This window comes from Pilimelia terevasa, assembly GCF_014647915.1.
Classification (GTDB): domain Bacteria; phylum Actinomycetota; class Actinomycetes; order Mycobacteriales; family Micromonosporaceae; genus Pilimelia; species Pilimelia terevasa.
This window is the reverse complement of sequence record NZ_BMQC01000009.1, coordinates 112,501-170,171: the sequence shown is the minus strand read 5'-3', so window position 1 is coordinate 170,171 and position 57,671 is coordinate 112,501. Positions and strand designations below refer to the sequence as shown.

Sequence of the window (57,671 nt, the reverse complement as noted above, 5' to 3'; positions counted from 1 at the left end):
TCGAACGCCGCTGACCGCCGCCCCCTGCCCGGCCCCGGCTGTCGCCCGAGCGGGAGGGCGTTCAGTCCGCCGTGGATGTCGGCTGGCGCTCGCAGTCCTGCCATGAGCGAGTTCCCCTGCCCCGCGGCGCCTCCGACAGCGCCTCGACCGGGCGTACGCTCGGAGAATGACTGTTGACGGACAGCACATAGGACAGCGAATACGGGAGTACCGCCTACTTGCTGGACTGTCACAGCAGGATCTAGCCGACAGACTAGGCGTGTCAGCCGCCTACGTGTCGATGATCGAGAAGGGTTGGCGCGCCCTGAACGGTCGCAGCCTGACCGACGCCATCGCCCAAGCCCTCGGTGTGGACACCGCCAACCTGATCCGACCACCCGCGCACGCGCCAAGCCCGTCCGAGCGGCAGCTCCGCATGTCCGTACCCGCCGTCCGCAGCGCCCTCGACTGGTCATTCACCTGCGAACCCATCCCCCACCAGGCGCTGGCCGCCGACGTCCAGGCGGTCGTCGTCGCCCGAATGACCTGCGACTACCGCCGCCTCGGCGCATCCCTGGCCCCTACCCTCGGCCGCGCTCTCCGCTGGGCCGAAACAGGCGACCACGCAGGACTACGGGCACTCACGCAAGTCGCCGTGACAGCCTCGCTGGCACTCCGACCCATCGGCTATATCGATCTGGCCGTACGCCTCGCCGAACGGGGCAGGACGGCCGCCGAACACGCCGAGTGGACGGCAGGCACAGCAGCGGCCGACTTCGCAATCGCACAATGCGCCCTGGCCGGCGGAACCGACGGGCTCCGCCGCCGGTCCCTGCAACTCGCGGCCACAGCCGTCGACAATCTCAGCAACTCTCCGGCAGAGGTCGGCTGGGCCGTGATGATGAACCTCCAAGCCGGCCTGGCGTCCGCCGCGCTCGGACGCACCGACGACGCCCTGGCCCGGGTTGCGTCGGCGTCCGAACTGGCCGGACAGGTGGGCGTGGACGAGTGGCGCATCGAACCGACCCGCGCGAACGCCGGTGTATGGCGAGTGGGGATCCTGCTGGAGGCCGGTGAGCACGGGTGGGCGGTGTCGGCCGCCCGGGAGGTCGACCGCAGCGCACTGCGCACCACCCAGCGCACGGCGCACCTCCTCACGCACGTAGGCCGGGCCTACTGCCTGTCCGGACGTCCGGAGGAGGCGACGCGGGCGCTGCTTGAGGCGGACCGGCTGGCTCCCTCAGAGGTCCGGTGGCGGTCCTCAGTGCGGGAGTCGGTGGGGCTGATGCTGCGGGAAGCTCGCCGCAATGCCGGATCTGAGCACCTTCGAGACCTCGCGGTAAAGATGAACGTTGACCCACTCGCTGTCAAATAGGCGACAGTTTGCCCTAACGGGTAGTTACGCTCCGACCACCAATCCGTACCTAGTGTTCTCGGCGAGGGCGTGGTGATCGGTCGATTGTGAATCCCGGCTGCTGCGCTCGGGGCGCGGTGGCTGACACCCGACGGACCTCACACGGCCGCCGCGCCCTCCAACCGCCGAAGACATTGGAGCGCACGTGCGAGCGACCCTCATCATGCTCATGGCCGCGGCCAGCGTGGCCACCGCAGCAACACCAGCTCATGCCATACCGTCAGCGCCCGACCTGCTGTCCGACGCCCCGAAAACCGTCCACGTCGACCCGGCCACAGGCCGTATCCTCGCCGTCCGTTCCGGCGCCTCGGACCGCGTCTCGAATCGGCCAATCTGCCACGACGGCGACGCGTGCTACTACGCGGGACGAGCCCCGCTCGCCAACCAGGGCTTCTACGGCGCCCCGGGGAAGTACCCAGGAAACTGGCCGGTACGCAGCGGCTACTACACCGGCCAGTACACGGCCACGTTCTGCTGGACCAAAGCCTGCGGCCCGAAGACCGGACCGCGTACCGAGGTTTGGTACGGCGACGGCACACAGACCGTCACAGGCACCTCGGTGACCATCCACTGATCCCGAGCAGAGAAACGGCGCCGGCTGATCTCCGACCAGCCGGCGCCGTTCTTCGTTTCAGGCTCGCTTGATCGAGAGAACCGCCCCCGTGTCGGGATCCAGGTGCACGATCTTGGGCGTGTTCGACAGGATGTCCGGCGCGACGGCCGAAGCGGATCCGGGCGTCCCGGCCAGGACCAGGAGAGCGGCGAGGATGCTGAAAGCCTTCATGGCCGGAAATGTTAACGCCTCAACTCGCAACGAATCGATGAGTCGGCGCTCGTACTGATCTCGCGGACTCCGTGGGGTCCGCCGGGCGCTTCCCCGACGGAGCCGAACCGCGGCCGGCCGCCCTGCCGATCCGGCCGGGATGCGAAACTGGCCGGGACCCCGCCGGGCGGCGCGGGGCGGACGGCCAGGGCGGAGGGTGCGCGCGGGATGCGCAGACGCGAGTACGACGAGAGTGACGTCCGGGTGCGCCCCGGCCGGTCCACCCGCGCCCGTACCCGCACCCGCCCCCGGCACGAGCAGGCCGTCGACGCGTTCGTCGTGGCCGTCGACCGCGGCCGGTACACCTGCGCCCTCGACGACGGGACCGTCCTCCTGGCGATGCTGGCCCGCGAACTCGGCCGTGCCGGCGTCGTCGTCGGCGACCGGGTGGCCGTGGTCGGCGACCTCAGCGGCCGGGCGGGCAGCCTCGTGCGGATCGTCCGCGTCGCCCCCCGCACCTCCACGCTGCTGCGCAGCGCCGACGACGGCGCGGGTACCCCGGCCTGGCGGGAGAAGGTGATCGTCGCCAACGCGGTCCAGTTGGTGATCGTCAGCGCGCTCGCCGACCCGCCGCCGCGCACCGGCTTCATCGACCGGTGCCTCGTGGCCGCGTACGACGCCGGCATCACCCCCCTCCTGTGCCTCACCAAGGCCGACCTGGCCGGCCCGGAGGCGGTCCTGGACTACTACGCCGACCTGGGCCTGCGGTACGTGCTGTGCCGCCCGGACGAGGACCCGGCCGCGCTGCGTACGGCGCTCGCCGACCAGCTCTCGGTGCTCGTCGGGCACTCCGGCGTGGGCAAGTCCACGCTCGTCAACCGGCTCGTGCCGGAGGCGCGGCGGGCCGTCGGCACGGTCAGCGCCGTCGGCAAGGGCCGGCACACGTCCTCCAGCGCGGTCGCGCTGCCGCTGGCCGGCGGCGGCTGGGTGATCGACACGCCCGGGGTCCGGTCCTTCGGGCTGGCGCACATCTCACCGGACGACCTGCTGCACGGCTTCGCGGAGCTGGCCGACGCCTCGACCGGCTGCCTGCCCAACTGCGACCACTCCGGCCTCGGCGGCGACTGCGGCCTGGACAAGGCGGTCGCCGACGGCGCTGCCGACCCGCGCCGGCTCGCCTCGTACCGCCGCCTGCTGGCCTCCCGTGCCGGTGACGAGCCGCCCTCCTGACCCGACCGTCGGCCATCCGGACGGTTGCCGCCGGGCGCGGTGCGGTCAGTCCGCCCGGGCGCCCGTCACGGCCAGGACGTCGAAGCGGGCGCGCGACGCGCTGAGCCGCCTAGTCCACGAGGTCGCCAGGGCCGCCACGCCCGCGGTGTCGAGGTACGCCGCGTCGGCCAGCGTCCAGCCCGCCGCCGCGTACGGCGCGGCCATCGTCGCCAGCGCCGACTCGGGCGTGGGCTCGGGGTGGCCGCCGACCTCGGGCACCGGCGGGCGCCAGGCGTGCAGGTTCAGCGCGACGTACAGGCCCGCCCCCGGCGCGCACACGGCCCGCAGGCCGCCGAGGATCTGCGGGTCCGCCCCGACGACGCCGCGCAGCAGGCTCCCCCAGGGCATCAGCACGTGGACGTCGGTGATGTCGTGCAGCGCGGGGGGCAGGCTCTCGGCGGCGGCCCAGACGTAGATCAGGTTCGGCAGGCCGGACCGGCGCGCGGCGGCCTTGGCCGACACCGCCCGCATGTTGTCCCGGGCGGCGTCCAACCCGACGACCAGCCGGTCGGGGTGCTGGCGGGCCAGGTGCTGGGCGTGCTTGCCGTCGCCGGTGCCGACGTCCAGGACCGCACCGTCGTGGGCGGCGCGCAGCGCGGCGTAGTCGGCGGCGGACATGTCCACGACCTGCCTGCCCACGATCCTGCGCACCGGGGGAGTCTAGCGGCCGGCCCGGCCGGCGCCCGCGGCGTACGTGTCCGGCAGGCGCCTGCGGCCTCCCTATACTGCCCGGCATGTCCGCCGCGCATGTCCGCCACCGCCCGCCGACGGCCCTGGAGCGGCCGCGGGAAATCGTCGTGGCGTGCGCGCCGCTGCGCAGCCAGGTGAACCTGTCGACCATCCTGCGGGCGGCCGGCTGCTGCGGGATCACGACCGTCTACGCGACCGGCAACGTCCGGCCCGACCCGGCGGTGGCCCGCGACAGCCTGGGGCAGATCGAGGTCCGGGCGCACCGCTCGCTCGCGCCGGTGCTGCGGCAACTACGGGCCGACGGGTACCGGCTGGTCGGCCTGGAGCAGACGACCGACTCGGCGAACCTGCACACCTTCGCGTTCCCGCGCCGGACGGCGCTGGTGGTCGGCAACGAGCGGCAGGGCCTCAAGGACGAGGAGCTGGCACTGATGGACGACTGCGTGGAGATCCCCGTCTGGGGTATGCCGCACAGCCACAACGTGGCGACGGCGACGGCGATGGCGCTGTACGAGTACTGCCGCCAGTACCCGGCCGGCTGAGCGCGTCGGCGATGTCGTAGGCGTCGCCTAGCTTGCCGGCATGTCATCCTCAGTGGACGCCCGGCCGGGCGTGGACACCCACCGGTACGCCCGCCCCTCCCGGCTGCACGCCGGCCACCTGGCCCTGGCGGCCTTCACGCCAGAGGCGGATGCCGACGTGCACTGCGCGTGACGCTGGCGGGCGGCCGGTGAGGGAGCCCGTCGCGGGACGGGCCGCCGGCCCGGTCCGTGCCGGCCCGTAAAGTGGCCCTGTGCCAGCCCTGCGAGCTGCCCCGACGGCGATCTGGAGTGCGATGACGATGGTCGACCAGTCGCAGGTGCGCGTCCTGCTGCTCGAAAGCATCCACCCCGAGGCCGTCGCGCGGCTGACCGCCGCGGGCTTCGCCGTCGAGTCCCTGCGCGACGCGCTGGACGAGACCGAGCTGATCTCCCGCATCGGCGGCGTGCACCTGCTCGGCATCCGGTCGAAGACCCAGGTGACCGCGAAGGTGCTCGCCGCGGCCGACGCGCTGCTGGCCGTCGGGGCGTTCTGCATCGGCACCGACCAGATCGACGTCGCCGAGGCGTCGGCGGCGGGCGTGGCCGTGTTCAACGCGCCCTTCTCCAACACCCGCTCGGTGGTGGAGCTGGCGCTCGCGGAGATCATCGCGCTGACCCGGCGGCTCACCGAGAAGAACGCCGAGATGCACGGGGGGCTGTGGAACAAGGCCGCCGAGGGCAGTCACGAGGTACGCGGGCGGCGGCTGGGCATCGTCGGGTACGGCAACATCGGCACCCAGCTCTCGGTGCTGGCCGAGAACCTCGGGATGCGGGTCTCCTTCTACGACACCGCCGACCGGCTAGCGCTGGGCAACGCGGCCCGCTGCGCGTCGCTGGACGCGCTGCTGGCCGACTCCGACGTGGTGACCCTGCACGTGGACGGCCGGCCGGGCAACAGCGGGTTCTTCGGGGCCGCGCAGTTCGCCCGGATGCGCCCGGGCAGCCTGTTCCTCAACCTGTCCCGGGGCATCGTCGTCGACCACGACGCCCTGCGCGACCACCTGGTCAGCGGCCACCTGGCCGGCGCCGCCGTGGACGTGTTCCCGCGGGAGCCCAAGGGGCGCGGCGAGGAGTTCGCCTCCGCGCTGCGCGGGCTGCCGAACGTGATTCTCACCCCGCACATCGGCGGGTCGACGGAGGAGGCGCAGGCGGACATCGGCGGGTTCGTGGCGAACAAGCTGACCCAGTTCGTCGCCGAGGGCACGACGACCCTGAGCGTGAACCTGCCCGGCGTGGCGCTGCCGGTACAGCCGGGGCACCACCGGATCGTCCACGTGCACGCCAACACCCCGGGCGTCCTGGCCCAGGTGAACCGGGTGCTCGCCGACCACGCCGTGAACGTGGAGGGCCAGCTTCTCAGCACCCGCGGCGAGTACGGCTACCTGATCACCGACGTGAGCGCGAACCTCACCGCCGACGCCCTCGACCGGCTGCGCGGGATGAGCCAGACGGTCCGGCTGCGGGTCCTGTCGTGACCGACCTGCTCGGGCGGCTCGCCGCGGCCGTCGGCCCGGCGCACGTGCTGGTGGACCCGGACCTGCGGGCGCCGTACGAGACGGACTGGACCCGGCGGTTCACCGGCGCCGCGCGCTGCGTGGTGCGCCCGGCCGACACCGCGCAGGTCGCCGCGGTGCTGCGGGCGTGCGCCGCGGCGGGCGCGCCGGTCACGGTCCAGGGCGGCAACACCGGCTTGGTCGGCGGCGGCGTGCCGGCCGGCGGCGAGGTGCTGCTCAGCCTCGGCCGGCTCACCGAACTGGAGCCGGTGGACCGGCTCGCGGCGCAGGTCACCGCCGGGGCGGGCGTGACGCTGGAGCGGCTGCAGCGGCACGCGCGGGCGGCGGGGCTCGACGTCGGCGTCGACCTGGCGGCGCGGTCGGCGGCGACCGTGGGCGGGCTGGTGGCGACGAACGCGGGCGGCGTCCGCGTGGTGCGGTACGGCAGTATGCGCGAGCAGCTCACCGGCGTCGAGGCGGTGCTGTCCGACGGCACGGTGCTGCGCCGGCTGGCGGGCCTGGCCAAGGACAACACCGGCTACGACCTGACCCAGCTCCTGGCCGGCAGCGAGGGGACGCTCGCGGTGATCACGCGGGTCCGGCTGCGCCTGGTGCCGCTGCTGCCCGCGCGCGCGGTCGCGCTCGTCGCGGTGGACGGCGTGGCCGGCGCGCTCGACGTCCTGGCCGCCGCGCGGTCGGGGCTGCCGGGGCTGTCCGCCGCGGAGCTGATGCTCGCCGACGGGCTGGAGCTGGTGCGCGCGCACGGGCGCCTGCCCGCGCCGTTCGGGGCCGCGCACCCCGCGTACGTCCTGGTGGAGAGCGCGGGGCGGACCGACCAGACCGACGTGCTGCTGGAGGTGCTCGCCGGCTGCCCGGCGGTCCGGGACGCGACGGTCGCCGCCGACGCGACCGGCGTGGCCCGGCTGTGGGCGTACCGGGAGACGCACACCGAGGCGATCAGCGCGGCCGGGGTACCGGTCAAGCTCGACGTCAGCGTCCCGGTGCGCGCCCTGCCCGGCCTGGTCGCCGCGCTGCCCCCGGCGGTCGCCGCGGCCGCCCCCGCCGCCCGGCTGGTGGTCTTCGGGCACCTGGGCGAGGGGAACCTGCACGTCAACGTCCTCGACGCCCGCGGCGCCGCCGACGCGGTGACCGACGCCGTCCTGCGCCTGGTCGCCGACCGGGACGGCAGCATCAGCTCCGAGCACGGGGTGGGGCGGGCGAAGACGGCCTGGCTGGGCCTGTCCCGAGACGCCGCGCAGGTGGCCCTGATGCGCCGGATCCGGGCCGCTGTCGACCCCGCGGGCCTGCTCAACCCGGGCGTCCTGTTCGAGGAGAAGGACTGACTGTCGGTACGGACCGGCGCGGTGACCGGATCCGTGGCGGTTTCGCGTCGTCCGGCCGGCCACATCCGGCGGGAGCGGCAGCGGTCCCGCGGCCCCCGGGCGATAGACCCCCGGACGGAACACGGGGAGGCTCCATGCGGGTGCGCTGGCTGGACGCGGTGATGGTCGCGGTGACGGCGGCGGGCGTGCTGGCCGCCGCGCCGGCGCAGGCGGCGCCGTCGACGGCGCCCGCCGCGGCGGGCACCCGCGCGATGTGGCTGTGGAGCGACGCCCCGGCCGGCGAGGTCGTCGACTGGGCGGTCGCGGCGGGGGTCCGGGACGTCTTCGTCTCGGTGACGGGCCGGCCGGCGGGCGCCGAGCTGGCCCGGCTGCGGGCGCTCGCCGACCTGGCCGGCACCGCGGACGTACGGCTGTACGCCCTCGGCGGCGACCCCGGGTGGGTGGACGACCGCCGGGGCGCGCTGGGCTGGCTGCGCGCGGCGGCCGGCACCGGCCTGTTCGCCGGGTACCACGTGGACGTCGAGCCGTACCTGCTGCCGGAGTGGAGCACCGACCGCGAGGGCGTCGCCGCGCGGTACCTGTCCCTGCTCGCCGCCCTCCAGCGCGAGGCCGCGCTGCCGCTGGAGGCCGATGTGCCGTTCTGGTGGGGGGAGGTCAGCGTGGCCGGCCGCAACCTGGCCGCCGAGACGCTGCGCCGCGTCGACGCCGCCACGGTGATGAGCTACCGGAACACCGCCACCGGCCCGAACTCGATGTGGGACGTCGGCGGCGACCTGCTCGCCCACGGCGCCCGGGCGGGCAAGCCGGTCCGGCTCGCGGCCGAGACCGGCCCGACCGCCGGGTGCGGGCACTGCTCCTTCGCCGGACGCCCGGCCGCGGACCTGGACGCGACCCTGGCCGCGGTCGACGCCGCCGCGCTCGCCGCGCCGGCACCGGCCTTCGCGGGGATCGCGGTACACCACTACGACGCCTGGCGGCGACTCGCCTGACCTGGGTCAACGCGCGAGACCGCCGGTTGGTTGCGGCCCCGTCGGGCGAGGTGTGACGCCGTTCGGCCGGGGGCGAGTCCGACATCCGGGGCCGGCCGCGCTGCGTACGATGAGCCGAGGCGACCGGCGTCGGGAGGTGGGATGCTCGCCGAGCGGTGGACGGCGGTGACGCCGAGCGAACACCCGCACGAACGCGAGGCCCTGAGCCAGCTCGCCGACTGCATCCCGGACACCGAGCCGTACCGGATGTGGACCAACTTCACCTTCATCGCCACCAGTGGCGTGCTGTGCGAAGTGGACGCGCTCGTGATCGGCCCCGGCGGCCTGTACCTCGTCGAGGCCAAGAGCTACATCGGCGGGCTGCGGCGGCGCGGCAACGGCTGGGAGCAGTTCGGCGGCGGCCCGCCGCGCGGCCGGGGCAACGCGCTCATCGAGGCCGACGTCAAGGCCAAGCGGCTCAAGGGGTTGCTGGAGAGCGAGGCCAAGCGCCTCGGCTTCCCCGTCCCCTACGTCAAGGCGGCCGTCTACTTCAGCAAGCCCCGGCTCAAGGTCGAGCTGCCCGACGCCGACCGCCTCGCCCTCTACGGCCTGCCCGAGGGGCTGGGCGACATCGGCGCGCTGCTCACCGCCCCGCCGCGGCACCCGCGCGCCGAGGTCACCGCCGGCCGGTCCCGCAAGCTGGTCGAGGTGCTCGGCCAGGTCGGCATCGCGCAGAGCGCCCGCTACTACCAGGTCGGCAACTGGACGATGACCCGCACGCCGCTGGGCGAGGGCAAGACCTGGCAGGACTACCTGGCCACGCACCGCGAGGTGCCCGGTACGCACCGGCGGATCCGGCTGTACCTGGTGGAGCGGACCGCCCGCGAACCCGAGCGGCTCAGCATCGCCCGCGCGGCCCGCCGCGAGATGGCGGCCCTGCGCGACATCCGGCACCCGGGCATCGTGCAGGTGGACACGCTGGAGGAGCACGAGGTCGGCCCGGCGCTGGTGTACCGGTACGACCCGCGCAGCATGCGGCTGCCCGACTACCTGGCCGAGTACGGCGAGCGCCTCGACCCGCTGGTCCGGGTCAACCTGATCCGCCAGCTCGCCGAGGCGCTCGCGTACGCGCACGGCCGGCGCCTGTACCACCGGGCGCTGTCCGCGGAGTGCGTGCTGGTGCTGCCCGCCGACCGGCGCACCGGCCACACCGACGCCGACGCCTGGCTGCACCCGCGCCTGGAGATCATCGACTGGAACATGGCCAGCCGCGCGCGGGAGGCCGCCGACGACCTGGCGGTGTCGGCGACGGTGCACGCCGGGATGCACCTGTCCACGCAGGACGGGGTGTACCTGGCGCCGGAGTGGGAGCAGCCGGGCGCGGAGCCGGTGGCGCTGGACGTGTTCGGGGCGGGCGCGCTGGCGTACGCCCTGCTCACCGGCCAGCCCCCGGCCGAGGACGCGATGGGGCTGTGGCGGCGGCTGGAGGCCGAGCAGGGGCTGCTGCCCTCGGCCCTGTTCAGCGACGTGTCGCCGCACGCGGACGACCTGATCCAGTCGGCGACGGTACCGGCTCCGGCGCGGCGGCTGCCCACGATGGACGCGTTCCTGGACCGGCTGGGCGACCTGGAGCGGCACCTGGCCGAGGCGGCGCAGGTCGCCGCCGACGGCCCGGACCCGCTGGAGGCCGTGCCCGGCGACCGGGTCGGCGCCTGGCTGGTCGAGGAGGTGCTGGGCATCGGCTCGACCTCGCAGGGCCTGCTCGCCACGCACGACGACGGCGCGCGGCACGTGCTCAAGGTGGCGCTGTCGGAGGCGCGCCGGCCGCGGTTGGAGCAGGAGGCGGCGGTCCTGCGCCGGCTGCGCAACGACAGCCGGGTCATCTGCCTGGTGCGGCCCGACGTGCTCACGCTGTCCGGCCGGTCGGTGCTGGCCTTCGAGTACCTGGGCGCCGACACGCTGGCGACCCGCCTGCGCGGGCCGGACCGGCTGGCCCCGGACGAGCTGGAGTCGTACGGCGACCAGCTCCTGGACGTGGTGGCGTTCCTGGAGGGCGAGCAGGTCTTCCACCGCGACCTGAAGCCGGCCAACATCGTCGTCCGTACCCGGCCCAACGGCACCCGCGCCCCGGTGCTGTTCGACTTCTCGCTGGCCGGGGTGTCCGACAGCGAGCTGCACGCCGGTACGCCGGGCTACCGGGACCCGTTCCTCGGCGCGGCCGGGCGGCCGGTGTACGACGCGGCCGCCGAGCGGTACGCCCTGGCGGTGACCCTGCACGAGATGGCCTCGGGCCGGCTGCCGGTGTGGGGCGACGGGCGGACCGAGCCGCGGTTCACCGAGGGGCCGCCGGTGCTGGCCGCCGCCGAGTTCCCGGCTGCGCTGCGCGCGGGCCTGTCGGCGTTCTTCCTGCGGGCGCTGGACCGGGACGCGGCGGCGCGGTACCGCTCGGTGCGCGACCTCCGCCTCGCCTGGGGCGACGTCTTCCGCCGGCCCGCCAGCCGGCCGGCGCCGGCCGCGCCCGCGCATCCTGCCGCGCCGCCGACGCCGGCCGCGCCGCGCTCGGCGGCCGCGCCTCCTCCGCTGGCCGCGCCGGCCGCCGCCCCGGCCCCGGCCCCCGCCGCGGCGCTGCCGCCCGCGGTCGTGGCGAAGGCCACCGTGGCGAAGTCCACCGCCCCGCACCGGCCCTCGGCGGTGCCGCCGACGCCGTCCAACGAGTACCTGGTGGCGCGGGCCCGCGACGTCGTGCGGGCGGCGCTGGCGGAGCACGGTCCGCTGAACCTCGGCAAGGTCGCCCAGGTGCTGGGCGAGACCCTGCCGGCGCTGCGGGAGAGCTGGGCCGGCGCCGGCAGGTTCCGGCAGTTCGTCGTGCAGCATCTCGGCGAGTTCACCTTCACGCCCGGGACCGTCGAAGGCGGCTTCCTGTCCGACCCGGCCGCGCCCGCGCCGGTCCCGGCGGCGCCCGCGCCGGTCTCCGTGGCGGCCCCGCCGCCCCCCGGCGGCGGCGCGCTGCCCGCCGACCTCGTCCGGGCGCGCGAGGTGCTGGACCGGGAGCTGGCCGCGCAGTGCCCCCTCCCGCCGGCCACCGCCGCGCAGCGGCTGCGCGACGCGGTGCCGCGGCTGATTCCCGACTGGGCCGGGGCCGGCCGGTTCGGCGTGTTCATGACCACCTTCATGGCCGACTACCCGTACCGGCCGGACCCGGACGGCTGCGTGCTGCGGCCCGGCATGTCCCTGGCCTCGCGCCCGGCCAGGACGCCCGCTCCGGGCACGCCGCCGGCCCCCCACGCCCCGGCCGGGAGCCCGGCGGCCAAGCCGGCGAAGGCCGCCGCCCCGCCGTCGGCGACGCCGGCCAGGAAGCCCGCGGGCCCGGCCGCGCCTGCCGCGCCCGCGGCCGCGTCCGGTGGTACCGCCGCGCCGCGCCCGCTACCCGCGGCCGCGCCCAAGACGTCCCTGCCGAAGGTGGCGCCGCCCAAGGCCGCGCCGCCCAAGGCGGCGGCGCCCAAGGCGGCCAAGACGCACTCGCCCCAGCAGCCTGCCGCACCGCCGAAGCCGAACACACCGAAGCCGACCGCGCCCAAGCCGGCCGCGTCCAAGCCGGCTGCGTCTAAGCCGGCCGCGTCCAAGTCAGCCGCGCCCAAGCCGGCCGCGGCGAAGCCGGGGCAGCCGAAATCCGCCCCGGCGACCGCGGCGGCCAGCCCGGCGCAGCCCAACGTCGTTCAGAAATCGCCGCAGCCCACACCGGCCAAGCCCGCACCGGCCAAGCCGGCGCAGACCAAGCCCGCGCAGGCCAAGCCGGCGCAGACCAAGCCCGCCAAGGGCGTGGCAGCGGCGCGGCCGGTGCCGAAGCCGCCGCAGCTCTCCCGCTCGGAGATGGTCGCGCGGGCCCGCGCGGCGCTGCTGCCCGCCCTGGAGGAGCGCGGCACCCTGCGGCTGACCGAGGCCGCGGTGATCATCCGCAACGCCGTACCGGGCATCGAGGGGAACTGGGCGGGTGCGGAGAAGTTCTCGGCCTTCGTCCGCATCCACTTCGCCGACTTCCCCCAGCGGCTGGACCCGCCCGCGGAGATCGCGGCGCCCGGCCGCCCCGGCCCGTGGGGCTGGCTGTCGGTACTGCGGCGGGCCGTGCGCGGCGAGGATCCCCGGTGACGCCGCGCCGACGCCCGCCGGCACCGCCCGGGCGGCCGGGCCGGCCGGTGCGGTGGCGCCGCCGCGGTACCGCCTGGCGGGGCCGCCGGGCGCCGGGCCGCCCGCCGCCGCGCCGGGGCTGACGCGGGCCCGGTGGTCAGTTCTCCCGGCGCGGGATGAAGCGCAGCAGCGCCGCCCCGAGCCCGATCAGGGCGACGCCCCCGATGAGCAGCCAGAGGATCGCGATCCCGGTGTCGGCCAGGGTGGCGACGCCTCCCACGACCCCGAGGCCGCCGGCGGTCTTGGAGTACATCCGTCCCTCCTATGCGGTGGCCGGCGCCCAGCGCTGGTCGCTGCGCCGGGCGAACTGGTAGCAGGCGGCCAGGAACACCAACTGCTGGAACAGGTCGTAGAGGATCTCGATCGGCGCGAGGAACGCCACCAGCGCCGGGCGCACGCCCCGGCCGCGGCAGGTCCACACCCGGTCGGCCAGGTAGACGACGAAGACCGCGATCCAGAAGGGCTGCCAGGTCAGGGCGTCGGCGTCGGTGGCGAGGATGGCGGCGACCAGGGCCACGTAGGCGAAGGACAGCAGCGTGACGAAGGCGGTCCAGAAGGTCTTGGTCAGGTACGGCAGGGTGGTGCGGTTGACGCCGTGTTCGCGCAGGTTCTCCAGCGCCCCGCGCCGCCAGCGGACGCGCTGGTGCCACAGCTCGCGGACCGTGGCCGGCGCCTCGGTGTACAGCGCGCAGGCCTTCGGCGAGACGATCAGGTAGCCCAGGCGCTGGACGGCCAGGCTCAGCTCGTTGTCCTCGGTGAGCACGCCGGTCTGGTAGTACCCGACCCCCGGCAGGTCCCCGGCCGCCCGCGCCCGCCGGACGTGCCGCAGCACCCCGACCCGGAACATGGCACCGGCGCCGGTGAGGACGTTGGCCCGGGCCAACGGCCGGCGGCAGATCTGCCGGACGTACCGCGCGTACTCGTTGCCCTGCACGATCCGCAGCAGGTTGTCCTCGGTGGCGGCGTAGAAGCTGCCGCCGACGCCGCCGACGGCGGGGTCGGCGAGGCGGTCCTCGGCCGCGGCGAAGAACCCGGGGGCGAGGGTGGTGTCGGCGTCCATCACGAAGATCGCGTCGTCGTCGGCCAGGTCGTCGGCGATCCGGTCGAGGCCGTGGTTGATCGCCCCGGCCTTCAGGTGCGGGTTGACGGGCAGGTCCAGGACGCGGGCGCCCGCGGCGCGGGCGATGTCGGCGGTGTCGTCGGTGCAGTTGTTGACGACCGCGACCACGGCGTCCGGCGGGCGGGTCTGCGCCCGGAGACTGGTGATCGTGGCCAGCAGGGTCGCCCGGCGGTGGACCGGGATCAGGGCGTAGATGCGTCGGCGCCGCCGCGGGCGGGCGGCGTGGGGCGGGCTGTCCGCCACCGGGTCCCCGTTCACGTACCGTCACCTCACGTCGGCGTCACGCGGGCGGTCTGGCGGGCCGCCCGGTAGTCGAGTTCCGCTGTCCGGTCAGGACGACGCGAGATTAGCGGCGCCGGTGGTCTGCCGCATGACATGGCTGATCCTCAATGGAACTTTGTGCGAACCGGAGGCGACCGCCCTGTGCCCGCCGGGCCGGACCCGCCGCGGCGCGGCGCGCACCGGCCCAGTTCAGCCCCGGCCCGCTCGGGCGGGCGGCGGCCGGCGGCCCGACCCAGTGGTCTTCGCCACAGTGGATTCCGCGCTGCGGCCGGCCCGCCCCCGTGAGACGCTGGAGCGGCGCAGTGACCCGTGACCACGGATCGCGCCCAGCCCGGCGGCCGGCAGTGAGCGCCCCCTTGCGGGCGGGTGCGGTACTCGGACGAGTCGGGCATTTGCCTCAAAAGACGGCGAGGCTCTACCGTCGGCTCCTGTCCGTCGCCGTCGAAGGGACGCCCGTGCCCGCACGCCTGACGGGGCGGCTCGCCGCCGTCGCCGGTACCGCCCTGCTCGCCCTCGTTCCCGCGCCGCCCGCCGCGGCCTCCGTCGCCGACCTGCGCCCGACGGTCCGGCTCGTCGGCGGTACCTGCGGCTTCCGGCACGTGCAGGTCGACCTGCGGTTCTGGGACGACCACACCCCGCACGACCGGCTGGCGTACGCCCTGGTGCACCAGCGTGGCCGCGGGATGTTCGCGCAGCTCTCGCTGTACCGCGCCGGGTTGCAGACCCGGATCTCGATGTACCTGGCCGGCGACCCGGTCGGCGTCGCCGACCTGGTGGTCGCGGTCGCCGACACCGCGGGCAACACCCGGCGCTTCCCGGTGACGGTCCGGGCCGGGTACCTGGGGATGACCGGCACCGCGCGCAGCGACGTGATGATCGGCGACAACCGCAGCAACGTCCTGCGCGGGATGGGCGGCAACGACCTCGTCTGCGGCCTGGGCCGGGGCGACACCATCGACGGCGGCCCGGGGGACGACCTGGTCGACGGCGGCGACGGGCACGACCGGGTGGCCGGCGGCGAGGGCCGGGACGTGGTGCAGGACTGCTTCGGCTACGGGCGGTACGACGACGTGCTCGACGGCGGCCCCGGCGACGACGTGCTGCGCGACTGCGGCGGCGGGGACGACACGCTGCGCGGCGGCCCCGGCGCCGACGTGCTCGACGCGGGCATCGGCGCCGACGAGCTGGACGGCGGCGCCGGCCCGGACCGGATGACCGGCGGACCCGGGCCGGACCGGTTCGTGGCGACGGCCGAGGACACCACGGACTTCGACCCGGCGCAGGGCGACCACACCTGAGCGCCGGGCGGGCGCCGCCGGTCAGCCCAGGCCGAAGGCGCGGGCCACCGCCTCGTCCGCCGCCGCCTCGACGGCCGCCGGGTCGCGCGGCGCGCCCTCGGTCAGCGCGCGGGCCAGCGCGACGGCCCGCCGGGCGTGCGGCGAGCCGGGGTCCGGCAGCGGGAACTCGCTCACGTACTGGGTGATGTACCGCCGCCGGCCGGCGTACAGCCGGTTGCCGAACCGGGCGTCGTAGTACCGGTGGGCGACCGCCGAGTTCGCCACGGCGACGGCCAGCAGCGCGAGGTCCTCCTGCGCCGGTCCGAAGGGGATCCAGTAGCAGTTGCCGTTGACCACAGCACCGGAGCGGTCCACCGCGAACCGGGCCGTCTCGCTGATGTCCGGGAAGACGATCTTCGGCTGGGCCCACTCGGCGGGCCGCTGCGGTACCCAGATCTCCCACCAGTGCCGGCCCGACTCGACCACGTACCGCCGGGCGGCCAGCCGCGCCCGGTGGGCCGCCAGGTACCGGGCGGCGCCCGGGTGCCCGGCCAGGTCCACCGGCGTGCGCCGGGACCGGTCCATCTCGTACGGGTACAGGATCGTCGCCGCGCCCGGCGCGCACCGCCAGCGCCCGGCCGCCGGGGCGCTGATCAGGGGGCGCCGCAGCGCCGGCTCGGGCCGCTGGTCGGCGGGCAGGTCCGCCCAGTCGGCGCGGATGAAGACGCCGTCGGCGCTGGTCTTCACCCCGACCCGGATCCGGCCCAGGTCCCGGAACCGCAGCGGCGCCGCCCGGTCCACGGCGGCGAGGAAGTCGGCGTGCTCCTCGGCGCTGACCCACGGCCGGTCGGCGTGGCCGGCCAGCGGCAGGGTGCCGCGGTCCACCCGGTACGTCCGGCCGTCGACCGCGTACCGGCCGGAGGCGCCGGCCGCGAGCGCCGCGTACACCGAGTCGACCGCGGTCGCGGCGCCGGGCGCGCGGTCCTGGTAGATCGTCAGCAGCGGGACGGCCGGCGAGCCGCGGGGGTCGCGCCGGGCGAAGACCAGCGCCGGCAGGACGGCGGCCCGGAACAGCCGGGTGTCGCCGAGGTCGATGACCTGCCGGACGGCGTACTCGCGGGCCAGCCGGGCGCGCATCCCGGCGCCGGCCCGGGTGCTGAGGAACCGGTTCGACGTGACCAGCCCGAGCACCCCGTCGTCGGTCAGCAGCCGCCCGAACGCCGCCGCGAACACCTGGTACAGGTCGATCCGGCCGGTGAGGCCGAAGTGGTCGGCGAGCAGCCGGGCGCGCGGGGCGCCGAGGACCTGGGTGCGCACGTACGGCGGGTTCGCCACGATCACGTCGAACCGCGGGTCGGCGGCGCCCCGCTCCGCGCTGAGCGCCACGAAGTCGACGGCGGCGAGCGTGCGCGGTACCGCCGGCAGCGCCCCGGCCAGCCGGCGCCGCGCGAGCGCCACCGCGGCCGGGTCCCGGTCGTACCCGGTCAGCCGGCACCGGCCGCCGCGGGCGTGCAGCGCCCGGCCGACGGCCAGCAGCAGCTCCCCGTCGCCGCACGCGGGGTCGAGGACGGTGAGGTCGGCGCGGACGGTCGACGGGAAGTGGTCGAGCAGCCGTCCGGCCAGGAAGCGCCCCAGCTCCGGCGGCGTGTAGTGGACGCCGTGGGCCTTCTCGACCGTCACGGCGGCACGGCGCACGCGGTCCCCCTCCCCGTAGCCCGCGGCCCGGCCGCCGGGTGGCCCGCCGGTTTCGTCATGGTATCGAACATAGAGCGAGGTTTACCGGTCCGGTCAGCGGCTCAACCCGCCCCGGCCGGCGCCGATAGGCGGAGGTGACTTCGGGGGAGCACGAGGCGGACGTCCAGGCGCGGGTCACCGACCCCGCCCGGCTGCGGACCCTGCGGGCCAGCGGCCTGCTGGAGGCCGGCGCCCTGCCGTCGCTGGACCGGCTCAGCGGCCTCGCCGCGCGGGTGCTGGGCGCCCCGACGGCGCTGGTGTCGCTCGTCGACGCCGCCCACCAGGTCTTCGCCAGCGGCTGCGGCCTGCCCGCGCCGGTCGCCCCCGGCAGCCGGGTCGGGCTGTCGCACTCCTTCTGCCGGTACGTGGTGGCCGCCGACGCGCCCGTACTGGTCAGCGACGCCCGCGGCGACGCCCGGCTCGCCGGCAGCCCCGCCGTCCGGGACCTCGGCGTGGTCGCCTACGCGGGCGTACCGCTGCGGGCGGCCGACGGCACCGTCCTCGGCGCGTTCTGCGTGGTCGACCACGCCCCGCGCCGGTGGACCGACGACGAGGTCGCCACGCTGTCCGACCTGGCCGCCGCGGCCCGGTCCGAGCTGGCCCTGCGCTGCGCCAACGGGGAGCTGCGACTGGCCGCCGACCGGATGCGGGCCGTCCTGGACAGCGCGCAGGACGCGTTCGTCTCGATGGACAGCGACGGCCGGTTCACGGCCTGGAACGCCGCCGCCGCCCGGCTGTTCGGGTGGGGCGCCGCCGAGGCCGTCGGCCGGACCGCCAGCGAACTGATCATCCCGGAGCGGTTCCGCGCCGCCCACGAGCAGGGCCTGGCCCGGGTCCGGGACACCGGCCAGTCGCCGCTCCCCGGGCAGCGGCTGGCCCTGACCGCGGTGGACCGCGCGGGCCGGGAGTTCCCGGTCGAGATGACCCTCCAGGTCAGCCTGGAGCGCGACCGGCCGGTCTTCCACGCGTTCCTGCACGACATCACCGCCCGGCACGCGGCCGCGCGGGAGCTGGACCGGGAGCGGCAGCGGCTGGAGGACGAGCGCAGCTTCCTGCGGGCGCTGCTGGACAGCCTCGACGCCGGGGTCGCCGCCTGCGACAGCGACGGGCGGCTCGCCCTGTTCAACCACCGGCTGCGCGAGGTGCACGGGGCCGACGCGCAGGCGGTCGACGCCGGCAACTGGTCCGGTACCTACGCCCTGTACGCCGCCGACGCCCGGACCCCGCTGGCCGCCGAGGAGATCCCCCTGGCCCGCGCGTTCGCGGGCGAGGTCGTCGTCGGCCAGGAGATGGTCGTCCGGCCGCCGGGCGCCCCGCCGCGCCGGTTCCTGGCCAACGGGCGCCCCATCGACACCGCCGACGGGCGCCGGCTCGGCGCGGTCGTGGCGATGCACGACATCACCGGCGCGCACCGCGCGGAGACGCTGCGCCGGGCCCGGCACGCCGTCGCTCAGGCGCTGTCCGAGGCGGTGCGCGCCGACGAGGCCGGCGCCGCGGCGCTCGCCGCCGTCGGCACCGAGCTGGGCTGGGTGTCGGGCGCGTACTGGCAGGTGGCCGGCGGGCGCGCCCTGGCGCGGGTGAGCGGCTGGAGCGCGTTCGGCGCCGCCCCCGAGGCGGCCCCCGGCGACGCACGGCTGCCGGGACTGGTGTGGTGGCGCGCCGCCGAGATCTGGACCGGCGACCTGCCCCGCCCGCCCCGCGCCGCCACCGACCCGCCGGGCGGCGCGATCGGCCTGCCCGTGCGCAGCGGCGACCGGGTGCTCGGCGTGCTGGTGTTCCACACCGGCGCCGACGCCCGCCCGGAGGACGACGTGCTGGCCGTGCTGCGCGAGGTCTGCGCGCACGTGGGCCGGTTCGTCGAGCGGCGGCACGCCGAGGACCTGACGCTGGCCCTGGCCGCCGCCCGCCGGGACTTCGACCGGGTGGTCGAGCAGGTCAACGACTACCTGTGGACGGTGGAGATCCGGCCCGGGGGCGAGGTCCGGTCGGTGTACGCCAGCCCGAACGGCACCGGCGTGTTCGGCGCCGTACTGCCGACCGACACCGACATGGCCGCGGTGCTGGCCGAGCGGATGCACCCCGGGGACCGGGCGGCGTTCGCGGCGTTCCACGCCACGGTGGCCCGGGGCGCGTCGGCGGAGATCGAGTGCCGGGTGCGCGGGTACGACGACGTGACCCGCTGGGTCTGGACCCGCGCGGTGCCCCGCCGCGAGGACGGCGCGCTGTTCGTCGACGGCATCTGCACCAACATCACCGAGCGCCGCCAGCTCGCCGAGCAGCGCGAGCGCCTGCTGGAGCGGGAGCGGGAGCAGGTCCGGCAACTGCGCGAGGTGGACCGGCTCAAGGACGAACTCGTCGCCGTGGTCAGCCACGAGCTGCGCAACCCGGTCACCTCGATCCGCGGGTACGCCGAGATGCTGCTGGACGACCCGGAGCTGCCGGCGACCCCGCGGCACTTCGCCGAGGTCATCGACCGCAAGAGCAGCCACCTGCACCACCTGGTCGAGGACCTGCTGACGCTGGCCCGGCTCGACGCCGGCTCGATCGAGATCGACCCGCGCCCGCTGTCGGCGGCGCGGCTGATCCGGGAGGCGGTCCAGGAGCAGGGGCCGGCGGCCCAGGCCAAGAACCTCACCGTCGCGGTGGCGACCGGCCGGCTGTCGCCGGTGCACGGCGACCCGACCCGGCTGCGCCAGGTGCTCGACAACCTGATCTCCAACGCGGTCAAGTACACGCCCGAGGGCGGGACCGTGCGGGTGGTGGCGGCCGACGCCGAAGCCGGGGTGGTCGTCACCGTCACCGACACCGGCATCGGGATCCCGGCGGACCAGTACGGGCAGCTTTTCCAGCGGTTCTTCCGGGCCCGGACGGCCGTCGCCGCCGGCATCACCGGGACCGGGCTCGGCCTGGCGATCACCAAGGCGGTCGTCGAGGCGCACGGGGGGACCATCGCGGCGGCCCCGGCGCCCGGCGGGGGGACCGCGTTCACGGTGTCGCTGCCGGCCGTCGGGGCGCCGCACGCGGCGGTCTGACCGAATCGTCAGGCATTGACGGGCGGTTCTGACGGGTGACTACTCGGATGAGTGCATCTCGGCCGTTCGGGTATCCACCAACCCCACTTTTCGGTTTGGCCGGCTGAGGGTCCAGTTCCCCGCGCCGAGGTGAGGTCGACCGTTGCCGCCATTCGTCCTGCCGTCGTTCTACATTCCCTACCCCGCCCGCCTGAACCCGCACCTGGAGCGCGCCCGCGCCCACACCCGCGACTGGGCGCGCGCGATGGAGATGACCGACGCCCCGCAGGCGGGCCGGGCCGTCTGGACCGCCGCCGACCTGGAGGCGCACGACTACGCGCTGCTGTGCGCGTACACCCACCCCGACGCCACGGCCGAGGCGCTGAACCTGGTGACCGACTGGTACGTGTGGGTCTTCTACTTCGACGACCACTTCCTGGAGCTGTTCAAGCGCACCCGCGACATCCCCGGCGCCCGCGCCCACCTGGACCGGCTCGCCGCGTTCATGCCCGCCGAGGGCGAGATCGCCGCCGAGCCCGACAACCCGGTCGAGCGCGGCCTGGCCGACCTGTGGCGGCGGACCGTGCCGCACCGCTCGGCGGACTGGCGCCGCCGGTTCGTCCTCAGTACCCGCGCCCTGCTGGACGAGTCGCTGTGGGAGCTGGCCAACATCGACGAGGGCCGGGTGGCCAACCCGATCGAGTACATCGAGATGCGCCGCAAGGTCGGCGGCGCCCCGTGGTCGGCGAACCTCGTCGAGCACGCCGTCGACGCCGAGGTGCCCCCCGCCCTCGCCGGCACCCGGGCGCTGGGCGTCCTGCGCGACACCTTCGCCGACGCCGTCCACCTGCGCAACGACCTGTTCTCGTACGAGCGCGAGGTGCTGGACGAGGGCGAGCTGTCCAACGGCGTCCTGGTCTTCGAGACGTTCCTGGGCTGCGGCACGCAGGAGGCCGCCGAGGGGGTCAACGACCTGCTCACCTCGCGGCTGCACCAGTTCGAGCACACGGCGCTGACCGAGGTGCCGGCCAGCGTCGCCGACCACGGCGTCGACCCCGCCGGGCAGGCCGCCACGGCGGCGTACGTCAAGGGCCTGCAGGACTGGCAGGCCGGCGGGCACGAGTGGCACTGCCGGTCCAGCCGGTACATGAACGACGGCGCCGTGGACCCGGCCGGCGCCACGCTGATCGGCGTGCCCGGCGGCCTCGGCATCTCCGCCGCCCGGATCCTGCCGTCGCTGGCCGGGACCGTGCCGCAGCGGGCCCGCCGGCACCGGTACGTGCCGTTCCAGGTCGTCGGCGAGACCCCGCTGCCGGACCTGCCCATGCCCTACGCGACCCGGCTCAGCCCGCACCTGGGCGGCGCCCGGGAGAACACTGTCGCCTGGGCGCGGCGGATGGGCCTGCTCGACGGCGTGATCTGGGACGAGGGGAAGCTGCGGGCCTTCGACTTCCCGCTGTGCTCGGCCGGCATCCACCCCGACGCCACCCCGGAGCAGCTCGACCTCACCTCCGGGTGGCTCACCTGGGGCACCTACGCCGACGACTACTACCCGCACGTCTTCGGCCGCTCCGGCGACCTGGCCTCGGCCAAGGCGACGACGGCGCGGTTCCCGGCGTTCATGCCGCTGGACGACGAGGCGCCCCCGGCCGTGCCCGCGCACCCGATGGAGGCGGCGCTGTCGGACCTGTGGACCCGGACCGCCGGCCCGCTGGCCCCGGACGCCCGGGCGGCCTTCCGCGCGTCCGTCGAGGACATGACCCGGAGCTGGCTGTGGGAGCTGGACAACCAGCGGCTCCACCGGGTGCCCGACCCGGTGGACTACATCGAGATGCGCCGCAAGACGTTCGGGTCGGACCTGACGATGGCGCTGTCCCGGCTGTCCGTCGGCCGGACCGTGCCCGAGCGGGTGTGGGGAAGCCGGCCCGTGCGGGCGATGGAGAACGCCGCCGCCGACTACGCGGCCCTGCTCAACGACCTGTACTCGTACCAGAAGGAGATCCAGTTCGAGGGCGAGCTGCACAACGCGGTCCTGGTGGTGCAGCAGTTCCTCGACACCGACCGGGACCGGGCGCTGGCGGTCGTGGCCGACCTGATGGCCGGGCGGATGCGGCAGTTCCAGCACGTGCTCGCCGTCGAGCTGCCGGCCCTGTACGAGGAGTTCGGGCTGGCCGACGACGTGCGGCGGACCGTGGACCGGTACGCGGGCCAGCTCCAGGACTGGCTGGCCGGCATTCTCACCTGGCACGAGGGCTGCCACCGGTACCGGGAGGCGGACCTGCGCCGGCACTACGCCGCGCCGGCCCTCGCCCCGGCCGGGCTGGGCACGTCGGCGGCCCGGCTCGGCCCGCTGCTGGCCGCGGCCGGCCGGTAGCGGCGCCGTGCCCACTCCGCTGAGGTCGCTGCCGGCGCTGGTCTGCGCCGCCGGTGCCGCGGGCGCGGTCCCGGCGCTGGCCGCCCCCGCGGTCGCCGCGGCCGGGCCGGTGCCGGCGCCGGCCGGCGCGGCGCGCTGCGTCGGCGGGCTGCTGCTGGTCCGCGAGCACGCGCTGCTGCGCCTGCCCGACCCGTTCGGCCCGCCCCGCGCCGCGGTGCCGCTGACCCGGCGGCTCAACGCCCTCGGCCACGCCGCCGGCCCGCAGCGGACCTACGCCGTCGCGGCGCCGGACGAGGTGGTGACGCTCGACGCCGCGGGGACCCTGCGGCCGGTGGGTCCGCTGCCCGCGCAGGCGCACGGGGCGACGGCGGGCGCGGTCCACGGCGACCAGTGGTACCTGGGCGTGGAGGGCCGGCTCGTCGTCGTGGACCTGCGGGCGGGCAGCCCCACGTACCTGCACGCCGTCGCCGACCTCCCCACCAACCCCTGGACCGTCCTGCGCGACTTCGCGTACCGCCCGGCCGACGGCGAGCTGTGGGGGGTCGCCGCCCGCGGGTACGGCCACCCGTCGGTGCTGGCCCGCCTCGACCCGCGGACGGCGCAGGTGCGCACGTTCCCGACCCGCGCGGCGCTGCCGGCCGCCCGCGGGTTCGGCGCGGTCGCCCTCGGGCCCGACGACGTCCTGCACGCCCTGGACGACGACACCGGCCACCTGCTGCACGTGCCGCTGCGCGGCGGGCCGGTCACCCGCACCGCCCTCGGCGGCCGCTCGCGCTGGTCCGACGCGACGGCGTGCCCGCCGGCCCCGGCCGCCGCGGTGCCCCCGCCGCGCCCGGTGAGGCCCCCGGCCGCGCGCGCCCCGCACCCGCGCCCGGCCGGCCCGCCGGCCCGCGCCGCCCGGGGCCGCCCGGCCGCGCCGCCGCCGCGGCCCCGGCCCGCCGCCGCGCCGCCGCCGCGCCCGCCGGCGGCGGCGCCGGCCGCGGTCCGGCGGCACCGGACGGCGTACCTGCGCAGGGCCGCCGCCCGCCGGGTCCCCGAGAGCCGCACGCTGCCCGCCTCCCTCGCCCTGTTCGTCGGCGCCGCCGTACCCGCGGTCGTGGCGGCGGCGCGCATCGCCGGCCGGCTGCGCGGCCGGTAGTGCGCCCCCTTCCCGCTCCCGGAGGAGACCGTTGACTCTCGTCGCCGTCGGCATCGCCGTGTGCCTGCTCGCCGCGGCCGCCTCGGCGCTGGGCTTCCTGGTCGTCTCCCGGTGGGTACCCGACCGGTGGCTGATCGCCGACGCCGACGCCGCCAGTGCGCTGTACGGGGCGATCGGCATGGTGTACGCGATCCTCATCGCCATCGCCGCGATCGCCGTCTGGGAGCCGCGGGCCGCCGCCGCCCAGAGCATCCAGCAGGAGGCGACGGCCCTGGCGGAGGTCCGGTACCAGGCCAGCCGGCTCGCCCCCGCGGACGCCGCGGCCATCGACGGCCTGGTCGGGTCCTACCTGGCAGCCGTGGTCGGGCAGGAGTGGCCGCTGCTGCGCGACGCGCGCCGGGCCAGCCCGGCGACCGAGGCGGCGTTCGCGGCCCTGCGCCGGCGCGCCGACCGGGTCGTCCCGGCCGGGGAGCGGCAGGCGGCGGCGCTGGAGGAACTCGCCGACCGGCTCGGCGCGGCGGCCGACGCCCGCACCGGGCGGATCGCCGCCGCGCAGGAGGGGATCCCCGTGGCGCTGTGGCTGATCCTCGGCCTGGGCGGGACCGTCAGCATCGGCTTCCTGTACCTGTTCGGGCTCGACCGCACGTTCCCCAACGGCCTGATGATGGCCGTCGTCGGCGGCATGATCGCCCTCCTGCTGTTCGTGCTGTTCCACGTCGAGTACCCGCTGAGCCGCGGCTTCCGGCTCGGCCCCGACGCCTTCACGACGGTCGGGCCGGCGGTGTCCGCGCTGCGCTGACACCCGCCGGCCCGACCGGATGATCACCCACAAAGGATGGAGAACACCGCCATGTCAGTGTCCGAGATCTCCAGCACCGCGGAGATGCCCACCCAGCGGAGCCTGAGCACCGCCGCCGCGAAGAACCTCGCCACCACCACCAAGACCGTCCCGCAGATGCAGGAGATCACCTCCCGGTGGCTGCTGAAGATCCTGCCGTGGGTCCAGGTCTCCGGCGGCACGTACCGGGTCAACCGGCGCCTCACCTACGCCATCGGCGACGGCCGGCTGTCCTTCACCAACGTCGGCCAGCAGGTCCGGGTCGTGCCGATGGAGCTGACCGAGCTGCCGGTCCTGCGGCACTTCGACGACGACTCCGTGCTCGGCGCGCTCGCCGACGCCTGCCAGCAGGCGGAGTACCCCGCCGGGGCCGTCATCGCCGAGGCCGGCGCGGACGCCGACAAGGTGGTGCTGCTCGCCCACGGCAAGGTCAAGAAGGTCGGTGCCGGGCAGTACGACACCGGCTCGGTGCTCGGGATGCTCGCCGACGGCGACTACTTCGGCGAGCGGTCCATGATCGACGACGGGGCGCGGTTCGACGCCACGTACGTCGCCGTGACCGCGTGCACCGTGCTGACCCTGCCCCGGGTGGCGTACCTGGAGATGGTGCAGCGCTCCGACCGCCTGCGGGAGCACGTCGCCCGGATGCAGGCGCAGGCCGCCAAGGCGCAGAACGCCCACGGCGAGGCCGCGATCGACATCGCCTCCGGGCACGACGGCGAGCCGCTGCTGCCCGAGACGTTCGTCGACTACGAGATGTCGCCGCGGGAGTACGAGCTGAGCGTCGCCCAGACCGTCCTGCGCGTGCACAGCCGGGTGGCCGACCTGTACAGCCAGCCGATGAACCAGATCGAGCAGCAACTGCGGCTCACCGTCGAGGCCCTGCGCGAGCGGCAGGAGTTCGAGATGCTGAACAACCGCGAGTTCGGCCTGCTCGCCAACGCCGACCTCAAGCAGCGGATCCACACCCGGTCCGGCCCGCCGACGCCCGACGACCTCGACGAGCTGATCTCCCGCCGCCGCAAGACCCAGTACCTGCTGGCGCACCCGCGGGCCATCGCCGCCTTCGGCCGCGAGTGCACCCGGCGCGGGATCTACCCGCAGCACCTGGACTTCCACGGCCAGCAGGTGCCGGCCTGGCGGGGCATCCCGATGCTGCCCTGCAACAAGATCCCGATCAACGACACGCACACCACGTCGATCATGGCGATGCGGCTCGGCGAGGAGGACCAGGGCGTCGTCGGCCTGCACCAGACCGGCATCCCGGACGAGTACCAGCCGAGCCTGTCGGTCCGGTTCATGGGCATCAACGAGCAGTCGATGATCTCGTACCTGGTCAGCGCCTACTACTCGGTCGCGATCCTGGTGCCGGACGCCCTCGGCGTCCTGGAGAACGTCGAGCTGGGCCACTACGCGGACGTCCCCGCCGGCACGGAGGGCTGAGGTGACGGCGGCGCCCGAGCGGCTGACCACCGGCACCCCGGCGCCGGTGGTCGAGATCCTGGCGTGGAGCCGGGGGATCGTCGCGCCCGCGCTGCGGGCGGCGGTCGATCCGCTGCCCGCGCCGCTGCGGCACATCGCCGGCTACCACCTCGGCTGGTGGGACGCCGGCGGGCGGCCGGAGACGGCCTCCGGCGGCAAGGCGGTACGGCCGGCGTTCGCGCTGCTCGGCGGCGCCGCCGTCAGCGACGTGGTGACCGACGCCGTCCCGGCGGCGGTGGCCGTCGAGCTGGTGCACAACTTCTCGCTGCTCCACGACGACGTCATGGACCGCGACGTCACCCGCCGGCACCGGCCGACGGCGTGGACGGTCTTCGGCGAGTCCCCGGCCGTGCTGGCCGGGGACTCGCTGCTGGCGGCGGCGTTCCTGGCCATCGGCGGCACGTACGCCGCCGGGGCGGCCGGCCGGCTGGCCGGCGCGGTCCAGGAGCTGCTCGCCGGGCAGTACGCGGACCTCGACTTCGAGGCCCGGTCCGACGTGGACCTGGCCGCCGTCGAGGCGATGGCCGAGGGCAAGACGGCGGCGCTGTTCGGCGCCGCCTGCGGCCTGGGCGCGCTGTGCGCGGGCGGGGACGGCGCGACCGTGGACGCGCTGACCGCGTTCGGCCGGCGGGCGGGGCTGGCGTTCCAGATCGTCGACGACCTGCTCGGCATCTGGGGCGACCCCGCGGTGACCGGCAAGCCGGCCCACACGGATCTGCGCAGCCGGAAGAAGTCCTTCCCGGTGGTCGCGGCGCTGCGCTCGGGGACGCCCGCGGGGGCGGACCTGGCAGCGCTCCACGACCGGTGCGCGCCGCTGGGCGAGCCGGAGCTGGTCGAGGCGGCGGAGCTGGTCGAGGCGGCCGGCGGCCGGCGGTGGTGCGAGGAGTACGCCGACCGGCTGCTCGCCGACGCCCGGTCGGCGCTGGCCGCCGCGGGCGTCGCCGCGGAGGCGGGCGACCGCCTCTGGACGCTGGCCCGGTTCCTCGGCGGCCGCGACCACTGAGGACCACCCGGGGCCGGCCGCCGCACCCGGCCGGCCCCGGGCACCCGGTCGGCCCGGGACAGCCGGCCGTCCCGGGAGCCCGGTCGCGCCGGGCACCCGGTCGCGCGGGCCGACCGGTCAGCGGGCCGGGTGGCCGTCGTGGCCGACGCACGCCTCCGCGCGGTCGGGTGCGGTGCGGACCAGCCCGCAGGCGTACCGCGGCTGCGGGTAGGCGCCCGTGCCCCCCTCGGCCGTACCCGCGCTCATCGCCCGCAGCACCAGCACGGCCTTGCGGTCCGGCTCGCGCACCCGCGAGGTCTGGGCGAACAGCAGGAACCCCGTCGCCCAGGCCAGATCCAGCCGCTGGCCGGTCTCGTACACCGCCTTGAGCAGCTCCGCGGGGCGCGGCCGGGCGTCGCCGCTGACCGTCGCGTACGCCTTGGCGTGCAGCAGGACCGCGTCGTGGGCCAGGCCGCTCTGCCCGTCGGCGGCGTCGGCGCAGTAGGTCGAGGTCCGCCACCGCTTCTGGTAGGCGTCGCGGAACCCGTTGGCCAGGTTCAGCATCGCGCGCGCGGGCTTGCCCGGGCCGCCGAACCCGGGGTGGCAGCGGACGATCCCGCTGGCGCCGCCGAGGTAGTCGATGGTGAGGTCGCGGAAGTCGTGCGCGCCGCCGCCGGTGACGAACCGGGTGACCGAGTCCGCGGCGAGCACGTGCGGCCGGGCCTCCGGCGGGCAGCCGGCCAGAGCGCCGAGGAAGGGCCGGATCTCCTTGTCCCGCCCGGCGTAGAAGATCGCGGGGCGGAACGGGGTGCCGGGGCGCAGGCCCGCGGCGGTCCCGCGGACCAGCGCGCAGATCTGCTCGCCGGCCTCGGCGGGGCTGGTCCGGCCCTGCTCGCCGGGGGTGAACGACAGGCTGGGGTGCTGCAGCGCGATCCGCGGCCGGCGGTCGGGGCGGAACAGGGCGCGGTGCGCCCGGCGCAGGTCGGCCTCCAGCTCGCTGGCGTACGTGCTGTCGATCTTCTCGTCGGAGTAGACGATCCACAGGTGTGTCGTCGGGGTCGCGTTCTCCAGGTACCGCAGGGCCACCGAGGTCTGCCGCCGGTTCGACGGCCCCACCTGGTAGTAGTGGGTCCGGTCGCTGAGCGCGAAGGTGTCCCCGGACAGCAGGGTGCCGATCATCGGCATCCTCGCCCGTTCCAGGTCGTCGACGGCCGCCGCGGTGGTCGTGTGCGAGACGCCGAGCCCGACCACGGCGTCCACCGGCCGGCCGGAGTCGCGGACGGTCAGGACCAGCCCCGCCGCGTCCTGCGCGTGCGCCATGTCCACCCCGGCGTTGACCAGCAGCACCTCCACGCCGACCTTGGGGCCGGCGCGGGCGTCGTCCTGCGCCACCGCGATGCCGCGCAGCTCCTCCCGCAGGGCGTACCGGTCGTCGGGGTCGGTGGCCGAGAGCATCCCCAGGTACGCGATCGTCGTGCGCGCCGGCTGCCCGCGCGCCGCGTCGTTGTTGGCGGCGATCGCGTCCGCGGCGGCGTTGAGGTCGTCGGCGAGCGGGTCGGTGCTCAGCGCCCGGAACGGCCGGGTCCCCACCGCCGTCGGCCACACGCCGATGCACTCGGTCGCGGTGCTGCCCCGCACGGTCGGCCGCGGTCCCGGGGCGAAGACCCGGGTGTACAGGTCGGGGTCGCCGAGCCGGGTCCAGGCGAACGGTGCGCCGCAGGACTCCTGTGCCTGCGCCCGCGCCAGCACCACCCCGCGCGCGGCGACGGCGACCAGCGCGAGCACCAGCAGCGCGCCCACCCGGGAGCGGGTGAACCACGGCTGCCGCACCCGCAGGTGCCCGAGCGCGGCCAGGTCGTCGATCGCCCCGGGCACGGGTGCGCCGGTCAGCCGGAAGGGCAGCGTCCACTGCGCCCGGGCCCCGGCGTGCGCCAGGGCCCGCCGCCACTCGTCGTGGGCGTACACGACCTCGGCCGGGTCGGCGCCCGCGGTCGTCGGCGGGCCGGGGTCGGCGACGACCAGCAGCAGCGGGTCGGGCACGTACGGGGTCCGCCCGGTCCCGCGGCGCGCGGCGGCGACCAGGTCGGCGAACCGCTCGACCCCGGCCACCCGCGCGTCGAGCAGGACCACCGGGTACGCCAGCCGGTGCCGCCCGCCGCGGCGCAGGCCGCGCCGCCCGTACGCCCGGCGCAGGTCGGCCAGCAGCGCGTCGACCAGGAACCGCTCCACCTCGCCGGGCGCGGCGGCGGCCAGCCCGCGCTGCGCGAACTGCCGCGCCAGCCGGTACAGGTGCCGGCCGTGCGGCCGGGTGATCGGGTGCCGGGCCACCCACCGCGGCACCGCCCAGAACCGCAGGAAGGCGCGCAGGCTCAGCTCGGGCGCGTACGTGACCAGCAGCCGGACCAGCCACGGGAAGTCGCGGCTCAGCTCCCGGCGGTCGTCGGGGTCCGGGGCGCCGAGGCCGGCATGGCGGGCCACGTGGGCGCGCAGGTTCGCGGCGATCTGGCGGTCCATCGTGTCGGGGGTGGGGGTGGGGCGCAGTTCGAGGTGGAGGAGCCAGGTGACGATGCCGACGTGCGGGAACCGCAGGCGCGGGCTGCCGGCCACCGGGGCGGCGAGCTGCCCGACCAGCTCGTCGACCAGCGCGCGGACCGGCAGGCGGGCCGGCGGCCAGGTGACGCTCTCGTCGACCAGCGCGTGCGGGACCGGGTGCGGCCGGGCGGTGTCCAGCCGGTGCCGCAGGCCCGGCAGCGGGCTCGGGTCGGCCGCGTCGTGGTGCAGCCGGACGACGGGCAGCGGCCGGTCGCGCCACCAGTGCCGCGGGCGCGTGAGCAGGGCGTCCAGCCGGGCCAGCAGCCGGGCGGCGCCTACGAACCGCAGCCCGCCGACCTGCGCGCGGTCGAGCCGCCAGAAGCGCTTCGCCATTCGTCCACCCATCCGGCAACCCCCGTCGTCGCGTCGTCACGGAAGGACGACGCGATACACCGAGTAACCAATCGATGCGATTTGCGCAACCCCTCTACGCGGATTGTGCAAGGTCGGCGCAAACCGTCCACCCCGGCGGGGGAACCGTCACTCCTGAGTACCGTCGGCCGGCCCCGGCGGGCGGCGGCCGCACCTGGCCGCGCGCCGGGGCTGACCGACGGGCCGGGGCGGGCTGTCCGCCATGCCCGATGGGCGACGCTGCGCGCGGATCGGCGCCCGGGTCGCACGGGCGCCCGTCTATGCGTACTGTCGGTGCGGGGGTGGTAACCGTGAAGTCCCGTCCGTCGGGTGCCGACACCCGGATCCGCAGCCTGGTCCCCGCGCGGCTCGACCGCCTGGCCTGGGCGCCGTTCCACACCAGGATGGTGCTCGCCCTGGGTACCGCCTGGGTGCTCGACGGCATCGAGATCACCATCGCCAGCGCGGCGACCGCCGTCCTCACCGACGGCGCGACCCTGGGCCTCTCGGTCGGCCAGGTCTCCGCCATCGCCACCGTCTACCTGCTCGGCCAGGTCTGCGGCTCGCTGTTCTTCGGCCGGCTCGCCGACGCCCTCGGCCGCCGCAAGCTGTTCCTGCTGACCCTCGGCGTCTACCTGGCCGGCAACGCGCTCACCGCCTTCACCTGGGGCAACGGCCCGGCGGCGCTGGTCTTCCTGTACCTGACCCGGTTCGTGGCGGGCGCGGGCATCGGCGGAGAGTACGCGGCCATCAACGCCGCCATCGACGAGATGATGCCGGCCCGGTACCGCGGCCGCGTCGACATCGCCGTCAACGGCACCTACTGGGCGGGCGCGCTGATCGGCACCCTCGGGACCTTCATCCTGCTCAACCAGGTGTCGCTGGACCTCGGCTGGCGGATCGGCTTCCTGCTCGGCCCGGTTCTCGGCCTCGTCGTGTGGGGGATGCGCCGGCACCTGCCGGAGAGTCCGCGCTGGCTGATCATGCACGGGCGGGAGCGCGAGGCGGAGGACAACACCGCCCGGATCGAGGACGAGGTGCGCGCCAGCGGCCAGGTCCTGGCCGAGGTGCCGGCCGACGCCGCGATCGAGATCCGGCCGTCCGGGCGGCACGGGTACCTCTCGCTGCTGCGGGTGCTGTTCAGCCGGTACCCCGCCCGGTCGGTGCTGAGCGCCACGCTGATGATCACGCAGTCCTTCCTGTACAACGCGATCTTCTTCACGTACGCCCTGGTCCTGACCAGGTTCTACGGCGTCGCGGCGGCCGACGCGCCGCTGTACCTGATCGCCTTCGCCGTCGGGAACCTGGCCGGTCCGCTGCTCATCGGCCGGTACTTCGACACCTGGGGCCGCCGGCAGATGATCGCCGGCACCTACCTGGTGTCGGGGGTGCTGCTGGCGGGCACCGCGGTGCTGTTCAACGCCGGCGCGCTGACCGCGCTGACGCAGACCCTCGCGTGGTGCGTCATCTTCTTCTTCGCCTCGGCGGGGGCCAGTTCGGCGTACCTGACCGTCAGCGAACTGTTCCCGCTGGAGGTGCGCGGCCAGGCGATCGCCGTCTTCTTCGCCATCGCCCAGTGCTTCGGCGCCGTCGGCCCGATCTTCTACGGGCGGCTGATCGGCGAGGGCGAGGACCCGTCCCGGCTGTTCGTCGGCTACCTGGTCGGCGCCGGGGTCATGGTCCTGGGCGGCGTGGTCGCCTGGTTCCTGGGCGTGGACGCCGCGCGCCGCTCGCTGGAGGACGTGGCGCCGCCGCTGGCGACGGTCGCCGCCGACGACTGAGCCGGCCGGCCGCCGGCCAGCGCGAGGTCGAGTCGGCCGCGGGCGCGGTCCCGGTCGTCGGGGGCGCCGCCGCGGGGCCAGACCGGCCCGGCCGCGTGCCGGTGCTGCCGCTCCAGTTGGACGACGACGAGGGTCAGGGCTGCGAGGAGGATCAGCAAGATGGTCATGGCACTAAGTTTTGCCGCATAGAAATACTGCCACCAGTGGCACTTCTGCCCTTGTCCGAAAAGATTCTGCCACCTACGCTGGGCACATGCTGGAACGCGTGGCGGTGCTGGTCACCGACGGAGTGGCTCCCTTCGAGTACGGCGTGGTCTGCGAGGTCTTCGGGGTCGACCGCACCGACGACGGGGTGCCGCCGTGCGACTTCCGGGTCTGCGGCGAGCGCCCCGGCGTACCCCTGACCGCCAGCGTGGGCGCCGGCCTGGTCCCCACCCACGGCCTCGACGCCCTGGTCGACGCCGACCTCGTCGCGGTACCGGCCGCGGGCATCCACGACGACTACCCGCCCGCCGTCCTCGACGCCCTGCGCGCCGCCGCCGGCCGGGGCGCCACCCTGCTCTCCCTGTGCACGGGGGCGTTCCTGCTCGGCGCCGCCGGCCTCCTCGACGGCCGCCGCTGCACCACCCACTGGCGGCACGCCGAGGTCTTCGCCGCCCGCTTCCCGACGGCGCTGCTCGACCCCGACGTCCTGTTCGTCGACGACGGCGGCGTCGTCACCAGCGCCGGCACCGCCGCCGGCATCGACGCCAGCCTGCACCTGGTCCGCCGGGAACTGGGCGCCCAGGTCGCCACGGCCGTCGCCCGCCGCATGGTCGTACCCCCGCAGCGCGAGGGCGGCCAGCGCCAGTTCGTCGCCGCTCCCGTGCCCGACTGCACCGCCGAGAGCCTGTCGCCGGTGCTCACCTGGCTGCTGGAGAACCTGGCCGAGGACCACAGCGTCCCCGCGCTGGCCCGCCGGGCCAACCTGTCCGCCCGGACCTTCGCCCGCCGCTTCGTCGCCGAGACCGGTACGACGCCCCAGCGCTGGATCGCCACCCAGCGCGTCCTGCACGCCCGCCGCCTGCTGGAGGAGACGGTCCTGGGCATCGACGAGGTCGCCACCCGGTGCGGCTTCGGCTCCGGCGCGCTCCTGCGGCACCACTTCCAGCGCTCGGTCGGCGTCAGCCCCCACGACTACCGCCGGACCTTCGCCCACCGGGTACCCGTCCACCGCTGACCCCGCAACGACGACGAGGGCGCGCCGGGTGGGATTCCCGGCGCGCCCCTCGGTGTGTCGGCGCGGGCGGCCCTCCAGCGGGCCGCCCGCGTGCCTGTCAGTAGTAGTAGCCGCCGGTCGTCACGTAGTCCGGGCTGGACCACTCGCCCCAGCCGGCGCTGTTCTTCGCCCGGACCTTGATCTGGTACCGGGTGCCCGGCCGCAGGCCCGTCAGGTCCCAGCTCCGCGTGTAGCCGTTGACCGTGCGGGCGCTGACCTCGCGGCCGGTCGAGGACTGGTAGGCGCGGACGTCGTAGTTCTGGATGCTGTACCGGCTGGAGGGCTGGTTCCAGTTGACCCGCACGGCGTTCGCCCAGACGCAGCTCGTACTCGCGTATACCCTGCCCGGCGCGTTCGGCGAGATCGTGGTGCTCGGGACCGGTACGGGCTCGTAGTCGCCGCCGGTGGTGGTGCCGGTGCCGGTGCTGGTGCCGGCGTTCACGAGATCGTCGAACCAGCCGGCCTGCGCGCTGGCCGGCGCCACCACGATGGTGGCGACGCCGGCACCGACGGCGAGGGCGGTCGCTGCGAGGGACCGGAGGAGAGTCGACTTGATTCGCATGACGTGCCTTTCCGTCGGGGGACGCTTCGGACATTTAGGGTGCGGTACGGGGCTGAGGCCGAGCTGTGGCCGACCTGAAGTCCCGCTGAGGTGCCCCCGCCGACACCACCCGGAAGGCCGGTCCGGCCGCCGCGCGGAGTCCGTTTCCGCCCGGTCGGCCGACACGGTTGCGGCCCATTCCGCCCGGGCCTTCGTGAGACGCGGGTCACACCTCGCTGATCGTCCGCGCGACGATCGCCCGCGCCTCCCGACCCCATACGGCCTGGTCGCGGAAATCGCCGAAGAGTTTGACGTAGAGGGCCACCTCCTCCGGCCGCGTAACTTTGATCTTGGCTGTCGCGGTCTCCTGGAGGACCAGGGCGTCGTCGTGGATCCAGAAGCCTTCGGACACGCCGCGGCGCACGTTCGCCAACGGGAGGATGCCGAATGCGACATTCGGCATCCTCATCATGGCCAGCAGGTGGGTCAACTGCTCTTCGTGGCCGTCCGGGGACAGGAAACGCACATGCAGCGCCTCCTCGCCGATGATCGAGATGACCCGCTTTGTCGGGGCCAGTGCGTGCCCGGCCCGGTCGCGCTTGTACGCGATGGTCTCCGCAATGTCGTCGGGGGTATCGAAGAAGACCCGCCAATAGCTCATCAGCGCGCGTATGTAGGCGTCGGTCTGGAACGGCCCGGGGAGGCAGGCGATCTCGAAGATGCGGAACACCTGCGTGCGGCGGTACAGGTCCATGCTGCCGCGGCCACCGAGGTGCTTCAGGCCCGCGCGGACCCGGGTGCGGAATTCGACGTACGCGGAGTCGACATCCCGCAGCGTGGCGAGTAGTTCGGGGATGGTTTCCGGGGTGCCGCAGTGCGTGCACCAGTCCCGGACGTTCTGCTCGGTCGGCTGCTGGATGCCGTGTTCCAGCCGGGAGAGTCTGGTGCGGTGGATCCCGCACAGGTCCGCCAGTGCCCGCCCGGTCAGGCCGGCGGACCTGCGGATCTGACGTAGCCGGGCGCCCAGACCCCGACGCGCGTCGGCTACCGCACTAGATTCGGAAGTCGCCATGCGCCGTTGACAGTCGCCAACAGGACTCGAAAGCTGAGAGGCACAACTGCACCACGTGAGGGGCCTCCGTCACGGTGAACAGGTTCAATGGCCCGTCACCGGCGAAGTGGAGGAACATCACAGACTTTCTGTCGAGCACGTAGAAGTCATTGCCGGGAAAGGCCAGGTGTGACACCCGCTTGCGGTCGCACCACCGAGTCTCCTCGCCGTGCGCGATGATTTCCGGCACACCGGCGTGTACCCAGCGGTGGTACTCGCTGACTGGTGTACTCACGACCTTGAGGCGTCGGAGATTCTTTCCCTCGTCGGCGAGTCGGCGGACGTTGTCGAGCCAGGGTCGCATCCATCCGTTGTCGTCGGTACCGGTCGTCTGCCAACGCATGAAATCAGGCTTTTCGTCGACGGTGAGGTAGGAATCGCGCAGCTCCATGTGCATCCACGACTCGGCAATACCCAGATAGCGAGCGCGGAACTCCTCGTACGTGATCTCGCGCATGTCAGTCCTTCTGCATCAAAAACGGCAGCATTCGAAACGGGACCTCCACGGCATCTTCGTCGTCGGGGATGTTGAGGCGTGCGTGTGTCTGGGCGTCCAGCTTCCGACCCTGAATCACCCAGCTCTGACGCTCGGTGCATCGGTAGACGGTGGGGCTTCCGTCGTTCTTGGAAGCCGGGTCCTTGCCGACGAAGTCGAGATTCATGTTCCCTCGCGCGGTGTGCAGGGATGTGCGGGAAGGACATCGTCGGTCGACGGCGCCGTCGGCGTCAACCGCAACCTTCTGCACACGTCTGTCGCTGACCGATTCCACCTTCGTAGCGTTGCCCTATGTGGTGGTGGCTCGCGTTAGGTGGTGGATCAATGGTCGGATTCGCGCTCGGCCTTGTGGGCCTGAAGGTGCGTACGCGCTGGTGTCCCGCGTGCGGCGGCCACACGATGTACCTGCGACCGGAGGTGGCGACCGATGCTCGCCCGCGGTGACGCGCTGATCCTGCGCGCACACGAGTACCGCGACGGCTCGGACACCATTCTCGTGACGGTGGACGTCGTGGGCGACGTCCGCCAGGCGCAGGACGGCGCCTGGCTGGTGTCCGTCAGAGCGACCGAGACCACGCCCACCGGTCGGCGGACCCGGTTCCTCCAGATCGACTCTGCCGCGGTGTCGACGGCCAAGCTGCGCGTCGGTGTCGTCGCGCTGTGGTGACCCGCATCCGCGCGACCGTGGGCCGGTTCCGCACCACGTGCGCCCGGCGAAGCCCGATATGCCCACGATGAAGGGCACAGGAAACTGGTCCTGTCGGACGCGAACTACGGGCCAGATGCAACTTCACGTCGACCTGGGTGAGGCGTACCCACGGGTTGTCGTAGAGGGTCCGTTCGCCGTACACGCCCCAGCGGGGCACATCGCTGTCCGGGACCGCGGTCACGCCGTCGAGCCTACGAGGCGGCGCGGCAGGCTCCCGTTGGCGCGCCCCGGGACGTCATGTCAGCAGGTGCGCCACTGGAAGTGGTACCGGTGGTGGCCGGGAGCCATGTCGCTCCGGGTGTCCCGGGCCGACTCCGTGGCGTCTACCTCGACGCGGGTGTTCAGGTTGATCTGCGCGGCCGCGCCGCACGCGCTCCAGAGCGGGGCGGGCAGCGGTTCGGTGTGGTCGTACCCGCCGCTCATCGGACCCCTGACGTCCGCGACGAACTCGTTCTGCTGGGGCGTCCCCGAGAAGTACGTGACGACGGTCTGCCTGGCTTTCGCGTGCGCGGCCAGCGCGGCCGAGCCGGGGGCGGTCACCGGCGTCAGGGCGAAACTGAAGCCCGCCCTGTGGTTCAGCGTGAGATTGATCTGGCAGCTCTTCCTGGCGACGTCGACCCACCCGGTCGTGCCGTCGTCCTGGGGGACCAGCCCGGCCTCGGCCGTGAACGCGCCGTACACGACGTCCACCACGGAGTTGACGCCGTTGCCCAGGAGGACGGAGGTGTCGCCCTTGTGGCAGCCCGAGCCGTTGAGCACCACGTTCGTGAGCTTGACGTCGGGGCCGTCGGTGGCCGGGGCGGGCGCCGCGGCAGCCGGCGCCGTCGCGCCGCCGAGGGCGAGGCCGCCGGCCGCGAGCGCGGCGCCGATGCGGGTCGACAGGTCTGTCATGGTGATCTCTCCTTGGCGGAAGCTGGCCGTGACAGGGCGCGAACGGGACAGTCCCTTGACGACGGACCGCCGACGTGGCCCACGCCATACGGTAGCGGCCGTTCTGCCCCTCTCCCCGTGCCAGCGCCGCTCGGAAGCGGTGGCCCGTGGATTTCTGTGGTCACCACCGCCGGTGGGCGAGGGCGTCAGCGCGGGACGGGAGGCGGCGGTAGGGCCGGGGTGTCCAGCCAGGTGGTGAAGAACGTGTCCAGCGGGTACGGGGCGTGCCGGTTGGCGAGCCGGATGAACTCCCCGGTCGTGGCCGTCCCGTGCCGGTGCACCGCGGTCCACGACCGCAGCAGCGCGAAGAACGCCGCGTCCCCGACCGTCCGGCGCAGCGCGTGCAGCGTGAGCGCCCCGCGCCGGTACACCCGGTCGTCGAACATCCGCCGCACCCCCGGGTCGCCCACCAACAGGTCCTGGGGCTGGGCCGCCAGGCGGGCGTGCCAGCGGGCGGCGTGCGCGTCGGCCGGCTCGCCGCCGCCGGCCTCCGACCACAGCCACTCGGCGTAGCTGGCGAAGCCCTCGTTCAGCCAGATGTGCCGCCAGCTCGCCGGGGTCACGCTGTTGCCGAACCACTGGTGGGCCAGTTCGTGGGCCACGAACCGCTCGTGGGTGCGCCGGCCGTCGACGTGGTTGGCGCCGAAGATCGAGACGCCCTGGGCCTCGACGGGGACCTCCAGCTCCTCGTCCACGACGACGACCGTGTACGCGTCGAAGGGGTACGGGCCGAACATCTCCTCGAAGGCGGCCAGCATGAGGTCCTGCCGGCCGAAGTCGTGGGCGCAGCGGGTGGCCAGCCGGGCCGGGACGGCGGCCCGCAGCGGGATGCGGCCGGGCGTCTCCCGCAGGTCGTACCGGCCGATCTGGACGGTGGCCAGGTACGTGGCGGTGGGGACGGGCTGCTCGTACCGCCACGTCGTCGCTCCCGCCCCGGTGCGGCGCAGGGCGAGGTGGCCGTGCGCGACGACGGTCAGCGGGGTGCCGGTGGTGACGGTGGTGGCGTACGTCGACTTGTGGTCGGGGCGGTCGTTGCACGGGAACCACGACGGCGCGCCGACCGGCTGGCTGGCGACCATGGCGCCGTCGTCGAGGTGCTCCCAGCCCACGGCACCCCAGTGGCTGCGGATCCCGCGGGGCACCCCGGCGTAGCGCACCTCCACCGCGAACGGCGCGCCCTCCCGCAGCGGCACGGCGGGCCGGACGGCGAGCTTGCCGCCGCCGTGCCGGTACCGGGCGGGCCGGCCCTCGACCAGCACCCGGTCCACCCGCAGCGGGCCGAGGTCGAGGCTGAACCCGGCCAGGTTCCGCTCGGCGAGCGCCGTCAGGGCGGCCCGCCCGGCGAGCCGCCCGGAGCTGACCCGGTACTCCAGGTCGAGGTCGTAGTGCTGGACGCGGTAGCCGCCGTTGCCGTGCCGGGGCAGGTACGGGTCGGTGGAGACGGCGGCGCCGACGCTGAGGTCGCGCTGGTGGGGGTTCAAGGTCGACGGGCTCCGGGGGTGCGCCAGGGGGTGACGGGGTTGCCCAGCCAGCGGCTGTGCGCCGGTACGGTCTCGCCGCGCAGGACGAGCGAGGCCGGCCCGACGGTGGCGTGCGCGCCGATCGCCGCGGCCGGCAGGACGATGCCGTGCGGTCCGAGGGTCGCGCCCGCGCCGAGGGTGACCGTGTCCATCCGCATGATCCGATCATGGAACAGGTGGGTCTGCACGACGCACCCGCGGTTGACGGTGGCCCCGTCGCCGATCCGCACCAGGTCGGCCTCCGGCAGCCAGTACGTCTCGCACCAGACGCCGCGGCCGATCCGGGCGCCGAGCGCCCGCAGCCACAGGTTCATCAGCGGCGTGCCGCCCAGCGCGCCGACGAGCCACGGCACGGCGAGGACCTCGACGAAGGTGTCGGCCAGCTCGTTGCGCCAGACGAAGCCGCTCCACAGCGGCCGCTCGACCGCCCGGAACCGCCCGACGAGCAGCCACTTGGCCAGGACGGCGACCGCGCCCGCGGCGAGGCCGGCGGCGGCCACCAGCAGCCCGGCGCCGGCCAGCGCGACCGGTCCGTACCGCCCGAGCCCCCAGGCGAGCGCCGCCGCGGTGAGCACCAGCAGCGCCACGGTCGCCATCGCCGGCACCAGCCGGCACAGCTCGACGGCCGCGCGGGCCAGGACCAGGTGGCGGGGCGGGTCGAACGTGCGGCCCTCGTCGCCGGCCGCGGCGGCGCGCGGCAGCTTCATCGGCGGCATCCCGAGCCACGAGCTGCCGGCCTTGGCGCGCTTGGGGGCCGCCGACAGGACGCCGACGAGGCCGCGGTTGGGGACGCGGCGGCCCGGGGCGGTCATCCCCGAGTTGCCGAGGAACGCGCGCTTGCCGATCCGGGCGGCGGCGATGCGCAGCCACCCGCCGCCGAGTTCGTAGGAGCCGACCACGGTGTCGTCGGCGAGGAAGGCGCCGTCGCCGACCGTGGTCAGGCTCGGCAGCGCCAGGACGGTCGAGGCCTCCACCCGGCGCCCCACGGCCATGCCCAGGGCGCGCAGCCACCCGGGCGTGAACAGGCTGGCGTACAGCGGGAACAGCGCGACCCGCGCCCGGCTCATGAGCTGCTCGGTCGCCCAGGCCTGCCAGGCGACCCGCCCGTGCACCGGGTACCGGCCCTCCCGCAGTCCGACGCTCAGCGCCCGGACCCCGAGCAGGGTCAGGACCGCGTAGGCGGCGCCGCCGGCCACGGTCGCCGCGGGGACGGCGGCGAGCGCGTCGGCGAGGGCGCCCGCGCCGGTCGGCCGGGCGCGCAGCGACCACCCGAGGACGGCCAGCCCGGGGAGCGCGGCGGCGATCGGGAGGAGGTCCAGCAGGAACGAGGTGAGGCCGTAGGCCAGCGTCCACCGGGCGCGGCGCGGGGGCCGGCCGGCCGGGTGTCGGCGGACCCGCCCGGCGCGCGCCGCCGGCACGCCCGCCCAGCGCTGGCCGGCCGGTACCGCGCCGACCACGCAGGAGCCGGGCGCGACCTCGGCGTTGCGGCCGACCCGGGCACCGGGCAGCAGGGTGCTGCGGGTGCCGACGGTGGCCCCGGCGCCGACCCGGATCCGGCCGACGTGCAGGACGTCGCCGTCGAGCCAGTGGCCGGCGAGGTCCACCTCCGGCTCGACGGCGGCGCCGCGGCCGAGCCGGAGCAGGCCGGTGACCGGGGGCGGGGAGTGCAGGTCGGTGTCCGCGGCCAGCCGGGCGCCCAGCGCGCGGGCGTACCAGGTCAGCCACGCCCCGGTCAGGCGCGTCGCGCCGACGGTCGCGGCCAGCCGCTCGGCCAGCCACAGGCGCAGGTGCACGCCGCCGCCGCGGGGGTACCGCCCGGGGCGGACCCCGCGGAGCAGCAGCCGGACGCCCGCCGCGCCCAGCGCCAGCCGCCCGGCCGGGCTCCAGCCGACCAGCCAGCCGAGGCCGACGGCCCACCACGCCGTCGTCGGCACCCCGGCGCCGGGGGCGAGGACGGCCAGGACGTTGGCGAGCGCCGCCAGCGGCACCGCCAGGCGCAGGCCGGACAGCGTGAGCAGCGGCAGGGTCAGCGCGGTCTGGGCTAGGCCGGCGGCCCGCGGCGTCGGCGGTACCTCGCGCTGCCGGACCTCGGCCGTGCCGTGCCGCTCCAGGCACTTGGCCAGGGTGCCGACCGTGGGGTGCTGGTAGATGTCGCCGACGGCGGCGTCCGGGTACCGGGCGCGGATCCGGGACACGAGCTGCGCGGCGGCGAGGCTGGAGCCGCCGTGGTGGAAGAAGTCGTCGTCGGCCCCGCGCACGGGCGCGCCCAGGACGTCCTGCCACTGCCGGGCCAGCCACTGCTCGGTGTCGGACAGCAACGGCGGCGGCAGGTCGTCGTCGGGCAGGGGCAGCGGCCAGGGGAGGGCGGCCCGGTCCACCTTCCCGGAGGTGCGCGTCGGCAGCGCGTCGACCACGGTCAGCAGCGGGACCAGGGCGGCGGGCAGCACCTCGCGCAGCGCGTCCACGGCGGCGTCGACCGCGAAGCCCGGTCCGGCCGGGACCACGTACCCGACCAGGAGCTGGTGCCCGGCGCCGGTGGTCTGGACGGCCGTGGCGGCGCCGGCCACGCCCGGCAGGGCCTGGAGGGCGGCGTCGACCTCGCCGAGTTCGATCCGCCGGCCGCCGAGCTTCACCTGCTCGTCGGTGCGGCCGAGGAAGACCAGGCCGGCCCGGTCGGCGCGGACGAGGTCGCCGCTGCGGTACGCGCGGGGCCAGCCGAGGGCGGGCAGCGGGGCGTACTTCTCGGCGTCCCTGGCCGGGTCGAGGTACCGGGCCAGGCCGACGCCGCCGATGACCAGCTCGCCCTCGCCGCCGTACCCGACGACGGCACCGGCGGCGTCCACGACGGCGAGTTCCCAGCCGTCCAGCGGCAGCCCGATCCGCACCGGCGGGGTACCGGTCAGCGGCGCCGCGCAGGCCACCACCGTGGCCTCGGTGGGGCCGTACGTGTTCCACACCTCGCGGCCCTCGGTGGCCAGCCGCTCGGCCAGCTCGGGTGGGCACGCCTCGCCGCCGAAGATCAGCAGCCGGACCTCGTCCAGCGCGTCGACCGGCCACAGCGCGGCCAGCGTCGGGACCGTCGAGACGACGGTGATGCCCCGGTCGACCAGCCATGGGCCGAGGTCGATGCCGGCGCGGACGAGCGCCCGCGGCGCGGGGACCAGGCAGGCGCCGTGCCGCCAGGCCAGCCACATCTCCTCGCAGGAGGCGTCGAAGGCGACCGACAGCCCGGCGAGCACGCGGTCCCCGGGGCCGATCGGCTCCTCGGCGAGGAACAGCCCCGCCTCGGCGTCCACGAAGGCGGCCGCCGCGCGGTGGGTGACGGCGACGGCCTTGGGGCGGCCGGTCGAGCCGGACGTAAAGATGATCCAGGCGTCGTCCGCCGGCCCCGGTCCGGTCGCGGCGGGCGGTCCCACCCCCGACGTCGCTTCGGCGTGTGCCGCCGGTTCCGGCTGTTGCGGGGCGTGCGGGACCGGGACGCCGTCGGCGCCGACGACCGCGGCGACCGCCGCCTCCCCGAACACGAGCGCGGCCCGCTCGTCGGGGTCGTCGGCGTCGACCGGTACGTAGGCGGCGCCCGCGGCGAGGATCGACAGCACGGCGACGTACAGGCCGGCGGTGCCCGAGGGCGCCCGCAGCCCGACGCGGTCGCCCGGCCCGATTCCGGCCGCCCGCAGCCGGGCCGCCCCCGCGGCGACCCGGGCGTCCAGCTCGGCGTACGTCAGGACCGTCTCGCCGTCGTCCAGGGCGGCGGCCCGGCCGTAGCGGCGTACGGTTTCGGCAAAAATGTCCACCAGTGTCCGCGGCGGGGCTGCCGGCCCGGCCGTGAAGACGGCCCGGTCGGCGACGCCGCCCGGCGGCGCGGTCGGCAACTCGGTTCCGGCATTGACGGTCACGTGGCGCCCTCCCGCTCGGCGGGCAAGCTACCCGGCCCTGGTGAACAACACGGGAACGGACAGCCTGTCGTGACCTGGATCACACCGGGACCCGGACCTCCGCCAGCCGCCGCTCGACGCGGGCCGCCACCGCCCGCAGGTACGGTCCGCGGCGGTGGTGGGCGCGCGCCTGGGGGGACCGGCGCCCGTGCCGGGACAGCATGTCGGCGATCCGCTGCTCCACCGTCATGTCGGCGCCGTGCGGGCCGACGGTCTGGTCGGCGTACGTCAGCAGGTCGGCCATCGGCGACTGCCCCCGGGGGAACGCGGCGAGCGCCGGCAGCAGCCCCCGGACGTCGGCGACGTAGCAGGCGCCGGAGTGGTGGGCGACCAGCCCGTTGAGGCGGGCCGGCCAGCCGATCCGGTGCAGGTGCCGGGCGCCGTCCAGGGGGTGGAAGCCGGTGTCCCGCAGCGCCTCGGCGTACCCGACGTCGTGCAGCCAGGCCGCGGCGACGAGCAGCTCGCCCCCGTCGGCGAGCGTGCGGGCCAGTTCGTCGGCGCGGGCGGCCACCCCGACGGTGTGCGCCCAGCGCTCCGGCAGTTCGGCGAGGAGGGCGTGGCTCAGTTCCCGCGCCCGGTCGACCATCTCATGTGGAGTGATGGTTCTCATGCCCGCACGCTACGCACCGCACCCGCGCCGAGGTCGGACCCCACATGAACAATGCCCGTACTCCCCGTTACTCCCGCCCAGGCGCTGACGGGATGTGCGGTTCCAGCGACCTAGTCGAAGTGGGGGTACCGCTTCGTCAGGTAGTGGGCCAGTTGTCGCCGCTGGGTGGGGTGGATGTCCAGGGCGTCGAGGTGGTGGGGGGCGCACCACCTCGCGTCGGAGGCCTCTTCGTTGGCCCGGGGCTCGCCGGAGAACGGGCGGCCGAGAAAGATGATCTCGAACTCCTGTCGGCATTCGCCGTCGGAGGTGTAGTAGACGATGTGCCCGGGATCTGAGTAGATGCCGAGCAGTTCCGTGATGCCGACGGTGACACCGGTCTCCTCGCGGGTCTCCCGGACCGCACACTGCGTGGGCGTCTCGCCGAGCTCCTGCTTGCCTATCGGGATCGCCCACTGGCCGGTGTCCCGGCGGCGCTGGAGCAGCAGCGCGCCGGCCGGGTTCACGGCGAGGACCCCCGCCGCCGGAGTGAGGGTGTTGGGCGGCGGTGCCCCGGGGTCGTTCCAGTACTCGACGCGGCCCATCTCAGTTCTCGCCTTCTCGCCAGGGTGTGGCGGTGTTCCAGACCGCGTTGAAACTGGCTACGTAGTGGTCGAACACAGTGCCGCCGCCGACCTTCCGGTAGTGGAGTGTGGGGTTCAGGCTCGCGGGCTCCCCATAGAGGCAGGCCAGTGCATGTGCGGGGGCCGGGTGCTGACCGTTCGTACCCTTGCCCGACATTGATCGTCTTCATATGGTGACCCGTGGCCGCGGGGAGACTGAGGGAGACATGATGAACCGCAGCACCGGGCGGTACGGCCTGCTGGCCGCCGCCATCCTCACGCTCGGCGTCGGCGTGGCGGGACCCGCCAGCGCCGCGCCGAACACCCGATTCGTCCCCGCCGCCATCACCGACCCGGCCGGGGACGTGTACGACGACGACGACGAGCTGACCGACGCCCCGTACGCCGACATCGTGTCGGCCGACGGCAGGTCCAGCGCGGCCAGCCTCGTCCTGACCTACAAGACCGCCAAGGCGCTCCACCCGGAGGACGACCCCAACTGGGAGAGCGAGGGCACCTTCACCGACTTCCTGCTCGACACGAACGCGGACGGCACCGCGGACTTCGACGTCGAGTACGGGGTCTTCGAGGGTGAGCTGTACGTCGACGTGTACAAGGTCGACGACCAGGAGGACCCGCCGGTGGCCTGCACCGGCACCGCGGAGTTCGCCAACGGCGCGCACACGGCCACCGTGCCGCTGTCCTGCCTCGGCAACCCGCGCAGCCTCGGGTACCGGGTGGAGACGGTGTACGACCAGGACGTGGACGACGAGAACTCGCTCGCCGCGTACGACGTCGCCCCCGAGACCGGGTTCGCGAAGGTCAACTGAGCGGGCGCGGGCGCGCCGCTGCCGGGGCGCGTCCGCTAGCCGGTCGGGTCGCCGCCGTCCTCCGGGGCGGCGGCGGCCGCCGGGCGGGGGGCCGCGGGGGTCAGGGCGGCGAAGTACGGGGCCATCGCCGGGTGGTAGTCGGCGAAGTCCGGCCGCGGCCCGCCGATCAGCGCCGCGACGAACAGGTCGAGGTAGAACTCCCAGCCGGGGCCGATGTCGCCCACGCCCCCGGCGTCGGCCAGGTGCTGGACCAGCTCCAGCGTCGTACCGCCGTCGCGGGCCGCCAGCAGCAGCTCCAGGCGCCACGTCCCGTACTCGTCGACCATCGACACCGCCAGCCGGCGCGGCGGCGTGCACGCCTCGATGTGCAGGTCACCCCACGGCTGGCCCTCCTCGTGGGCCATCTGCACCCGCACGGTCCGGCCCGCGCCGGGCTCGCCCTCCCACGGGCCGAACCAGTCGGCGGTGCGGCCCGGGTCGGTCAGGCCGGCCCAGACCTCCGGTACGGCCACCGGCAGCGTCCGGGTGAGTACGAGGTCGACGCCGTCGGCGGCGCGGTGCAGGACACCGGTGGGTCGGGGCATGGTGGCGGCTCCTCTCGTCGTCCGGCGGCGCCGCTGCGCGGCCGGGGTTTCCGGCGGTCGGCTCCCCCGGCACCGATCCGGTCGGCCCGGGCGCGTCCGGGGCGGGCGCCCCGACTGAACCGAGGTTCACGTCTCCACCGAGGCCCACCGTCTCCACCGAGGTCCGCCGTTTCAGCCGAAGCCCACCGTCGACAGCCAGCGGTTGAGCAGCGCGCCGTCGCCGTCGACCGTGACGTCGTGGCCGCGGGCCGGCGTGCGCCCGTACACCGTGAGCAGCAGGCGCGTCAGCGGCGCCCGGACGGAGACCGCGGCCGGTCCGCCGCCGCGCCGGTGCGCCATCAGCGCGCCGGTCAGGTCGACGAACCAGTCCGCGCCGGCCGGTGTCCCGTCGTCGGCGTGCAGGTGCAGCGTGCGGCCCGGGCCGAGCAGGGCCCGCCGGTGCGGGTGGAAGTCGAGCATCGCGGGCAGGGCGCCCAGCTCCATCCACTCGTCGAGGGCGTCGCGGGCCAGGTCGGCCGGGGCGGCGAAGGGCTCGTGCACGGCCAGCACGGCGTCAGCCCGGTGGACGAGCGTCTCGTGCGCGAACCGGCGGGCGTAGAAGCCGGCCGTACCTCCGGCGACCGGCGTCCAGAGCGGCTCCGCCGGGTCGGTGTCGACCAGCGCCCGGGCCAGCGCGGCGGCGCCCTCGTCGAGCCAGGCCGCCAGCGGCGCCGCGGCCTCGTCGGCGTACGGGGACAGGTCGCGGAAGGCGCGGTCGGGCGGGGGCCGGGTCGCCCGGGTGCGCAGGATCTCGGCGGCCCAGCGCTGCCCGCCGCCGAGGTGCCGGGCGAGCTGGCCGAGGTTCCATCCGGGGCAGGAGGGGACGCCGACCCGCGGGTCGGCGGCGGCGACCAGGCCGCTGAGCAGGGCGGTCTGCGCAACGATCTCCGCGGCGTACCGCTCGTGCCCCAGCCGTTCCCGCCCCAGCCCGTTGTCGCCCGGCCCGTTGTCGCCCGGCCGGTCGGGGGCCGGCGGTCGATCCTCCGGCGGTCGACCGGCCAGCGGTCGACCGCCCGGCGGTTGATTGCCCGGCGGTTGATTGTCCAGCGGCCCGCGATCCCGTGACATGCCCGCCACCCTAGAGCGGCGGGCCGACATTTCTCCGCGGTTCGCGCGCCACCGGGTCCGACCGGCCGCCGCGCCGCCCGGCGGAAGCGGCGGGCCGGTCGGGTACCTCAGGCGGGGTCGACGTGTCCGGCCACGCCCTCGTAGGTGTAGCCGAGGTTGTTGAAGGCGTTGACGGCCTCGTCCCAGTTGGTGGTGTAGAAGTGGTCGCCGGCCGCGCCGCTGTACAGCCGGTACAGCGGGGAGCGGCCCGAGGTCCAGACGTAGCCGGTGACGCCCTCGTACCTGTACCCCAGGTTGTTGAAGGCGTTGACCGCCTCGTCCCAGTTGGTGGTGTAGAAGTGGTCGCTCTGGCCGGGGCTGTACAGGCGGTGCAGGGCGACCGTGCCGGCGTGCGCGGTCGGCATGATCTTGCCCGCGACGCCCTCGTACCTGTAGCCGAGGTTGTTGAAGGCGTTGACGGCCTCGTCCCAGTTCGCGGTGTAGAAGTGGTCGGTGCCCGCGCCGCTGTACAGCCGGTGCAGGGCGACGGTGGCGGTCACGCGGTCGGCGGGTGCCGCCGCGGGCGGCGGGGCGGCGGGGCCGGCCGTGGCGGGCAGCGGCGCGGCGGTCAGCAGGGCGCCGGCCGCGAGGGCGGCGGCGAGCAGGCGTGGAGCGGAGCGACGCACGGGTTCCTCCGTTTCGGGCGGCCGGATCCCCACCGGCGGCCGCCTCCACGGTAAGTCAGGCGAACGCTCCACAGTGGTCGGTCGTCCGGCGTCCGATTCGGGATGATCGGCCCTTGACGGCCCCGACGGGCCGACCGCGCCCCGCGTCGTCGGACGGGCCGTAACCAAGCTCACAACTCCGCGGCGGCGCGGGAGTGAGCTGCCGCTATCGGTGGGCGTCGATTGCCGTCCGGGCGCGCTGGCGGACACCCGGCGTGCGCGGGTGGATCCGCGCCGTCACCGTGTAGGGCAGGTGCTTCCCCGCCCAGGGGCGCCGCTCCTTCGCGGGGGCACCGTGTCGTCCACGAGAAAGCAGGTTGTGATGTCCTTCTCTGCCAAGGGTGCACTGACCGCCGTCGCGCTCGCCGCGGCCGGCACGCTGGCGGCCGCTGCCCCCGCCGCGGCCGCCGGTCCGCAGCTCAGCTACCTCGCCACCATCCGGGTCGACGGGGGCGGCGGCGCGCAGTTCTTCAAGGCCCGCCTGATCGCCCCCGACGACGTCCAGGGGGCCTCGGACAACCTCAACGGCACGAGCACCCGGCACATCAACGGCCGGGTGGTCCGCACCGGCCCGGACGCCAACGCCGGCTACACCTGGCACCTGGACCCGTACGACGTGGCGTTCGTCGACATCTCCGCCGAGGTCTGCGACGGCGTGCCCAGCTTCGTCGCCGGGGACCCGGCCAGCTACGTGCGGTTCTGCCCGTGGCGCACCAGGGTCGTCGACCTGCTGGCCAGGTACGACCCGTACAAGCCGCGCGGCTGACCGCGGGCCCGGCCGGGCGGGCGGGCGGACCGCGGCCGACGCCGCGGTCGGGCCGGTCCGCCCGGTCAGGCCACGGTCACCGTGATGCCGTGCCAGCCGGTGGCGCCGTCGGGGAACGGCGAGACCCGGGCGGCGGTCTGGGCGGCCCCGGTGCCGTCGGTGGCGCGCACCTGCAACCGGTGCAGCCCGGGCGTGGCCGCCCACGGGTACCGCCACTGCACCCACGTGTCCGTGGACGGCACCGGCGCGAGCGTCGCGGCCTGCCACGGCCCGTCGTCGACCTGGACCTCCACGGCGCGGATCCCGCGGCCCTGCGCCCAGGCCACCCCGGCGACGGTGGTCGGTCCGGGCGGCAGCGTGGCCAGCGGCGCCGGCCGGTCGATCCGCGAGGCCGTCTTGACCGGCGCGCGCGGCGCCCAGTCGCGGCGCACCCAGTACGCGTCGAAGTCGTCGAAGGTGGTCAGCTCCAGCTCCTGCACCCACTTGCAGGCCCCCGCGTACCCGTACAGGCCCGGGGTCAGCATCCGCACGGGGAAGCCGTGCTCCAGCGGCAGCGGCTCGCCGTTCATGCCGACGCAGAGCATGGCGTCGCGGCCGTCCAGCAGCGCCGCCACCGGCGTGCCGATGGTCATGCCCTCGACGGACCGGGCGACGAGCTGGTCGGCGCCGGCCTGCACGCCGGCCTCGCGCAGCAGCGGCGCCAGCGCCGCCCCGAGCCAGCGCGCGGTGCCGATGTACGGGCCGCCAACCTCGTTGGACACGCAGTTCAGCGTGATGTGCCGCTCCAGCAGCGGGCGGGCCAGCAGGTCGGCGAAGCTCAGGGTCAGCGGCCGGTCGACCATCCCGCCGATCCGCAGCCGCCAGGAGTCCAGGTCGACCTGCGGGACGGTGAGCGCGGTGTCGACGCGGTAGAAGTCGGCGTTGGGCGTGAGGAAGCCGGGCTGGAGCCCGGTCGGCAGCGGCGGCGCCGGGTCCGCGGGCGCCGGGAGCCGGACCGCCAGGCGGCTGCGCCCGGCGGCGCCGCCGCTCACCCGCCGGACGGCGGCGGCGCCGCCGCCCACGACGGCGGTACCCGAGGCGATCAGCGCGGCGGCGCCGAGGAAGGTGCGGCGGTCGAGCAGCCGGGGTGGCCGCCCCGCCCCGACGTCCACGGGCACCTCCGCCGGTTCCCGCGCGCGGGCGGTCAGCACCGCGAGGGCGCCCGCGGCCACCATCGCCCCGCACAGGGAGGGGAGGGCGTCGACCCACGCGGCCGCGGGCCGGCTGAGCGCGGCGGCGGCGCCGAGGACGCCGAACAGGGCGGCGCCGGCCGGGCCCAGGCGCGGGCGGCGTCCGGCCAGGACGCCCACGCCGGCGGCCAGCGCCGCCAGCGCCAGCGCGATGCCGGTCAGCAGCAGCGGCTTGTCCCAGGTGCCGAACGTGGCGACCGCGTACTCCTTGACCGGCGTCGGCGTCGCGTCGATGACGGCGCCGCCCACCGCGACGACCGGGCCGGCGGCGGGCCGGGTCGCGGCCGCCATCAGCTCGGCGACGGCGATGCCGGCGGCCGTGGCGAGCAGCCCGGTTAACGCGAAGCGCAGGCCTGGACGCACGGCTGCTCCCTCCCGGACCGGGGGGGCGGACGGTGCCGCCCCCCCGGGTCGTGCCGACTTGCTCAGGACTTGGGCATGAGCACGGTGTCGATCAGGTACACGGTCGCGTTCGCGGTCTGGACGTTGCCGCAGACGACGCCGGAGGTGCCGTTGACGGTGAAGTCCGCGCCGCTGCCGGCCACGGTCACCGATCCGCCCTGCAGGGTCGGGTGGCTGCCGGCCAGGTTCTGCGGGGTGAGCTTCCCGGAGACCACGTGGTACGTGAGGATGCTGGTCAGGGTCTTGTTGTCGGCCAGCACCTTGTCCAGGTCGGCCTTCGGGATCTTGGCGAAGGCGTCGTTGGTCGGGGCGAAGACGGTCAGGGCCGGCGCGGTGTTCAGCGAGTCCACCAGGCTGGCCTTCTTGACGGCGGTGACGAGCGTCGACAGCAGCGGGTTGCCCGAGGCGGCGGTGGCGACGGGCACCTTGGCCATCGCGTCGAAGCTGCCCGGGTTGGCGCTGTCGGTCGGTACGGCCGCGCAGCCGGCGCCGAACTGGGTGCTCGTCGGGGCCGTGGCCGTCGTCGCGGCGGGTGCCGCGGCGGAGGTGTCGCCGGCGCCGTCGTCCATGCCGCAGCCCGACAGCGCGAGGGCGAGGACGGCGGCGGTGCTGGTGGCGGCGAGAACGGTGGCACGCATCATGGTCTCCTCAGAGGGTTACTGGCGGGGCGCGAAGCCCGGAAACTTGCTTCTCACCAGGTATTCGGTGCCACCGGGCGGGAGGATGGGTCCCTAGACGAGGGGAATTCCGGCGCGTACCGGGAGGCTGGGGGTCGGCGAGCCGCCCGCCGGCTCGACGGTGACGCCGAAGCTCTCCATGCCCTGCACGCCGGCCAGCACCCGGGTCGAGTGGTGCTCGCCGGAGGCCAGCACCGCCGCCGACACCGGCCGGGCGCCGTCGAGCATCCAGTACTGGTAGACCTTCCCCGCCTCGGCCGGCGGCGCCGCGAGCACGACGACCCCGAGGTTCTCCCGCGCCGACACCACGACCGTGATCCGGCCGCCGCCGGCCAGGTCCCCGCCGTGCACCCGGGCGTCGGGCGCGGTCATGACCGCCTGCATCCGGGCGGCCTCCGCCCGGGTGGCGGCCAGCACGGCGCGCTCCTGGCGCAGCTCCCGCTGCTGCCAGGCGAAGGCGCCCGCGGCGCCGCCCGCGGTGGCCAGGCCGACGACGGCGGCCGCCGCCGCGAACCGGCGCCAGCGGGGCGCCGCGCCCCGCCGGGCCGGCCGGGGCAGCTCCGGGCCGACCTGCCGGGTCCGGCCGATGTCGGCGAGCACCCGGTCGCGCAGGGCCGGCGGCGGGACCGACCACGTCGGGTCGGCGAGCCGGGCGGCCGCCTCGCGCAGCTCGGCGACCTCGGTCGCGCAGGCGGCGCACTCCCGCAGGTGCCGGTCGAACGCGGCGCGTTCCAGCTCGTCCAGGGCGTCCAGCGCGTACGCGCCCGCCAGCGTGTGGATGTCGGTCATCGGGACACCTCCACGCCCAGGCAGTCGCGCAGCCGGATCAGGCCGTCGCGCATCCGGGTCTTGATCGAGGGCAGGCCGGCGTCCAGCAGGGCCGCCACCTCCCGGTACGTGTGGCCGCCGTAGTAGGCCAGGGTGATCGCCTCGCGCTGGAGGTCCGTCAGCGCGTCGAGGCAGTGCCGGACCTGCTGCCGCTCCAGGCGCCCGGTGGCCCGGTCCACCACGTCGTCGTAGGGGACGTCCACCGTCGCGGCCGCGACCCGCAGCACCCGGGCGGCGCTGGCCTCCTCGGCCCGCACCCGGTCGACGGCGCGCCGGTGCGCCATGGTGAGGATCCAGCCGGTCGCCGAGCCGCGGGCGGGCTCGAACCGGGCCGCGGTCCGCCAGACCTCCAGCATGACCTCCTGCACGACCTCCTCCGCCTGCGCCGGGTCCCGCAGCACGCGGCGGACCAGGCCGTACACCCGGGGTACCGTCGCGTCGTAGAGCCGGGCGAAGGCGGCCTCGTCGCCGCGGGCGACCGCGGCGAGCAGGGCCTCGGGCGTGAGCGGCGCGGCGGCCGGCGGCGCCACCGGCGTGAGCCGGCCGCGTCCGCCCGGGGCGCCCCCGGATTCGGTCATACCGTCATCCTCCCCTTCCGCGGCGTCCTCTGCGACGGCACCGCGCGCTGTCAGTGGTTCGGTGCCGGCGGCCGGGCGGATGGGTCGGGGGCGGCCGCGGCGGCGGGTGCCGGCGTAGCGTCGGCGCATGGCACTGACGATGGAGCTGACCGAGGGCGATCTGACCACCCAGCCGCTGGACGCGGTCGTGAACGCGGCGAACGCCGGCCTGCTCGGCGGCGGCGGGGTGGACGGCGCGCTCCACGCCCGCGGCGGGCCGGCGATCCTCGCGGCCTGCCGCGAGCTGCGCGCCACCCGCTACCCGGACGGGCTGCCGGTGGGCGCGGCGGTGGCCACCACGGCGGGGCGGCTCCCGGCGCGGTGGGTGATCCACACGGTCGGGCCGGTGTACGCGCCGGGGGTCGACCAGGGCGCGCTCCTGCGGTCCTGCTACACCGAGTCCCTGCGGGTGGCGGGCGAGCTGGGCGCGCGCACGGTCGGCTTCCCGCTGATCTCGGCCGGCGCGTACGGCTGGCCGGTGCCGGACGCGGTCGCGCAGGCCCTGGCCGCGCTGCGGGCCGCCCCGGCCGGCCCGGTGACTCTCGCCCGGTTGGTCCTGTTCGGCGCCCCGACGTACGCCGTGGCCGCCGCCGTGGCCGCCGCGCCACCCGGCGCGTCGGCGGAAATACCCGCTGTATAGATCATCTTGAATATCGAGTGCGGGTGGCCGAGAATCAGCGCTACCCCCCGACGGCGCCCACCCCCGTCCCCCGCCCGCCGAGAGGATCTTCTTCGATGCTGGTCACCCGCGGTCTGGCCGCGATCGCCGGAGCGGCGACCGCCGCCCTCGGACTGTCCCTGGCCGCCGCGCCCGCCCGCGCCGCCGACCTGCCGGCCCTGCTGACCGGCGCCGCCCCGCAGTCCCGGGCGGCCGGCGCCGCGCGGGCCGCGCTGGCCGCCGCCCCGACCGTCGCCGCCGTCGCGCTGCACCGGGCCGACCCCGGCGTCGTGCGGGCCGACACCGACCGGCTCGGGTTGCGCCTGGGCGCCGGGGCCGAGCTGATCCTGCGGCGCGACTGGACCGCCCCGCTCGCCGACGGCGGCCTGACCTGGGCCGGCCGCGTGGGCGACACCGATGACACCGCCACGCTCGTCCGGCGCGCCGACGGCGTCACCGGCACCGTCCGGTCGGGCGCGGACCTGTACCGGATCCAGCCGGTCCCGGGCGTCGGGCACGCGGTGGTCCGCGTCGACGAGGACGCCCGGCCGCCGGACCACCCCGCGGACGCCCTCGCGGCCCTGACCGCGCCCGCCGCCCCGGCCGACTCCCGCCCGGCGCCGGCCCCCGCCGGCCCGGCGGCGCCGAACACCACCATCCGGGTGCTGGTCGCGGCGAGCAGGGCGGCCATCGACGCCCACACCGGCGACTTCCGGTCGGTCGCCGAGCTGGCCGTCGCGGAGACCAACCAGAGCTACCGCAACAGCGACATCGCCATCGACCTGGAGCTGGCCGGCTACGTACCCACGGCGTACGCGGACAGCGGCAGCGTCGGCGGCGACCTCAACGCCCTCAAGGGCCGGGCCGACGGCAAGCTGGACGACCTGCACGCCCAGCGCGACGAGCTGCGCGCCGACGTGGTCGCGCTGATCACCGAGAAGGGCAACGCCTGCGGCGTGGCGCCCGGCCTCGACGTCGCCGCCGACGCCGCGTTCGTCGTCGCCACCCGCTCCTGCGCCACGGGCTACTTCACCTTCGGCCACGAGATCGGGCACCTGCAGGGCGCCGGGCACAACAAGGCCCAGGGCACCAACGGCAAGTACGCCTACGGGCACGGGTACCTGCGCGACGGCGAGTGGCGCACGATCATGGCGTACGACTGCCCGAAGAAGTGCAAGCGGGTCCAGCACTGGTCCAACCCGAACAAGCAGTACGACGGCCAGGCGCTCGGCGTCGCGGGCGCGGCGGACAACGCGCGGGTCCTCAACCAGACCGCGGCCCGGATCGGCGCCTTCCGACCCTGAGGTGCCCGGGGCGCCGCCGCCCGCCCGCGGCGCCCCGCTCAGGTATTAGTTGCCTGGTCACGGGCCTGACCCCTTCGAGTGGAGTACCGCGTTGATGATCGATATCGCGGGGACGCGTTGCGATGCTGTGCGCGTATCACCACTCATTACGCCGGATCCGTCCGTACCGGCCGGTCCCGCGCGCCCGACATAGCTTCCGGGAGTCACCGTGTCCACAGCGCAGAACGAGCCGGAGTACCAGGCCGGCGCCATCACCATCGCCGATCCCCTGACGACCGCCCCGGCCACGCCGACGGAGGTGCCGGAGCCCGACGAGAAGTGGGAGCTGAGCACCGGCTTCGCCCACGTCTACTACGGCCAGGGCAGCCCCGGCATCCAGCGCCCGGTCATCATGGCCGACGGCTTCAACTACGGCCCGAGCAACCTGGACTGGCTCTACCAGGGCCTCGACGGCAGCGTGCCGTTCCTGTCGGAGCTGCGCGCCCGCGGGCACGCCGTGATCCTGCTCGGCTACGCCGAGCGGTCCGCGTCCATCCTGGAGAACGCGCGGGCGGCCCAGGAGTGCATCATGCGGACCATCGCGTCCCAGGTCGGCGACTCGCCGCTGACCGTCGGCGGGTTCAGCATGGGCGGCCTGGTGACGCGGTACGCGCTGGCCAAGCTGGAGCTGGAGCGGATGGACCACCGCACCGCGCTGTACTTCTCCTTCGACTCGCCGCACCGCGGCGCGGTCATCCCGATCGCGCTCCAGGCGTTCGCGCACTTCATCCCGGGCCCGGAGAACGCCTTCGCGGCCCAGATGAACAGCCCGGCCGCCCGCCAGATGCTGTGGCGGCACTACGACAGCGCCACCGGGGAGATCCGCCAGGACCCGGCGCGCACCGACTTCCTCCAGCAGCTTGAGCGGATCGGTTCGTGGCCGCGGCGGCCGCGGACGATCGCCGTCGCCAACGGCACCGGGGACGGCACCGGCGCCAAGGTGCCGCCGGGCGAGGTGGCGCTGAAGATCACCGGCATCGTCTTCCCGAACACCACGCTGTACACGCAGGCCGCCGGGGACAACGTGACGGTCGCGCAGCTCAACCGGCTGATCCCGCCCGCCGCCAAGACGATCACCACGAGCGGCTTCCCGGAGCTGGACGGGGCGCCGGGCGGCACGCTCGACTCGTTCAAGATCCTCGCCGACGAGCTGGAGCGGCGCGGCGGCCGGGTGGACCTGCGCCACGACACGGTGTGCTTCGTGCCGTCGGTGAGCGCGGTGGCGATCCGCGACCTCGACCGCCAGGAGGACCTGTACGCGGACATCAACCGCCTGCCGCAGGAGGAGAGCGAGGTGGACGAGTACCTGTGCGCGTCCACCAACACCGCGCACACGGAGATCACCCGCGAGCTGTGTGACTGGATCATGGAGCGCCTGCCCCGCTGACCGGAGACGCCGGTGGGGGCGGGGCTGCCGCCCCCACCGGCACACCCCTGCCCCGCCGCCACCCGGGGCGTCCCCCGTGCTGTGCCCGCCCCCGAGCCCCCAGACCCGTAGCTGAGCCCTCCCGTGCCCGCCACGTGGCGGGTCGCCGTCCGGCCGTACTCGGCGGCGGTCCGCGTGATCGCGCCGCGACCTGCGCCACCTGGCGGCGGGTCGCCCGAGGAATCCCCGTGCGGTGCGCGGTGGAAGCGCAATGGGGCAATCGGCACCGGCTCCACAAAGGTCCCAGACCGGCGCGAATGCGCCCCAGCCCACCCTCCGCGGCCGGCCGGGGTCGCCACCGTACACATTCGGCGGTCGTACGCCCACCCTCGGTGTATATGTAAAATTCCGCGCCGAAGCCGCCCTTGTTGGTGAGCGGGGCCACTCACATACTTCTGTAGTCGTCGATGCCCCGGCGGTCCCCGCATAGGTCCCCGGGGCGCATTCAGACAGATTCGCAGCGCAATTTCTTTACCTCCCCGTCCGCGGTCGGCGCCGGCCGCGGGCGGAGCGGCGCGCGCCTCGCCGGATGCGGGGGTCGGCAAGGCCCAAGCAACCAACCATTGGGGAGATTCATGAACCAGGTGGTACGCACGACAGCCCAGACAGCCAGCGTGCTGGCACTCGCGATCGGCGCGACGCTGGCCGGCGCCTCCGCCGCCGCGGCCGCGGACCCGAGCGTGGAGTTGCTGGGGGTCGTCACCGAGGGCTCGGGTTGCCCGCGCAAGGGAGACGCCTCGGCGACGCTCAACGGCGACCGGATCAAGGTCAGCTACCAGCGCCTGGGCGTCAGCGCGGGCGGCGAGGACGGGACCTCCAGCGCCCGTCTCAACTGCGTCGCCAACCTCCGGCTCAAGGTGGACAAGGGCTGGGAGTACGCCATCGGCACACTGTCCATGCGGGGCGCCGCCAGCCTGGTCAAGGGCGCCAAGGCCGAGGCGAACGCCACGCACTACTTCGCCGGCTCGACTGCCACCGGCGAAGCCAAAGAGGTCCTCCGCGGCCCGTACGACGACGAGTTCACCTCGTGGGACCGCCAGCACGGCAACTGGTCCGAGTGCGGCGCGACCCGGGCGCTGAACATCAACGCGTCGGTGTACGTCGAGTCGCGGATGTCCGACACCGCCAGTGAACTCCAGCTCAACGACCGCGGCGGCCTGGTCGCCGAGCTGAAGTTCCGCCGCTGCGACTGACGCGGGCGACCGGGGCGGGCAGCCGTCGTCGGATGCCCGCCCCGGCACCGGACGCCGACGCCGGGGCGGCCGGAAATTGTCAGTGGGGAATCGGAAACCGTACTCCCGAGAATTGCGCGAATCGGTGCCCCGGCATCGGATGAACGGGGGGGTCGCCCAGGACCCGCGGTGCGCTACCGTGTACGGCTCCATCAGTGCGTAACACACGGGCTGACCGACCAAGTGAGAAGTATGCAGCCAGACGTTGCCGACGCCCTGCGGCACGGGCCGTTCCACTATGCGCTCCGCGTCGCCATCAAGGCCCGCGGCCTCCCCCTGGAGCGCCTGCGCCAACGCCTCGTGGCGGCCGGCGCCCCCGTCGGTATGGCGACCCTCAGCTCCTGGCAGTCCGGGCGCCGCCGGCCCGAACGCCCCGAGTCCATGGACGCCGTCGTCGTCCTGGAGACCATCCTCGGCCTGCCCCAGCGCGCCCTCGTCGACCTGCTCGGCGCCCCGCGCCGCCGGGGGCCGGGGCCGCGGGTGACCAAGGCGCCGCGTCCGTTCGGCCAGGTCCTGCGCCAGGCCGAACCGGTCGTCGAGCTGATGGCGGAGATGGACTGGCGCGACGACCGGCTGCGGGTGGTCAGCGCGTGGGACCTCGCCGACGTCGCCGCCGGCAGCCGCCTGGTCGCCGTCGAGACCTCGGTGGTGCTGCACGCGGTGACCGAGGTGGACCGGTACCTCACCGTCTACTACGGCGCGCCGGGCATCGACCTGCGCGAGACCGTCCAGTTCGAGGCGCTCTCGGACTGCCGGGTGGGCCGGGTGCTCCAGGCCCGCAACCACCCCCTGCTCGTCGCCGAGCTGCTGCTGGACCGCCCGGTGCCGGCCGGCGAGACGGTCATCGTCCGGTTCCGGGTGACGGACATCGACGGCAACAGCGACACCGAGTTCTGCCGGTTCCTGCGCGCGCCCGCCCAGCAGGTCGCCGTGGAGGTGCGGTTCGCGCCGGACGCCCGGCCGCAGCGGTGCTGGCGGTTCGTCCGGGAGCGGGAGGGCTGGCCGGACCAGCGGCAGGACGAGCTGCGCCTGGGCCCCTCGGGGCACGTGCACGTGGTGCGCAACGCCGTCCAGCCGGGCTTCGTCGGCATCGGCTGGGAGCCCTGAGCCTGCTCAGGTGGCGTTGCGGTGCACCGTGACGCGGTTCGCGGCGAAGTCGGAGGCCACCAGGTCGGGGCGGCCGTCGCGGTCCAGGTCGGCGGCGGCGACGGCGAGCGGCAGGCCGGCCGGCAGCGCCACCGGCGCCGCGAAGCCGGCGCCGGCCGTACCGGCCAGCACGGTCAGGTGGGCGCTGCCCGGGCTGGCGACCGCCAGGTCCGGGTCGCCGTCGCCGTCGAGGTCCGCCGCCACGAGGTCGAACGGGCCGGGGTCGGTCGGGTAGCCGGCCGGCGGCCCGAAGGTCGCCCCGGGGCCGCCGCGCAGCACCCACACCCGGTCGCCGCGCCCGGCGGCCACCGCCAGGTCGGCGTCGGCGTCGGCGTCGAAGTGCCCGACCGCGACGGCGTGCGGCCCGCCCCCGACGGCCGCCGCCGCCACCCGCGCCGCGAACCGGCCCGCCCCGTCGTTGAGCAGCACCGACACCGCGCCGCTCGCCGACTCGGCGACCGCGAGGTCCAGGTCGGCGTCCCCGTCGAGGTCGGCGGCCGCCACCCCGCGCGGCGCCCGGCCCACCCGCAGCGGGTCCGCCGCGGCGAACGTCGCACCCGGCCCGCCGTGCCAGACGGCGACGCGGTCGGCCTCCTCCTCGGTCACCGCCAGGTCCGGGTCGCCGTCGCCGCTGAGGTCCCCGACCGCCAGGACGGCCCCCGCGGTGCCGACCCGGTAGGTGCCGGCGGGGGTGAACGTGTGCCCCGGTCCGCCGCGCAGCACGGTGACCGTCGGCGTCTGGTTGGCGACCAGCAGGTCCGGGTCG

50 protein-coding genes (2 of these 50 only partly in view) are annotated in these 57,671 nt (G+C 75.3%); 27 read left to right on the top strand and 23 right to left on the bottom strand.

Annotated elements, in window-relative coordinates:
* From IEY75_RS14410 to IEY75_RS14400, 3 genes are all read left to right on the top strand, one after another.
* Positions 1–14 carry the 3' end of a SpoIIE family protein phosphatase gene (locus tag IEY75_RS14410; RefSeq protein ID WP_229789695.1) on the top strand. Its footprint begins 2,359 nt before the window's first position, so 14 of the gene's 2,373 nt are visible here — the last part of the coding sequence; its start codon lies off the left edge, out of view; the stop codon is at positions 12–14.
* A 152-nt stretch (positions 15–166) separates the two neighbouring features.
* A complete protein-coding gene (locus tag IEY75_RS14405) occupies positions 167–1,354 on the top strand; it encodes a helix-turn-helix domain-containing protein (protein WP_189114849.1) in 1,188 nt (395 codons plus the stop codon).
* 184 nt (positions 1,355–1,538) lie between these two features.
* A complete protein-coding gene (locus tag IEY75_RS14400; protein ID WP_189114848.1) occupies positions 1,539–1,967 on the top strand; it encodes a hypothetical protein in 429 nt (142 codons plus the stop codon).
* 57 nt (positions 1,968–2,024) lie between these two features.
* Here the strand turns inward: IEY75_RS14400 and IEY75_RS14395 are convergent, their stop codons facing one another.
* Complete coding sequence (locus IEY75_RS14395) at positions 2,025–2,177, bottom strand: hypothetical protein (RefSeq protein ID WP_189114847.1); 153 nt, start codon at positions 2,175–2,177, stop codon at positions 2,025–2,027.
* Positions 2,178–2,384: 207 nt separating this feature from the next.
* Here IEY75_RS14395 and rsgA point away from each other — a divergent pair, with 207 nt between their 5' ends.
* Positions 2,385–3,386 (top strand): ribosome small subunit-dependent GTPase A, encoded by a 1,002-nt coding sequence (gene rsgA, locus IEY75_RS14390; protein ID WP_189114846.1) that lies wholly within the window; start codon positions 2,385–2,387, stop codon positions 3,384–3,386.
* Positions 3,387–3,431: 45 nt separating this feature from the next.
* On the opposite strand, the gene IEY75_RS14385 is transcribed toward rsgA, so the two are convergent.
* Positions 3,432–4,076 (bottom strand): class I SAM-dependent methyltransferase, encoded by a 645-nt coding sequence (locus IEY75_RS14385; protein WP_189114845.1) that lies wholly within the window; start codon positions 4,074–4,076, stop codon positions 3,432–3,434.
* An 83-nt stretch (positions 4,077–4,159) separates the two neighbouring features.
* Between IEY75_RS14385 and IEY75_RS14380 the strand changes: the two genes are divergently transcribed.
* The 6 genes from IEY75_RS14380 to IEY75_RS14360 all read left to right on the top strand — a co-directional run bounded on the left by IEY75_RS14380 (position 4,160) and on the right by IEY75_RS14360 (position 12,646).
* Positions 4,160–4,657: a TrmH family RNA methyltransferase gene (locus tag IEY75_RS14380; protein ID WP_189114844.1), complete on the top strand. Its 498-nt coding sequence runs from the start codon at positions 4,160–4,162 to the stop codon at positions 4,655–4,657.
* Positions 4,658–4,697: 40 nt separating this feature from the next.
* Positions 4,698–4,829 carry a hypothetical protein gene (locus tag IEY75_RS21295; RefSeq protein ID WP_268244353.1) on the top strand — a complete coding sequence of 44 codons (132 nt, stop codon included), beginning with the start codon at positions 4,698–4,700 and terminating at the stop codon, positions 4,827–4,829.
* Between the two features lie 79 nt (positions 4,830–4,908).
* On the top strand, positions 4,909–6,171 hold the full coding sequence (gene serA, locus IEY75_RS14375) for a phosphoglycerate dehydrogenase (protein ID WP_229789693.1): 1,263 nt from the start codon (positions 4,909–4,911) through the stop codon (positions 6,169–6,171).
* Positions 6,168–7,532, top strand: coding sequence for an FAD-binding oxidoreductase (locus IEY75_RS14370; protein WP_229789691.1), 1,365 nt, complete (start codon positions 6,168–6,170; stop codon positions 7,530–7,532). Before serA ends, IEY75_RS14370 begins: the two co-directional genes overlap by 4 nt.
* A 134-nt stretch (positions 7,533–7,666) precedes the next feature.
* Positions 7,667–8,521 carry a hypothetical protein gene (locus IEY75_RS14365; RefSeq protein WP_189114843.1) on the top strand — a complete coding sequence of 285 codons (855 nt, stop codon included), beginning with the start codon at positions 7,667–7,669 and terminating at the stop codon, positions 8,519–8,521.
* Between the two features lie 141 nt (positions 8,522–8,662).
* Positions 8,663–12,646, top strand: a complete 3,984-nt coding sequence (locus IEY75_RS14360; RefSeq protein ID WP_189114842.1) for a protein kinase domain-containing protein — start codon at positions 8,663–8,665, stop codon at positions 12,644–12,646.
* A 136-nt stretch (positions 12,647–12,782) separates the two neighbouring features.
* On the opposite strand, the gene IEY75_RS14355 is transcribed toward IEY75_RS14360, so the two are convergent.
* A complete protein-coding gene (locus IEY75_RS14355) occupies positions 12,783–12,938 on the bottom strand; it encodes a peptidase (RefSeq protein ID WP_189114841.1) in 156 nt (51 codons plus the stop codon).
* 9 nt (positions 12,939–12,947) lie between these two features.
* Entirely contained in the window at positions 12,948–14,063 is a 1,116-nt protein-coding gene (locus tag IEY75_RS14350) for a glycosyltransferase family 2 protein (protein ID WP_189114840.1), read from the bottom strand.
* Positions 14,064–14,542: 479 nt separating this feature from the next.
* Between IEY75_RS14350 and IEY75_RS14345 the strand changes: the two genes are divergently transcribed.
* On the top strand, positions 14,543–15,385 hold the full coding sequence (locus IEY75_RS14345; protein ID WP_189114839.1) for a calcium-binding protein: 843 nt from the start codon (positions 14,543–14,545) through the stop codon (positions 15,383–15,385).
* Positions 15,386–15,406: 21 nt separating this feature from the next.
* Here IEY75_RS14345 and IEY75_RS14340 read toward each other — a convergent pair whose 3' ends face one another.
* Positions 15,407–17,059 carry an HsdM family class I SAM-dependent methyltransferase gene (locus IEY75_RS14340; RefSeq protein ID WP_189114838.1) on the bottom strand — a complete coding sequence of 551 codons (1,653 nt, stop codon included), beginning with the start codon at positions 17,057–17,059 and terminating at the stop codon, positions 15,407–15,409.
* Between the two features lie 134 nt (positions 17,060–17,193).
* On the opposite strand from IEY75_RS14340, the gene IEY75_RS14335 reads away from it, so the two are divergent.
* The 6 genes from IEY75_RS14335 to IEY75_RS14310 all read left to right on the top strand — a co-directional run bounded on the left by IEY75_RS14335 (position 17,194) and on the right by IEY75_RS14310 (position 26,944).
* A complete protein-coding gene (locus IEY75_RS14335) occupies positions 17,194–20,130 on the top strand; it encodes a sensor histidine kinase (RefSeq protein WP_189114837.1) in 2,937 nt (978 codons plus the stop codon).
* Positions 20,131–20,272: 142 nt separating this feature from the next.
* The gene (locus IEY75_RS14330) at positions 20,273–22,483 is read left to right on the top strand and encodes a terpene synthase family protein (RefSeq protein WP_189114836.1); all 2,211 of its coding nucleotides are present in this window, start codon (positions 20,273–20,275) and stop codon (positions 22,481–22,483) included.
* A 7-nt stretch (positions 22,484–22,490) separates the two neighbouring features.
* Positions 22,491–23,621, top strand: a complete 1,131-nt coding sequence (locus IEY75_RS14325) for a DUF6923 family protein (protein ID WP_189114835.1) — start codon at positions 22,491–22,493, stop codon at positions 23,619–23,621.
* A gap of 31 nt (positions 23,622–23,652) precedes the next feature.
* Positions 23,653–24,420 (top strand): bestrophin-like domain, encoded by a 768-nt coding sequence (locus IEY75_RS14320; RefSeq protein ID WP_189114834.1) that lies wholly within the window; start codon positions 23,653–23,655, stop codon positions 24,418–24,420.
* Between the two features lie 51 nt (positions 24,421–24,471).
* Positions 24,472–25,902: a family 2B encapsulin nanocompartment shell protein gene (locus tag IEY75_RS14315; RefSeq protein ID WP_189114833.1), complete on the top strand. Its 1,431-nt coding sequence runs from the start codon at positions 24,472–24,474 to the stop codon at positions 25,900–25,902.
* 1 nt (position 25,903) lies between these two features.
* The gene (locus tag IEY75_RS14310; protein ID WP_229789689.1) at positions 25,904–26,944 is read left to right on the top strand and encodes a polyprenyl synthetase family protein; all 1,041 of its coding nucleotides are present in this window, start codon (positions 25,904–25,906) and stop codon (positions 26,942–26,944) included.
* 117 nt (positions 26,945–27,061) lie between these two features.
* On the opposite strand, the gene IEY75_RS14305 is transcribed toward IEY75_RS14310, so the two are convergent.
* Positions 27,062–29,848 (bottom strand): type 1 periplasmic-binding domain-containing protein, encoded by a 2,787-nt coding sequence (locus IEY75_RS14305; RefSeq protein WP_189114832.1) that lies wholly within the window; start codon positions 29,846–29,848, stop codon positions 27,062–27,064.
* A gap of 329 nt (positions 29,849–30,177) precedes the next feature.
* Between IEY75_RS14305 and IEY75_RS14300 the strand changes: the two genes are divergently transcribed.
* Positions 30,178–31,647: an MFS transporter gene (locus tag IEY75_RS14300; RefSeq protein WP_229789687.1), complete on the top strand. Its 1,470-nt coding sequence runs from the start codon at positions 30,178–30,180 to the stop codon at positions 31,645–31,647.
* 253 nt (positions 31,648–31,900) lie between these two features.
* Positions 31,901–32,866 (top strand): GlxA family transcriptional regulator, encoded by a 966-nt coding sequence (locus IEY75_RS14295; RefSeq protein WP_189114831.1) that lies wholly within the window; start codon positions 31,901–31,903, stop codon positions 32,864–32,866.
* Positions 32,867–32,963: 97 nt separating this feature from the next.
* Here the strand turns inward: IEY75_RS14295 and IEY75_RS14290 are convergent, their stop codons facing one another.
* The 4 genes from IEY75_RS14290 to IEY75_RS14275 all read right to left on the bottom strand — a co-directional run bounded on the left by IEY75_RS14290 (position 32,964) and on the right by IEY75_RS14275 (position 35,327).
* Complete coding sequence (locus IEY75_RS14290; protein ID WP_189114830.1) at positions 32,964–33,467, bottom strand: fibronectin type III domain-containing protein; 504 nt, start codon at positions 33,465–33,467, stop codon at positions 32,964–32,966.
* A 205-nt stretch (positions 33,468–33,672) separates the two neighbouring features.
* A complete protein-coding gene (locus IEY75_RS14285; RefSeq protein WP_189114829.1) occupies positions 33,673–34,518 on the bottom strand; it encodes a Scr1 family TA system antitoxin-like transcriptional regulator in 846 nt (281 codons plus the stop codon).
* Positions 34,499–35,014 (bottom strand): DUF6879 family protein, encoded by a 516-nt coding sequence (locus tag IEY75_RS14280; RefSeq protein WP_189114828.1) that lies wholly within the window; start codon positions 35,012–35,014, stop codon positions 34,499–34,501. Before IEY75_RS14280 ends, IEY75_RS14285 begins: the two co-directional genes overlap by 20 nt.
* Position 35,015: 1 nt before the next feature.
* Positions 35,016–35,327 (bottom strand): hypothetical protein, encoded by a 312-nt coding sequence (locus tag IEY75_RS14275; RefSeq protein WP_229789685.1) that lies wholly within the window; start codon positions 35,325–35,327, stop codon positions 35,016–35,018.
* Between the two features lie 153 nt (positions 35,328–35,480).
* Here IEY75_RS14275 and IEY75_RS14270 point away from each other — a divergent pair, with 153 nt between their 5' ends.
* Entirely contained in the window at positions 35,481–35,720 is a 240-nt protein-coding gene (locus tag IEY75_RS14270; protein ID WP_189114827.1) for a hypothetical protein, read from the top strand.
* A gap of 282 nt (positions 35,721–36,002) precedes the next feature.
* Here IEY75_RS14270 and IEY75_RS14265 read toward each other — a convergent pair whose 3' ends face one another.
* The 5 genes from IEY75_RS14265 to IEY75_RS14245 form a co-directional block, all read right to left on the bottom strand.
* On the bottom strand, positions 36,003–36,653 hold the full coding sequence (locus tag IEY75_RS14265) for a DUF4360 domain-containing protein (RefSeq protein ID WP_189114826.1): 651 nt from the start codon (positions 36,651–36,653) through the stop codon (positions 36,003–36,005).
* Between the two features lie 185 nt (positions 36,654–36,838).
* Positions 36,839–38,173, bottom strand: coding sequence for a M1 family metallopeptidase (locus IEY75_RS14260; RefSeq protein ID WP_189114825.1), 1,335 nt, complete (start codon positions 38,171–38,173; stop codon positions 36,839–36,841).
* Positions 38,170–42,108: a Pls/PosA family non-ribosomal peptide synthetase gene (locus tag IEY75_RS14255; protein WP_189114824.1), complete on the bottom strand. Its 3,939-nt coding sequence runs from the start codon at positions 42,106–42,108 to the stop codon at positions 38,170–38,172. The genes IEY75_RS14260 and IEY75_RS14255 overlap by 4 nt, the downstream gene beginning before the upstream one ends.
* A gap of 79 nt (positions 42,109–42,187) precedes the next feature.
* Entirely contained in the window at positions 42,188–42,757 is a 570-nt protein-coding gene (locus IEY75_RS14250; protein WP_189114823.1) for an HDIG domain-containing metalloprotein, read from the bottom strand.
* 110 nt (positions 42,758–42,867) lie between these two features.
* Positions 42,868–43,338, bottom strand: coding sequence for an NUDIX hydrolase (locus IEY75_RS14245; protein ID WP_189114822.1), 471 nt, complete (start codon positions 43,336–43,338; stop codon positions 42,868–42,870).
* Between the two features lie 248 nt (positions 43,339–43,586).
* On the opposite strand from IEY75_RS14245, the gene IEY75_RS14240 reads away from it, so the two are divergent.
* Entirely contained in the window at positions 43,587–44,186 is a 600-nt protein-coding gene (locus IEY75_RS14240; protein WP_189114821.1) for a hypothetical protein, read from the top strand.
* A gap of 35 nt (positions 44,187–44,221) precedes the next feature.
* Here IEY75_RS14240 and IEY75_RS14235 read toward each other — a convergent pair whose 3' ends face one another.
* From IEY75_RS14235 to IEY75_RS14225, 3 genes are all read right to left on the bottom strand, one after another.
* A complete protein-coding gene (locus IEY75_RS14235) occupies positions 44,222–44,770 on the bottom strand; it encodes an SRPBCC family protein (RefSeq protein WP_189114820.1) in 549 nt (182 codons plus the stop codon).
* Between the two features lie 171 nt (positions 44,771–44,941).
* Complete coding sequence (locus IEY75_RS14230; RefSeq protein WP_189114819.1) at positions 44,942–45,877, bottom strand: maleylpyruvate isomerase family mycothiol-dependent enzyme; 936 nt, start codon at positions 45,875–45,877, stop codon at positions 44,942–44,944.
* Between the two features lie 107 nt (positions 45,878–45,984).
* Positions 45,985–46,542 carry a hypothetical protein gene (locus IEY75_RS14225; protein WP_189114818.1) on the bottom strand — a complete coding sequence of 186 codons (558 nt, stop codon included), beginning with the start codon at positions 46,540–46,542 and terminating at the stop codon, positions 45,985–45,987.
* Between the two features lie 361 nt (positions 46,543–46,903).
* On the opposite strand from IEY75_RS14225, the gene IEY75_RS14220 reads away from it, so the two are divergent.
* Positions 46,904–47,347, top strand: coding sequence for a BP74-related protein (locus IEY75_RS14220; protein WP_189114817.1), 444 nt, complete (start codon positions 46,904–46,906; stop codon positions 47,345–47,347).
* A gap of 65 nt (positions 47,348–47,412) precedes the next feature.
* Here the strand turns inward: IEY75_RS14220 and IEY75_RS14215 are convergent, their stop codons facing one another.
* From IEY75_RS14215 to sigK, 4 genes are all read right to left on the bottom strand, one after another.
* Positions 47,413–48,939 (bottom strand): molybdopterin-dependent oxidoreductase, encoded by a 1,527-nt coding sequence (locus tag IEY75_RS14215; protein WP_373290276.1) that lies wholly within the window; start codon positions 48,937–48,939, stop codon positions 47,413–47,415.
* A 62-nt stretch (positions 48,940–49,001) separates the two neighbouring features.
* Complete coding sequence (locus IEY75_RS14210) at positions 49,002–49,616, bottom strand: fasciclin domain-containing protein (protein ID WP_189114816.1); 615 nt, start codon at positions 49,614–49,616, stop codon at positions 49,002–49,004.
* 93 nt (positions 49,617–49,709) lie between these two features.
* On the bottom strand, positions 49,710–50,444 hold the full coding sequence (locus tag IEY75_RS14205; protein WP_189114815.1) for an anti-sigma factor: 735 nt from the start codon (positions 50,442–50,444) through the stop codon (positions 49,710–49,712).
* Entirely contained in the window at positions 50,441–51,061 is a 621-nt protein-coding gene (gene sigK, locus IEY75_RS14200; protein WP_189114814.1) for an ECF RNA polymerase sigma factor SigK, read from the bottom strand. The genes IEY75_RS14205 and sigK overlap by 4 nt, the downstream gene beginning before the upstream one ends.
* A 127-nt stretch (positions 51,062–51,188) precedes the next feature.
* On the opposite strand from sigK, the gene IEY75_RS14195 reads away from it, so the two are divergent.
* The 5 genes from IEY75_RS14195 (at position 51,189) to IEY75_RS14175 (ending at position 56,866) form a co-directional block, all read left to right on the top strand.
* A complete protein-coding gene (locus tag IEY75_RS14195; protein WP_308425706.1) occupies positions 51,189–51,740 on the top strand; it encodes an O-acetyl-ADP-ribose deacetylase in 552 nt (183 codons plus the stop codon).
* Positions 51,741–51,835: 95 nt separating this feature from the next.
* Positions 51,836–53,062: a M12 family metallo-peptidase gene (locus tag IEY75_RS14190; protein ID WP_189114813.1), complete on the top strand. Its 1,227-nt coding sequence runs from the start codon at positions 51,836–51,838 to the stop codon at positions 53,060–53,062.
* Between the two features lie 208 nt (positions 53,063–53,270).
* Positions 53,271–54,488 carry an esterase/lipase family protein gene (locus tag IEY75_RS14185; protein WP_189114812.1) on the top strand — a complete coding sequence of 406 codons (1,218 nt, stop codon included), beginning with the start codon at positions 53,271–53,273 and terminating at the stop codon, positions 54,486–54,488.
* A gap of 614 nt (positions 54,489–55,102) precedes the next feature.
* A complete protein-coding gene (locus tag IEY75_RS14180; protein WP_189114811.1) occupies positions 55,103–55,720 on the top strand; it encodes a DUF4360 domain-containing protein in 618 nt (205 codons plus the stop codon).
* Between the two features lie 231 nt (positions 55,721–55,951).
* Positions 55,952–56,866, top strand: coding sequence for a hypothetical protein (locus IEY75_RS14175; RefSeq protein ID WP_189114810.1), 915 nt, complete (start codon positions 55,952–55,954; stop codon positions 56,864–56,866).
* Between the two features lie 6 nt (positions 56,867–56,872).
* On the opposite strand, the gene IEY75_RS14170 is transcribed toward IEY75_RS14175, so the two are convergent.
* Positions 56,873–57,671, bottom strand: the 3' portion of a protein-coding gene (locus IEY75_RS14170; protein ID WP_189114809.1) for an FG-GAP-like repeat-containing protein. Its footprint extends 341 nt past the window's final position; 799 of the gene's 1,140 nt are visible here — the last part of the coding sequence; its start codon lies beyond the right edge, outside the window; the stop codon is at positions 56,873–56,875.

Coding starts and splice junctions, on each gene's coding strand:
- IEY75_RS14405 (WP_189114849.1), top strand. CDS start 167: ATGACTGTTGACGGACAGCACATAGGACAGCGAATACGGGAGTACCGC.
- IEY75_RS14395 (WP_189114847.1), bottom strand. CDS start 2,177: ATGAAGGCTTTCAGCATCCTCGCCGCTCTCCTGGTCCTGGCCGGGACG.
- rsgA (WP_189114846.1), top strand. CDS start 2,385: ATGCGCAGACGCGAGTACGACGAGAGTGACGTCCGGGTGCGCCCCGGC.
- IEY75_RS14380 (WP_189114844.1), top strand. CDS start 4,160: ATGTCCGCCGCGCATGTCCGCCACCGCCCGCCGACGGCCCTGGAGCGG.
- IEY75_RS21295 (WP_268244353.1), top strand. CDS start 4,698: ATGTCATCCTCAGTGGACGCCCGGCCGGGCGTGGACACCCACCGGTAC.
- IEY75_RS14365 (WP_189114843.1), top strand. CDS start 7,667: ATGCGGGTGCGCTGGCTGGACGCGGTGATGGTCGCGGTGACGGCGGCG.
- IEY75_RS14360 (WP_189114842.1), top strand. CDS start 8,663: ATGCTCGCCGAGCGGTGGACGGCGGTGACGCCGAGCGAACACCCGCAC.
- IEY75_RS14355 (WP_189114841.1), bottom strand. CDS start 12,938: ATGTACTCCAAGACCGCCGGCGGCCTCGGGGTCGTGGGAGGCGTCGCC.
- IEY75_RS14315 (WP_189114833.1), top strand. CDS start 24,472: ATGTCAGTGTCCGAGATCTCCAGCACCGCGGAGATGCCCACCCAGCGG.
- IEY75_RS14305 (WP_189114832.1), bottom strand. CDS start 29,848: ATGGCGAAGCGCTTCTGGCGGCTCGACCGCGCGCAGGTCGGCGGGCTG.
- IEY75_RS14295 (WP_189114831.1), top strand. CDS start 31,901: ATGCTGGAACGCGTGGCGGTGCTGGTCACCGACGGAGTGGCTCCCTTC.
- IEY75_RS14290 (WP_189114830.1), bottom strand. CDS start 33,467: ATGCGAATCAAGTCGACTCTCCTCCGGTCCCTCGCAGCGACCGCCCTC.
- IEY75_RS14285 (WP_189114829.1), bottom strand. CDS start 34,518: ATGGCGACTTCCGAATCTAGTGCGGTAGCCGACGCGCGTCGGGGTCTG.
- IEY75_RS14280 (WP_189114828.1), bottom strand. CDS start 35,014: ATGCGCGAGATCACGTACGAGGAGTTCCGCGCTCGCTATCTGGGTATT.
- IEY75_RS14270 (WP_189114827.1), top strand. CDS start 35,481: ATGCTCGCCCGCGGTGACGCGCTGATCCTGCGCGCACACGAGTACCGC.
- IEY75_RS14265 (WP_189114826.1), bottom strand. CDS start 36,653: ATGACAGACCTGTCGACCCGCATCGGCGCCGCGCTCGCGGCCGGCGGC.
- IEY75_RS14250 (WP_189114823.1), bottom strand. CDS start 42,757: ATGAGAACCATCACTCCACATGAGATGGTCGACCGGGCGCGGGAACTG.
- IEY75_RS14245 (WP_189114822.1), bottom strand. CDS start 43,338: ATGGGCCGCGTCGAGTACTGGAACGACCCCGGGGCACCGCCGCCCAAC.
- IEY75_RS14240 (WP_189114821.1), top strand. CDS start 43,587: ATGAACCGCAGCACCGGGCGGTACGGCCTGCTGGCCGCCGCCATCCTC.
- IEY75_RS14235 (WP_189114820.1), bottom strand. CDS start 44,770: ATGCCCCGACCCACCGGTGTCCTGCACCGCGCCGCCGACGGCGTCGAC.
- IEY75_RS14230 (WP_189114819.1), bottom strand. CDS start 45,877: ATGTCACGGGATCGCGGGCCGCTGGACAATCAACCGCCGGGCAATCAA.
- IEY75_RS14220 (WP_189114817.1), top strand. CDS start 46,904: ATGTCCTTCTCTGCCAAGGGTGCACTGACCGCCGTCGCGCTCGCCGCG.
- IEY75_RS14210 (WP_189114816.1), bottom strand. CDS start 49,616: ATGCGTGCCACCGTTCTCGCCGCCACCAGCACCGCCGCCGTCCTCGCC.
- IEY75_RS14205 (WP_189114815.1), bottom strand. CDS start 50,444: ATGACCGACATCCACACGCTGGCGGGCGCGTACGCGCTGGACGCCCTG.
- sigK (WP_189114814.1), bottom strand. CDS start 51,061: ATGACCGAATCCGGGGGCGCCCCGGGCGGACGCGGCCGGCTCACGCCG.
- IEY75_RS14195 (WP_308425706.1), top strand. CDS start 51,189: ATGGCACTGACGATGGAGCTGACCGAGGGCGATCTGACCACCCAGCCG.
- IEY75_RS14190 (WP_189114813.1), top strand. CDS start 51,836: ATGCTGGTCACCCGCGGTCTGGCCGCGATCGCCGGAGCGGCGACCGCC.
- IEY75_RS14180 (WP_189114811.1), top strand. CDS start 55,103: ATGAACCAGGTGGTACGCACGACAGCCCAGACAGCCAGCGTGCTGGCA.
- IEY75_RS14175 (WP_189114810.1), top strand. CDS start 55,952: ATGCAGCCAGACGTTGCCGACGCCCTGCGGCACGGGCCGTTCCACTAT.